The 47,712-nt window shown below is 44.9% G+C and carries 42 protein-coding genes and 1 pseudogene; 23 read left to right on the top strand and 20 right to left on the bottom strand.

Annotation, left to right across the window (positions count from 1 at the left end):
- Positions 1-434 precede the first annotated feature (434 nt).
- Positions 435-1,028 carry a sulfite oxidase-like oxidoreductase gene (locus H6F77_RS22145; RefSeq protein WP_190491091.1) on the top strand — a complete coding sequence of 198 codons (594 nt, stop codon included), beginning with the start codon at positions 435-437 and terminating at the stop codon, positions 1,026-1,028.
- Positions 1,029-1,159: 131 nt separating this feature from the next.
- Here the strand turns inward: H6F77_RS22145 and H6F77_RS22140 are convergent, their stop codons facing one another.
- The 4 genes from H6F77_RS22140 to H6F77_RS22125 all read right to left on the bottom strand — a co-directional run bounded on the left by H6F77_RS22140 (position 1,160) and on the right by H6F77_RS22125 (position 4,949).
- Positions 1,160-1,462 carry a hypothetical protein gene (locus tag H6F77_RS22140; RefSeq protein ID WP_309228903.1) on the bottom strand — a complete coding sequence of 101 codons (303 nt, stop codon included), beginning with the start codon at positions 1,460-1,462 and terminating at the stop codon, positions 1,160-1,162.
- 167 nt (positions 1,463-1,629) lie between these two features.
- Entirely contained in the window at positions 1,630-1,911 is a 282-nt protein-coding gene (locus H6F77_RS22135) for a hypothetical protein (protein WP_242022443.1), read from the bottom strand.
- Positions 1,912-2,401: 490 nt separating this feature from the next.
- Entirely contained in the window at positions 2,402-3,781 is a 1,380-nt protein-coding gene (locus H6F77_RS22130; protein WP_190491090.1) for an aldehyde dehydrogenase, read from the bottom strand.
- A 61-nt stretch (positions 3,782-3,842) separates the two neighbouring features.
- Positions 3,843-4,949, bottom strand: a complete 1,107-nt coding sequence (locus tag H6F77_RS22125) for a hybrid sensor histidine kinase/response regulator (RefSeq protein WP_190491089.1) — start codon at positions 4,947-4,949, stop codon at positions 3,843-3,845.
- Between the two features lie 842 nt (positions 4,950-5,791).
- Between H6F77_RS22125 and H6F77_RS22120 the strand changes: the two genes are divergently transcribed.
- The 8 genes and pseudogenes from H6F77_RS22120 (at position 5,792) to H6F77_RS22100 (ending at position 15,889) form a co-directional block, all read left to right on the top strand.
- Positions 5,792-5,935: a hypothetical protein gene (locus tag H6F77_RS22120; protein ID WP_190491088.1), complete on the top strand. Its 144-nt coding sequence runs from the start codon at positions 5,792-5,794 to the stop codon at positions 5,933-5,935.
- 119 nt (positions 5,936-6,054) lie between these two features.
- A complete protein-coding gene (locus H6F77_RS28950) occupies positions 6,055-6,474 on the top strand; it encodes a toll/interleukin-1 receptor domain-containing protein (RefSeq protein ID WP_375335963.1) in 420 nt (139 codons plus the stop codon).
- A gap of 48 nt (positions 6,475-6,522) precedes the next feature.
- Positions 6,523-7,674 carry an AAA-like domain-containing protein gene (locus H6F77_RS22115; protein WP_375335962.1) on the top strand — a complete coding sequence of 384 codons (1,152 nt, stop codon included), beginning with the start codon at positions 6,523-6,525 and terminating at the stop codon, positions 7,672-7,674.
- A complete protein-coding gene (locus H6F77_RS22110) occupies positions 7,610-10,300 on the top strand; it encodes a Sll1247 family protein (protein WP_375335961.1) in 2,691 nt (896 codons plus the stop codon). The genes H6F77_RS22115 and H6F77_RS22110 overlap by 65 nt, the downstream gene beginning before the upstream one ends.
- 365 nt (positions 10,301-10,665) lie before the next feature.
- Positions 10,666-11,805, top strand: a pseudogene (locus tag H6F77_RS29015) (AAA-like domain-containing protein); the annotation flags it as partial.
- Between the two features lie 90 nt (positions 11,806-11,895).
- Complete coding sequence (locus H6F77_RS22105) at positions 11,896-14,445, top strand: GAF domain-containing protein (RefSeq protein WP_514131598.1); 2,550 nt, start codon at positions 11,896-11,898, stop codon at positions 14,443-14,445.
- A 110-nt stretch (positions 14,446-14,555) separates the two neighbouring features.
- Positions 14,556-14,984, top strand: a complete 429-nt coding sequence (locus H6F77_RS28945) for an AAA-like domain-containing protein (RefSeq protein WP_375335960.1) — start codon at positions 14,556-14,558, stop codon at positions 14,982-14,984.
- A complete protein-coding gene (locus H6F77_RS22100; RefSeq protein WP_375335964.1) occupies positions 14,930-15,889 on the top strand; it encodes an AAA-like domain-containing protein in 960 nt (319 codons plus the stop codon). The genes H6F77_RS28945 and H6F77_RS22100 overlap by 55 nt, the downstream gene beginning before the upstream one ends.
- Here H6F77_RS22100 and H6F77_RS22095 read toward each other — a convergent pair.
- Positions 15,879-16,934 (bottom strand): IS701 family transposase, encoded by a 1,056-nt coding sequence (locus H6F77_RS22095; protein WP_190491094.1) that lies wholly within the window; start codon positions 16,932-16,934, stop codon positions 15,879-15,881. The genes H6F77_RS22100 and H6F77_RS22095 overlap by 11 nt on opposite strands.
- Positions 16,935-17,355: 421 nt before the next feature.
- On the opposite strand from H6F77_RS22095, the gene H6F77_RS22090 reads away from it, so the two are divergent.
- From H6F77_RS22090 to hpsJ-A, 5 genes are all read left to right on the top strand, one after another.
- On the top strand, positions 17,356-17,583 hold the full coding sequence (locus tag H6F77_RS22090; RefSeq protein WP_190491086.1) for a hypothetical protein: 228 nt from the start codon (positions 17,356-17,358) through the stop codon (positions 17,581-17,583).
- A 768-nt stretch (positions 17,584-18,351) separates the two neighbouring features.
- The gene (locus H6F77_RS22085; protein WP_190491085.1) at positions 18,352-19,074 is read left to right on the top strand and encodes a PEP-CTERM sorting domain-containing protein; all 723 of its coding nucleotides are present in this window, start codon (positions 18,352-18,354) and stop codon (positions 19,072-19,074) included.
- A gap of 436 nt (positions 19,075-19,510) precedes the next feature.
- Positions 19,511-20,374 carry a cyanoexosortase A gene (crtA, locus tag H6F77_RS22080; RefSeq protein ID WP_190491084.1) on the top strand — a complete coding sequence of 288 codons (864 nt, stop codon included), beginning with the start codon at positions 19,511-19,513 and terminating at the stop codon, positions 20,372-20,374.
- On the top strand, positions 20,374-21,045 hold the full coding sequence (locus H6F77_RS22075; protein WP_190491083.1) for a cyanoexosortase A system-associated protein: 672 nt from the start codon (positions 20,374-20,376) through the stop codon (positions 21,043-21,045). Before crtA ends, H6F77_RS22075 begins: the two co-directional genes overlap by 1 nt.
- An 85-nt stretch (positions 21,046-21,130) precedes the next feature.
- Positions 21,131-21,814, top strand: coding sequence for an HpsJ-like protein, cyanoexosortase A-associated (hpsJ-A, locus tag H6F77_RS22070; protein ID WP_190491082.1), 684 nt, complete (start codon positions 21,131-21,133; stop codon positions 21,812-21,814).
- 194 nt (positions 21,815-22,008) lie between these two features.
- Here the strand turns inward: hpsJ-A and H6F77_RS22065 are convergent, their stop codons facing one another.
- The 5 genes from H6F77_RS22065 to nfi all read right to left on the bottom strand — a co-directional run bounded on the left by H6F77_RS22065 (position 22,009) and on the right by nfi (position 27,550).
- The gene (locus tag H6F77_RS22065) at positions 22,009-22,320 is read right to left on the bottom strand and encodes a hypothetical protein (RefSeq protein WP_190491081.1); all 312 of its coding nucleotides are present in this window, start codon (positions 22,318-22,320) and stop codon (positions 22,009-22,011) included.
- Positions 22,321-22,670: 350 nt separating this feature from the next.
- Entirely contained in the window at positions 22,671-24,650 is a 1,980-nt protein-coding gene (locus H6F77_RS22060; RefSeq protein WP_190491080.1) for an FHA domain-containing protein, read from the bottom strand.
- Positions 24,651-24,818: 168 nt separating this feature from the next.
- Complete coding sequence (locus H6F77_RS22055; RefSeq protein WP_190491079.1) at positions 24,819-25,367, bottom strand: FHA domain-containing protein; 549 nt, start codon at positions 25,365-25,367, stop codon at positions 24,819-24,821.
- A 446-nt stretch (positions 25,368-25,813) separates the two neighbouring features.
- Positions 25,814-26,575 carry an FHA domain-containing protein gene (locus H6F77_RS27490; RefSeq protein ID WP_199321483.1) on the bottom strand — a complete coding sequence of 254 codons (762 nt, stop codon included), beginning with the start codon at positions 26,573-26,575 and terminating at the stop codon, positions 25,814-25,816.
- Between the two features lie 315 nt (positions 26,576-26,890).
- On the bottom strand, positions 26,891-27,550 hold the full coding sequence (nfi, locus tag H6F77_RS22045) for a deoxyribonuclease V (RefSeq protein ID WP_190491078.1): 660 nt from the start codon (positions 27,548-27,550) through the stop codon (positions 26,891-26,893).
- A gap of 255 nt (positions 27,551-27,805) precedes the next feature.
- On the opposite strand from nfi, the gene H6F77_RS22040 reads away from it, so the two are divergent.
- Complete coding sequence (locus H6F77_RS22040) at positions 27,806-28,627, top strand: prohibitin family protein (protein ID WP_190491077.1); 822 nt, start codon at positions 27,806-27,808, stop codon at positions 28,625-28,627.
- A gap of 40 nt (positions 28,628-28,667) precedes the next feature.
- Here H6F77_RS22040 and H6F77_RS28045 read toward each other — a convergent pair whose 3' ends face one another.
- Positions 28,668-29,126 carry a pentapeptide repeat-containing protein gene (locus H6F77_RS28045; protein ID WP_190491076.1) on the bottom strand — a complete coding sequence of 153 codons (459 nt, stop codon included), beginning with the start codon at positions 29,124-29,126 and terminating at the stop codon, positions 28,668-28,670.
- Positions 29,127-29,219: 93 nt separating this feature from the next.
- Positions 29,220-29,669: a pentapeptide repeat-containing protein gene (locus tag H6F77_RS22030; RefSeq protein ID WP_190491075.1), complete on the bottom strand. Its 450-nt coding sequence runs from the start codon at positions 29,667-29,669 to the stop codon at positions 29,220-29,222.
- A 254-nt stretch (positions 29,670-29,923) separates the two neighbouring features.
- Between H6F77_RS22030 and H6F77_RS22025 the strand changes: the two genes are divergently transcribed.
- The gene (locus tag H6F77_RS22025; protein ID WP_190491074.1) at positions 29,924-30,235 is read left to right on the top strand and encodes a Rieske (2Fe-2S) protein; all 312 of its coding nucleotides are present in this window, start codon (positions 29,924-29,926) and stop codon (positions 30,233-30,235) included.
- A 120-nt stretch (positions 30,236-30,355) separates the two neighbouring features.
- Here H6F77_RS22025 and ispD read toward each other — a convergent pair whose 3' ends face one another.
- Positions 30,356-31,042 (bottom strand): 2-C-methyl-D-erythritol 4-phosphate cytidylyltransferase, encoded by a 687-nt coding sequence (gene ispD / locus H6F77_RS22020; protein WP_190491093.1) that lies wholly within the window; start codon positions 31,040-31,042, stop codon positions 30,356-30,358.
- Between the two features lie 139 nt (positions 31,043-31,181).
- Positions 31,182-31,463 carry a helix-turn-helix domain-containing protein gene (locus H6F77_RS22015; RefSeq protein ID WP_190491073.1) on the bottom strand — a complete coding sequence of 94 codons (282 nt, stop codon included), beginning with the start codon at positions 31,461-31,463 and terminating at the stop codon, positions 31,182-31,184.
- Between the two features lie 125 nt (positions 31,464-31,588).
- On the opposite strand from H6F77_RS22015, the gene H6F77_RS22010 reads away from it, so the two are divergent.
- The 3 genes from H6F77_RS22010 to H6F77_RS22000 all read left to right on the top strand — a co-directional run bounded on the left by H6F77_RS22010 (position 31,589) and on the right by H6F77_RS22000 (position 33,852).
- A complete protein-coding gene (locus H6F77_RS22010; RefSeq protein WP_190491072.1) occupies positions 31,589-32,062 on the top strand; it encodes a hypothetical protein in 474 nt (157 codons plus the stop codon).
- Positions 32,063-32,318: 256 nt separating this feature from the next.
- Positions 32,319-33,275, top strand: coding sequence for a glycosyltransferase family 9 protein (locus H6F77_RS22005; RefSeq protein WP_190491071.1), 957 nt, complete (start codon positions 32,319-32,321; stop codon positions 33,273-33,275).
- On the top strand, positions 33,268-33,852 hold the full coding sequence (locus H6F77_RS22000; protein WP_190491070.1) for a D-glycero-alpha-D-manno-heptose-1,7-bisphosphate 7-phosphatase: 585 nt from the start codon (positions 33,268-33,270) through the stop codon (positions 33,850-33,852). Before H6F77_RS22005 ends, H6F77_RS22000 begins: the two co-directional genes overlap by 8 nt.
- A gap of 112 nt (positions 33,853-33,964) precedes the next feature.
- Here the strand turns inward: H6F77_RS22000 and H6F77_RS21995 are convergent, their stop codons facing one another.
- Positions 33,965-34,459 carry a CRR6 family NdhI maturation factor gene (locus H6F77_RS21995; protein WP_190491069.1) on the bottom strand — a complete coding sequence of 165 codons (495 nt, stop codon included), beginning with the start codon at positions 34,457-34,459 and terminating at the stop codon, positions 33,965-33,967.
- A 109-nt stretch (positions 34,460-34,568) separates the two neighbouring features.
- Here H6F77_RS21995 and H6F77_RS21990 point away from each other — a divergent pair, with 109 nt between their 5' ends.
- A complete protein-coding gene (locus H6F77_RS21990; RefSeq protein ID WP_190491068.1) occupies positions 34,569-35,015 on the top strand; it encodes a Fur family transcriptional regulator in 447 nt (148 codons plus the stop codon).
- Between the two features lie 114 nt (positions 35,016-35,129).
- On the opposite strand, the gene H6F77_RS28035 is transcribed toward H6F77_RS21990, so the two are convergent.
- Complete coding sequence (locus tag H6F77_RS28035) at positions 35,130-38,423, bottom strand: NACHT domain-containing protein (RefSeq protein WP_242022441.1); 3,294 nt, start codon at positions 38,421-38,423, stop codon at positions 35,130-35,132.
- A 441-nt stretch (positions 38,424-38,864) separates the two neighbouring features.
- Here H6F77_RS28035 and H6F77_RS21980 point away from each other — a divergent pair, with 441 nt between their 5' ends.
- Positions 38,865-40,763, top strand: coding sequence for a hypothetical protein (locus tag H6F77_RS21980; protein WP_190491067.1), 1,899 nt, complete (start codon positions 38,865-38,867; stop codon positions 40,761-40,763).
- A 109-nt stretch (positions 40,764-40,872) separates the two neighbouring features.
- Here the strand turns inward: H6F77_RS21980 and H6F77_RS21975 are convergent, their stop codons facing one another.
- A complete protein-coding gene (locus H6F77_RS21975; RefSeq protein WP_190491066.1) occupies positions 40,873-41,388 on the bottom strand; it encodes a peptidoglycan-binding domain-containing protein in 516 nt (171 codons plus the stop codon).
- A 406-nt stretch (positions 41,389-41,794) separates the two neighbouring features.
- Here H6F77_RS21975 and H6F77_RS21970 point away from each other — a divergent pair, with 406 nt between their 5' ends.
- Positions 41,795-43,546: a DUF3685 domain-containing protein gene (locus H6F77_RS21970; RefSeq protein WP_199321481.1), complete on the top strand. Its 1,752-nt coding sequence runs from the start codon at positions 41,795-41,797 to the stop codon at positions 43,544-43,546.
- A gap of 191 nt (positions 43,547-43,737) precedes the next feature.
- Here the strand turns inward: H6F77_RS21970 and H6F77_RS21965 are convergent, their stop codons facing one another.
- The 3 genes from H6F77_RS21965 to H6F77_RS21955 all read right to left on the bottom strand — a co-directional run bounded on the left by H6F77_RS21965 (position 43,738) and on the right by H6F77_RS21955 (position 46,720).
- On the bottom strand, positions 43,738-44,148 hold the full coding sequence (locus tag H6F77_RS21965) for a hypothetical protein (RefSeq protein WP_190491065.1): 411 nt from the start codon (positions 44,146-44,148) through the stop codon (positions 43,738-43,740).
- A gap of 226 nt (positions 44,149-44,374) precedes the next feature.
- The gene (locus tag H6F77_RS21960) at positions 44,375-45,166 is read right to left on the bottom strand and encodes a type 1 glutamine amidotransferase (RefSeq protein WP_190491064.1); all 792 of its coding nucleotides are present in this window, start codon (positions 45,164-45,166) and stop codon (positions 44,375-44,377) included.
- Between the two features lie 210 nt (positions 45,167-45,376).
- Positions 45,377-46,720: a MurT ligase domain-containing protein gene (locus H6F77_RS21955; protein WP_190491063.1), complete on the bottom strand. Its 1,344-nt coding sequence runs from the start codon at positions 46,718-46,720 to the stop codon at positions 45,377-45,379.
- Between the two features lie 185 nt (positions 46,721-46,905).
- Here H6F77_RS21955 and H6F77_RS21950 point away from each other — a divergent pair, with 185 nt between their 5' ends.
- The gene (locus H6F77_RS21950) at positions 46,906-47,616 is read left to right on the top strand and encodes an RNA ligase (protein ID WP_190491062.1); all 711 of its coding nucleotides are present in this window, start codon (positions 46,906-46,908) and stop codon (positions 47,614-47,616) included.
- Positions 47,617-47,712: the final 96 nt, after the last annotated feature.

The following is a 47,712-nucleotide window of genomic DNA, read 5'->3' as shown; positions in this document are numbered from 1 at the left end:
ATAAGAGTGCCTCTATTACTTTTATTCTCAAGTCATAGCTGTAAGGAGCTGCCATTTTTTTCTCCTGGTTACTCCTATTTATTATGTCCTAATCTTTGCTTTGCTTGCTATAATAATAGGTAAGGCAGACAAGCAGGCAATTGCCTGCTCGTCAATGCAGCTTTCAAAATACACAAAAATTAAACGAAATTAGCTATTAGACAGGCTAGTAACTAAGAGGTAGGGAATTATCAGCAAAGCGAGTCAGTATAGCAAAACTGGTAGTTAGAAGCTCTAGCGCGGCACCTGTAACTTACGAGCGATCGCTGTTTAACCTATGGAATGTAGACTATTGCTCAGGCCATCGATCATTATTTATTAGTAATTAGCTTGGCGACCGACCAAGAACAAATCACAACAACGCCACAAAACGCTACAACTCAACTACTTGACTTATGTTAGGAAAATTTTTCCAAAAATCAAGCAACGCCGAGAGCGATCGCGTCCCCCCAGGTCAATACCTAGCAAAGGGTTTTCCAGTCCTAACTTATGGCCAGACTCCTCGCATCATACAGGAGCAATGGCAACTGCGGGTATGGGGTCTAGCCAAAGAAAAAACCTTTAGCTGGGCAGATTTCATGGCTATGCCCCAGCACAACTTTACTGCTGACTTCCACTGTGTAACGCGCTGGTCGAAACTAGACGTGCAGTGGACTGGGGTGAAAGTCACAGACTTTATGCAGCAGGTGGAAATAGATCCCCAAGCTGTTCATATCATGGAACACTGCTATGGCGGATATACGACCAACATATCCCTAGAAGATTTTCTACGGGAAGAAAACTTTTTTGCACACACCCTCTTTGGGGAGCCACTAGCAGAAGAACATGGCGGCCCTCTGCGGCTGGTAGTACCGCACCTTTACGCCTGGAAAAGTGCTAAATGGATTAACGGACTAGAGTTTCTAAACCGCGAAGATTTTGGTTTTTGGGAGCGCAACGGCTACCACAAGCGCGGAGAGCCTTGGGCAGAAGAGCGCTATAGTATGTGACCCAACTGACCTTTTTTGCCCCGCGATCGCGGGGGATCTTCCCTTAAGTAAAGATTTGGGAGGGGAATTTCCTCGCGATCGCACGCTTTTTTGATTATTACCGTGCTTTTATAAGCTTCTACTCGTTTAGGCTACGCCGTAAGCGACATATCGAGCCGAGCCTCTGTTTGACGCGACTCCTGCGTCAGAAGGCCGTTCATCGCTGCCCACTGCAAACGTGCCAAGGCGTCTATGTCTGCCAAGCTATGTTGTTTGGTAAATTGCTGCCGCAGTTTTTCTTCGGCTTCAACGGTCAGATAGCCAGTTTTAAGTGCTTTTAGAACAATTTCACGAACCACTGTCATCGAACCTCTAACTTGCGCTCCAGAATTATTATTCAGTTTTTCGCATTTTGTAGCGGTGATGTTTGCTTTTGGTAAAAGTGATGCTAACATATGTTTTAGGGTGACATGGATCACAAGAGCTAAAGGATAAAGATTGTAGAAGGCAAAAGGCTACCTATATGCAGACCTAACCCAGCAAGGGAAGCGGCTTGCCATATGATGCTTCAAGCTTCTTGATTTTCAGTCCTAAAGCTAAATTACTATGTCAGTCTTTTACATTACCCTAGATTGAGTTGACGCGACTCTTGCTTAACAAAGCCATTTATTGTGGCTCGCTGCAAGCGTGCCAATGCGTCTATATCTGCCAAGCTATGTTGTTTGCTAAATTGCTGCCGTAGTTCCTCTTCGGCTTCAATGGTCAGATAGCCAGTTTTGAGTGCTTTTAGAACAATTTCACGAACCACTGTCATTGAACCTCTAACATACGCTCCAGAATTATTATTGAATTTTTGGGAGTTGATGGCGGTGATGTTTGCTTTTTGCACAAGTGATGCTAACATGGGTTTTAGGGTGAGATGGATCACATAAGCTACGCATTGAAAGCCTTATAAGGCAAAAGTTAATATGCATGCAGCAGCCCGGGTAAGGTTTTATTCTGCGTGCTTACTAATCCTTATAAATGTTTTAATGTAATCCTCATACTAAATTCTCTGATAGAAGTTTTCATTGACCCTGCGGTCTAAGGCGCAAGGAAGGCGTATTTAGGGCGATCGCTAAGGATCACCTACCGTAAGGAGCAACCTTTACTAGCGCACAACAATAGAGTTTGCCAAGCCTCTGGAAGCACAGCTAGAGCCGTACCGCACTTAACCCCAGACGGCGCTTAAAATTTTTAAATTTTAACTTAGTTCAAATTCGATTTCTTCTAGGGGTAGAAGTGGAAATCTGGCCTTGCGGAATCAAGGTATGAATATGGACGAGGGTATGGATGCCCAGTAAAAGCGCTATATATAGAGGCGCTGCTACCAAAGCATCTAGTAATCGCCTGGATTACTTAATCAGTCGCTTGAGGAACCCCAGCTTGCCTTGATATGGGGCATATCTCAACTTGAAATCTACTAAAAAAGATTTATTGAGAACGCTTCTTTGATGGGAGAACGTCTCAAAACTCGCCTTGCCATGATAACTACCTATGCCGCTGGCACCAACGCCACCAAAGGGTAAATCGGTTACAGCAAACTGCATAACAGTGTCGTTGATACAAGCACCACCAGATGATGTTTCCCGCAAAACTTTCTCTTGTTTTTGTTTATCCCGCGAGAAGAAATAGAGAGCTAGCGGTTTAGGTTTTGAATTGACCAGAGCGATCGCTTCTGATAAATCTGTATATTCAATTACTGGAAGTATCGGCCCAAAAATTTCATCTTTCATCACAGCTGCTTCCCTATCAACCCCATCAATTACAGTTGGGGCAATGTATCTATCAGCAGGATTCGTATCTCCACCAATAACAATTTCACCGCTTTTGAGCAGTTCGCTAAGTCGGTTAAAGTGAGTTTGATTAATAATCCTGCAATAGTCTTGGCTGTGCGCCGGATCGTCTCCATAGAATTCGCGAATGGATTTTTTGATTTCTTCTAATAAATCCTGCTTTATTATTTTATTTACTAACAAATAATCTGGGGCTACGCAAGTTTGACCTGCGTTCATAAATTTACCCCAAGCTATTCTTCTAGCTGTATATTCCAAATGAGTATCGGCATCAACGATACAAGGTGTTTTACCTCCCAATTCCAGCGTTACCGGGGTCAGATGTTTTGCCGCCGCCGCCATTACAATTTTTCCAATTTCAGTACCCCCCGTAAAAAAGATATAATCGAATTTTTGTTCTAGAAGGCGTTTGCTGGTTTCCACACCGCCTTCAACTACGGTAACAAAATCGGGGTTAAAGTATTTTTTGATAATATCGGCGACTAGACGAGATGTATTTGGCGCAAGTTCTGAAGGTTTTACAATCGCGCAATTTCCAGCAGCGATCGCGCCGATTACAGGAGCAATTGCCAGTTGAAACGGATAGTTCCAAGCACCCATGACCAGCACAACGCCCAAAGGCTCATAATAAAGCGCTGCGCTACCAGGCAACTGAATTGCGGGTAGCGAGATTTTCCTCGGCTTTGTCCACGATCGCAGATGTTTCAGCGCATAACTAATTTCTGATAAGCAAAATCCAATCTCACCTAGATAAGCCTCAACATCTGGTTTATTCAAGTCCGCTTGTAAACTTTGAAGAATCGCTGCTTCATTGTCGGCGATCGCTTGCTTTAGAAGCCGCAACTGTTCCAACCGAAAAGAGACATCTTTGGTTTTTCCAGTTTCAAAAAACCGACGTTGCTTACCTAGTATGTCACCAACTGCAAATTGCGCTAGCACCCTCTTATCTCCTTTTAAAGTTTTGCCTTGTTCGCAGTTTATTAACTCAGAACTCAAAACCCTATTTATGGGCAGGGAGGCGAACCGTAAACAAAGTACCCTTACCCACTTCTGACTTAATGTCAATACTGCCTTGATGGGCTTCTAAAATCCTGCGAGATAGATGCAGTCCCAAACCACTACCCGAACGCTTGTGAGTGCCGGGGCGAAATCTTTCAAATAGCATGGCTTGGTCTTCTGGGGCGATACCAGGGCCAGTGTCTTGTACTTCAATTGTTACCCCGGAAGGATTGTTGGCACCCCCCAGGCGGATATCAACCGAGCCTTTATCTGTAAACTTGATAGCATTGCCAATTAAGTTGGTGAGAACGCGATGGAGTTCCAAGCGATCGCCCACTACTTTACCGTCAACTTTCTCCTCGAAATGCGCTTGAAGCGCCAGGTTTTTTTCGTTTGCTAAAGGAGCTAGTTCTTCGACAACTTCCTGAATCAGCCGTCGCAAATCAACGGGGGAAAATAATAGGTTTTTACGACCCGCTTCATAGCGATATACTTCCAGCAATGTATTCACCATTGCTAGCAAGTTTCGGTTGCTGCGATCCATCGTCACGATCGCTTCTTGCATTGGTGCGGACAGTTGTCCCAAAGCTCCCTGTTTAAACAGAGCTAGCATTCGTTCAGCTGCTACTATCGGCGTCCGCAAGTCATGAGTCATCCACGAAACAAAATCTTCTCGCTGGCGGGCAATCTGTTCGCGTTCGTCAATAGCGTACTTTAGACGCAGGAGCGATCGCACCCTAGCCAACAACTCATCTACTTCCACTGGCTTGCGAATAAAATCATCCGCACCAATATCTAATCCCTCTACCACGCTGGGCTGATCGTAGGCTGTAATCAGCAATATCGGTATAAACTGCAACTCGGCCTTTTGGCGAATTCGGCGCGTGACTTCATAGCCATCCATCCCCGGCATCATCACATCTAATAAAACTAAGTCTGGCGGTGATTGTTCAATTTTTGCCAGTGCCGAACGCCCATCTTCCGCCAGAGTAATATCGTATCCTTCTTCTTCCAAAATAGTTTGTACTAAAAACAAGTTATCGGAAGAATCATCCACAACGAGAATGTGGGCTGTTTTAGAAGATTGATTCAGAAAAGAAGAATTCATGGAATTTGTAGGTTAACTAAAATGCTTATCAAAATTAAGTCTTATTCAGACTAGACACACCTTGATTTGAAATTTTGGGCAAAGCCCAGAACTTTGAGCGAAGACAAAATCTACAGCCTGTAAGCTAAGAGTTTATAGTTCATAGTCCACTGTCGAAATTACCAAAAGAAAAATTAATTTTTGTAAATCCATTACCTATCACGTAACATTCTTTACCCCTAAGAGATAATTTAGCCTCATACTACCGAAGGATTTTTGGGCAGTTGTTCTAGAGAACTGCTGTTAGTGACTGGAGTTGGGATCTCTAGCTCGTGGTAACTTGGTAAAATTTGTGACATAAAAATCAAAAAATCAGGTAGACATAATTTAATATACCTACTTCGGGTCTGTAATTTGTAATTACCAAGCGGGAATTTGTCAGCAGCTGATTACTATTACGCATTAGTAGTAAAGTAGACGTAATTGATCCTCACCCAACCTCGTATTAGTCATATCACCGATGGAAAAGGCGATCGCATTGTGGAAGTTAGTCTCAAAAAGCTGAATCTCCTCATAGATTGTGTTAGAACCGTCAACCCTAATCGAAAAGCATCCTGGCGAGAAACTCTAAATAGGCAACTCTAAACTCGAAAATCGCGATCGCGACTCCGCAGCACTGCCGTCAAATCTTAAAGGAGGGGGCGCCTTATCCGCAATTGCGATCGCAGATGTATAGCCTTTACGCCAAAAAAAGCAGCCGACGAAAACTATACGCTGCTTTTAATCCAGCGCTAATTAAAGCTGATGAGGTAAAGCTGTAGCGGCAAAAAGTTAGGTAGCCAAATCTGTGGGAAGTGGGGTTTTTGATGTACTGCGTCAGCGGCTTTGCTGCGGTATCGTCAGTTCTAGAGATTGGCTTCAGCGTTGAGGAAGCAGCACCCTCGCCAATTTATACCATTTGGGTTGAGGATTGTGGAGTTGAAGTTCTGAAACTTCCTACCGCCTGAACTTCCAAAAACCAAAACGGCATAACAAGCTGAATAGCTATCAGCCTTAGACTTGTTGGGCGGGGGTAATTCTGCAATAATCCCTATCACGGATTGAAATAAAGGGGATTCAAGAACCCGTGCCAGCCTACCAGATTCTCCCCACCAGGTTGCAAGCAGCAAGCAATAAAAAAGTTTTTATCTCTTACCGCGCCCAACAACCAGAGATCACCCTTGCGCGAGAGTTTTACCAAGCCTTGACAGCAGCCGGACACGAAGCATTCATGGCTGGAGAGAGTATTCGACTAGGAGAACAATGGCCTAATCGCATCGATGCGGAATTAAAGCGTTGCGATTATTTGCTGCTGCTGCTGTCTGAAAAATCTGCTGCCAGTGAAATGGTAACAGAGGAAGTAAGACGGGCTAAAGAGTTGCGGGATTTAAGACAGGACAGCAAGCCTGCGATTTTGCCAGTGCGGGTAAATTTTCCGCTGAATTCGCTGTTGAACTACAACCTGCGCGGTTACTTGGATAGAATTCAGCAGCGCGAGTGGCGATAGCGAAGCGCTGCTGCGAAGCGCAGATCGCCTGCTGACACTTCCACAATCGTGCAAGAAGTTTTGAGCTTGCTAGCAAAAGAAGAGACGGGGGACTGGGAACTAGAGACTGGGGAAAATGAATCCCTAGCCGCTAGACTCCAGCAAATCGCCCCTAGCGAAGACCAGCCCCAGCCTGCTGCCCTTCCAGAATTGCCAGAAGGATCTGTAAGCGTGGCTTCTGCCTTTTATGTAGAGCGATCGCCCATCGAATCGCGCTGTTACGAAACTATTTTGCACCCAGGTTCGCTAATCCGCATCAAAGCACCCCGACAGATGGGCAAAACATCCCTAATGGCGAGAATTCTGCATGAGGCGCAGAGGCAAGGTTATAAAACAGTGCCTTTAAGCTTTCAACTCGCAGATGGGAAAGTTTTCGCCGATCTGGATAAATTCTTGCGGTGGTTTTGTGCCAGCATCGGACGGCGGCTGCGCTTGCCCAATCGGTTAGAAGATTATTGGGACGAGATTTTTGGCAGCAAAGATAACTGCACGGCTTACTTTGAAGAGTATCTGCTGGAAAATATAACTACTCCCTTAGCATTGGGCTTGGATGAAGTAGATTGCGTCTTCCAACATCCCCAAATTGCCTCTGACTTTTTCGGCTTGCTGCGGGCGTGGCACGAGGATGCCAAAAATCGCGATATTTGGAAAAAACTGCGGTTAGTCGTGGTGCATTCTACGGAAGTTTACATTCCACTAAGTATTAATCAATCGCCGTTTAACGTGGGCTTGCCTATCGAGTTACCAGAGTTTAGCCCGCAGCAGGTGTATAACTTGGCACGGTCGCACGGGCTGGATTGGGGACACGTCCAAGTCGAGCAACTGATGGCAATGGTGGGCGGACACCCTTATTTAGTGCGGCTGGCGCTTTATCATATTAGGCGGCAGGATATTATTTTAGAGCAACTATTGCAAACGGCTCCGACGGAAGCGGGGCTTTACGGCGACCATTTGCGGCGGCATTTGTGGAATTTAGAACAGCATCCAGAGTTGTCAGCGGCGATGAAGGAGGTAGTTGCCGAGAGCGGCGGAGTGAGATTAGAGTCAGTGCAAGGGTTTAAGCTGCACAGTATGGGGCTGGTGAAGCTGCAAGGGAATGAGTGCAGTCCTAGATGCGATTTGTACTATCAGTATTTCCGCGATCGCCTCAGAGTTGGTTAGCCCATGTAAAAAACTTCACGCGCCAACCTCGTACCACTTGACGGTTTGCGATTACCCACATTTACTTGAGAAAAACCCAGATTGGGGAAAACAATCCTCAATTTTGGGTTGTGTGATGTCGAAGCCCAAACCAGATGCATCTATCAACATGAATACACAACTAAACTTGGTCTGCGACTATCAAGTTGGCGGTAGTTTGCCAATTGATGCACCTACTTATGTAGTGCGACAGGCAGATGGGGAACTTTATGAGGGGTTGAAGGCTGGGGAGTTATGTTATGTACTCAATTCGCGGCAGATGGGCAAGTCTAGCTTGCGGGTGCGAACGATGCAAAGGCTGCAAGCTGATGGTATTGCCTGCGCGGCGATTGATATTACAGCAATTGGCAGCCAGCAGATTACACCAGAGCAGTGGTATGCGGGTATTGTACAAAGGCTGGTGAGCAGTTTTAAGCTGGGGGTGAACTTACGGACTTGGTGGCGCGATCGCGATCATCTGTCTTGCGTCCAGCGATTTAGCGAGTTTATCGAACAAGTGTTGCTGGCAGAAATTAGCCAAAATATTGCTATTTTTATAGACGAAATTGATAGCGTCAAAAGCTTAAGTTTTCGAGTTGATGATTTTTTTGCGGCTATTCGGTCTTGCTATAACAATCGTGCCGATCGACCTGAATACAAGCGTCTTACTTTTGCTTTGTTGGGGGTAGCAACGCCATCTGATTTGATGGCTGGAACAAACTACAGCACGCGATTTAACATTGGGCGAGCCATCGAATTAACTGGTTTTCAATTACATGAAGCGACTCCTTTAGCTCATAAATTGGCGCAGATCGCGCAGAACCCTATAGCTATGCTAAAAGAAGTATTGGTATGGACGGGTGGGCAACCGTTTCTCACCCAGAAGCTTTGTAAACTTCTGATCGCGCAGCTGAATTTAGAATTTATCCAAAATCGAACTACCAAAATCCAAAATTCTCAAGAGTATGTTGAGAGAATCGCGCTCAAGCACCTGATAGAAAATTGGGAAGCAACCGATGAACCGGAGCATTTGAGAACAATACGCGATCGCATCCTCAAAAGCGAACAGCCTGTCGAACGTGTGCTGCAACTCTATAAACAAATTTTGCAGGAGGGTGAAATTACAGCTAGTAACACTCCAGAGCAAATGGAATTGAGGTTGTCCGGTTTAATTGTTAAACAATTGGGTAAATTGAAAGCTTACAATCGCATTTATAAAAGTGTATTTAATCTCAGTTGGGTTGAAAAAACGCTGGCGGATATATCAAATCAAAATTCACAAGATGCCGAGCAGTTAGACACGAGCTTAGAAGCGCAGATATTATACAATCACCTACTTTATTGGGTGCAAAGAGAGTCGCCTAGCCAATTAATAGAGCGATTTCGCAAACTATTTATAGATGGGAAAGACTACCCCGAACCGCAGATTACCGCAGCTTTAGAAAGAATTACCGCCTCTAAATTAGCGGAACAAGAGTTTAAGTATATACTTAATCGGTGCTGCCACATACTCGTAAACCGTTGGCAAATACACGCCCAACAACAAGCAGCGATCGCCCATTTGGTGGCACTATTTAAAATTCTCCCATACTCCTTTGGTGCAGAGGGTGCATCCACTAAACGCAGCTATCTGGTTAGCCAAGCGGCACCGAACGTGCTAGGAAATCGCTCAATTAGCCGCTTGCAGGAATTGGTGCAGATATTTGCCTCAAGCGAGGAATATCTCACTCTGCAACGCTTAGTTCAAGTTATGGATAAATCTCCAGATAAGAATAAGCAAAGCGGCAATTCCTCACTTGGTTTGTTAATTAGTAGATATCCCTATTTGTATGCCCATTGTCTGCTAAATAAGGATAGCTCTTACGAACATCAACAAACTGTACAGCAAATTCAAGCCCAAAGGCAGCGACAATTTGAAATTAATCTGTCGAAGTACGTCACTTACTTAGCGCGGCGAACTGAACTGGCTCGTAAGAATTCTTCACCCGCTGCGACGCAGATTATCAAGCCCGTAACAAATCCTACTTTATTAGGCGATCGCGAACTATATCTTGCTCTCAAGCAATTTATGGGCAAAGTTGAAGGTTCGTATACATATCGAGACTTGGCTCAGAGTTTCCTGACTCACAGCAGCCAGACTCAATCATACCGAGCCTTTAAAGAGGATTTATACAAATACTTGATTGCTTCAATCGAGCCAGATTACGGCAAGCCTCAATTTAATCAGCGTTTGTATAAGTATCTGCAAAATACATTTCCTGAAAGCGATTTTCAGAAAGTTAATGACTTTCTGCTGGTGCGAACTTGCAGTCACCTATTTAATTTTTTAGTAGTAGAAAGTCCGAATCGCCTAAACCCTTATGTATTTATTGACCTAATTTCTAATATTGGGTCTATACCGACAATGGGTTTGTTGCTTAAAATTGTGCTGCTATCGCACAAAGCCAAGCCTCATCTGGAAAAACGGTTTTCTATCTTGTTTAACCACTATGAATATCAGGCAATAGATGAAATTAGATGGTTGGTCAAATCGCTAGAGAATTTAAATATTGCTTTAATTGTTAACTTTGGCGCAGTCGATTTTTCCTCGCTCAAACAAATTACTTGAAAACTGCTAGGCTTCAGAATATGCGAAAATCACGTCGGCTGCAAACCTAGAAAACAACTCCTAAAGTGGCGGGTTAGCAGATGCAGAGAATGCAACGGTTGGCAAAAGGCGTTACTTATGTTGAAATTGAGTTGACAAAGAGGGGGTGGAGGAAGGCGTTTGAGTTAATTTCGTCATAGATTGGCGCAGCGATCGCCCGTGCTAGGGGCAAGGAGAAATGTCTGCAAAAGTTTTAGTTGTAGAAATTTTCATTTCTTCGGTATTTTAGAATTTTCGACACTGCAAACACAGTCTGGCTTAAGACACTATATAAATACATCCAATTTGGAAACCTGCTATTCACAGGTTCTATTGCCCAGAAAGTAATGGGCGATCGCACTGCGATCGCTTTTGTAAGCTGTATTTTTGCAACACTTATGATGCATCTAGCCATGAACACAGCACCAAACTCCGCCTACGAATATCAAGTCGGTGGCACTCTGCCGATTAATGCCCCTACCTACGTGGTGCGACAGGCGGATTCAGACTTCTATCAAGCTTTAAAGGCTGGAGAGTTCTGTTATCTGCTCAACTCGCCTTTTACGGGTAAATCCAGCTTGCGCGTGCGAACCATGCTGATGCTGCAAGAATCGGGCATCGCCTGTGGTGCGCTTGACTTGAAGAAGATTGGACAAGGGCAATTCACCCCAGCGCAGTGGTACGCCCACATCGTGAGAAGTCTAACGAACAGTTTTGAGTTAAGAGTCGATGCAAGGGAGTGGTGGCTCGAATCGCCCCTCGAAGCTCTACTTAACAACAACTCGCTCCCCCCGGTGCAGCGCTTGAGGGAGTTTGTAGAAAAGCTACTGACAGCTATTCCACAAAATATAGTTATTTTTGTAGATCAAATAGAGGGTATTAAGAGCCTCAATTTCGACATTCAAGATTTTTTTACCTTTATCCAAGATTGCTATCAACGTCGTGCTGAAAATCCGGAATATAAACGCCTTACATGGGGGCTGATTGGCAGCTTCACGACCGAAGATTTGAGTTTATATAAAGGCAGCAGGTTATTGAATATCGGTCGAGGGATTCAGTTGAATGGTTTTCAATTGGATGAAATCTCGCCTTTAATGCCGGGATTAGTAGAAAAAGCTAACAACCAGCAGCTAGTGTTAAAAGAGGTATTGGCATGGACTGGCGGACAACCCTTGCTTACCCAAAAACTGTGTAAATTGATATTTGATTCTGAAGATTTTATTTCAGAGGGTAGGGAATCAGAGTTAATTGGGCAGTTAGTGAATTCGCGGATAATTGAGACTTGGCAAGTGACTGATGAGCCAGAGCATTTTAAGACAATACGCGATCGCATCTTCCGAAGCCGCACGCAGCTAGAACTTTATCAGCAAATTTTACAACAAGGCGAAGTGTCAGCAGATGGCAGTCGCGATCAAAACAAATTGCTTTTATCAGGGTTAGTAGCGAAAAGGGTTGATAAATTATTTGTCTATAACCGGATATATGCCTCTATATTTAACCAAAATTGGCTGGAAAATACTCGTTTAGAGATACATCCCAAATTCGATGATATAGCTGTTTCCGAACCAACTACCTCTATTGAAATTGCCACCTCTGCGAAACAAAAACAACTTCTGAATAATGTCAACAGTATAGAAGATTTGACACACAAAGTCAAAGATTTGTCAGTCGATGAATTTATCAGTTCGCTAGACGATATAACAGCAGATTTTCAGCAATTTATAAAAGCAATTGACCTAATTAACGACGATAGTCAGGAAAGCACGCTAGGTAAACTTTTAGAGGCTTTAACCTTAAAAATTGGTCAAATTCTTCAAGCCGATCGTACAACGCTGTATTTACTTGACGAAGAAAAAAATGAACTGTGGTCGCTTGTTGCCAAAGGCGAGGGTGGCGGTTCTTTAGAGATAAGGATTAGCACTGCTAGAGGGTATGCAGGGAGAGCAGCAACATCCAAGAAAGTAGTGAATATTCCCTACGACCTGTATGAAGATCCAGACTCTACAGGGACAAAGGAATTTGACCAAAAAACTGGATACCGCACGTATAGTATGCTGACTTTGCCGTTAGTGAACGAGCGGGAAAAAATAGTTGCGGTCGTACAGTTAATCAATAAATTAAAATTAACTGCCGGCTCAGGAATCGACTTAGCAGAACGTATAGATAAATCTGGGTTTACATTACAAGACGAAAGACGATTTTTTGAATTTGCTCCATCAATTCGGCTGATTTTGGAAAGTTCCCAGTCATTTGACAAAGCAGCACAGAAACAACGCGCCGCTGATGCACTAATGAAAGCGACCAGTTCGCTTAGTCAGAGCAGTTTGGATTTAGAAGAAACGCTCAAACGAGTGATGGATGAAGCGAAAAAATTAATGAATGCCGATAGGAGTACGCTGTGGCTAATAGACAGCGATCGCAATCAGCTATGGACAAAAATCCCTATTGCCGGAGTATTGCAAGAAATCCGCATCCCAAGAACAGCAGGGTTTGCAGGCCAAGTTGCCGAATCTCATCAGCCATTAATTATACCCTTTGACTTGTATAACCATCCTAATGCAGAGACTTCCAAACAAACAGATCAGAGGACGGGTTATCGTACTTGTAGTATGTTGTGTATGCCCGTTTTTAATGCAAGTGGTGAGTTGATTGGAGTAACCCAATTAATCAATAAAAAGAAACTAGGCGATTTTCCACCCTACAACCCAGAAGATTGGCCTAATGCACCCGAAGCGTGGAAAGCGAGTTTTAATCGCAGTGACATGGAATTCATGCAGACATTTAACATTCAAGCGGGTGTTGCTCTACAAAATGCAAAACTGTTTGACACAATCAAGCAACAAGAACAAACCCAAAGAGATATTCTTCGCAGCCTTTCCAATGGCGTAATTTACACTAATAAGGAAGGCAAAATTATCGCGGTTAACGAAAGAGCAAAGGCATTACTCGGCTTTACCCAGGAAGAAAACCTAGATGGTCAATCAGTATTAGAGCTAGTGCGAATTGCAGAAAAACAACAAGAAAAAGGCAAGCCTGAAGAAAATAAACTAACAGAATGGTTCGAGGCAGCTAAGACAGCAGCAGATGAAAAAAGCCGCCAGCAATACTACCCGGAACAACTTTTAGACTCAGGGGGCGACGAAAAACATAATGTTAATTTGTCAATAAACACTATTGCCGATGCCAACGATTCCACAAGGATCAGCGGTGTTTTGGTGGTGATAGAAGACATTAGCGATGAAAAACGCATCAAGGATATGATGTACCGCTACATGAGCCAGGAAGTAGCGGAACAGTTACTCAAACATGGCGGTACTAAAATAGGCGGCGACAAAAAGGAAGTTACTATCTTGTTCTCAGATATTCGTAGCTACACCACTTTGACAGAAAGGATGCACTCAGAAGAAGTGGTAAAGATGCTTAATGAATATTTTGAGTCGATGGTAGATGCAGTGTTTAAGAACAAAGGTACGCTAGATAAATACATTGGCGACGCGATTATGGCAGTCTTTGGTTCGCCCTTACCCTTGGAAGATCATGCGTGGATGGCGGTGCAAACAGCAGTTGAAATGCGCCATCGTTTGGCCGAATTTAATGCTCCTCGTATTGCTGCAAATCAGCCAATTATTAAAATTGGCATTGGCATTAATTCTGGGGAAGTTATTAGTGGCAATATTGGCTCGTCCCGGCGCATGGAACATACTGCTATAGGTGACGCTGTAAATCTCTGTTCTCGCTTAGAAGGTGCCAGTAAGCAATACGGTGTTGATATCCTTATTAGCGAAAGTACTTATAAATCATGTGCCGATTTTATCTGGGCTAGAGAGCTTGACCGCGTGAAGGTCAAAGGTAAAAATGATGCCGTGTCTATCTATGAAGTACTGGGGTTACTTGATGAGCCTATTTCAGATAAGAAGCAGCTGGTGATAGAGCATTACAGTAAAGGGCGCAAGTACTATATGAAGCGTGAATTTCAACTAGCTTTAGCTGAGTTTGAAAAAGTTGAAAACGTTTGTGGAGAAGATAAAGCATCAAGAAGCCATATAGAGCGCTGTCAGGATTGGATTGCCAATCCACCTTCAGATGAAAAATGGGATGGAGGAGTTTGGACGCTAACTGATAAGTAAAAGAAGGAAAAATGGAAAAGTATTGCGCTTGTTTTCAAACTGATAAACAAAAATATTTTCCCTTTTTACCACTTTGTTTTAAGCACTCAGGTAGGTAAATCATCTAGCTCATGAGTACGGCAAATAATTCGGTTTACGAATATCAAGTTGGTGGTAGTTTACCGATTGATGCTCCTAGCTATGTGGTAAGGCAAGCCGATAGAGACTTATATCAAGGGTTAAAGGCTGGAGAGTTTTGTTATGTACTGAACTCGCGGCAAATGGGTAAGTCTAGCTTGCGGGTGCAAACTATGCAAAGGCTGGAAGCTGAGGGTATTGCTTGTGCTGCTATTGATATTACGGCGATTGGTAGCCAAAATATTACCCCAGAACAGTGGTATGCGGGTGTTGTGCAAAGGTTAGTTATCAGCTTGAAACTGAAGGTGAGTTTAAGGAATTGGTGGCGCGATCGCGATCATCTTTCCCCCGTCCAACGATTGAGTGAATTTATCTCAGAGGTGTTGCTAACAGAGGTGTCTCAAAATTTTGCTATTTTGTAGATGAAATTGATAGTCTTTTAGGATTAAATTTTTCAATTGATGACTTTTTTGCATTTATCAGATCGTGCTATAACAAACGAGCCGACCACCCAGAATACAGGCGCTTAACCTTCGCATTGTTGGGAGTAGCAACGCCATCAGATTTAATTCAAGATAAAAATCGCACGCCGTTTAATATTGGTCGAGCAATTCAGTTAAGTGGATTTAAGTTAGATGAATCGCAGTCATTAATTCAGGGATTGGCGACGAAAGCAAGCAATCCTCAGAATGTACTTCAAGAGGTTTTAGACTGGACGGGGGGACAACCATTTCTCACCCAGAAAATTTGTCAGCTTGTGCTTAATTCTTCAGATTTACCCAGCACTGGTAGATCGGGAGAGCAGGTTAAAAATTTGGTACGTTCGCAGGTACTCCAGAACTGGGAAGCGCAAGATGAGCCAGAACATCTTAAAACAATACGAGATCGCATCCTCAGAAGTGGCTCTAATACCAGTCGGCTACTAGGACTGTATCAACTAATTTTACAAAAAGAAGTAGCAGCCGATGACAGCCCAGAACAAAAAGAATTACGGCTGTCAGGGTTAGTTGTTCGGCATAAAGGAAAATTAACAGTTTACAACCGCATTTACGAGTCTATTTTTAATTTGGCTTGGGTAGAAAAGGAATTAGAGAATCTGCGACCTTATGCCTCATCGTTATCAACTTGGGTAGCTGCCAATTGTGAGGATGAATCGCGTCTGTTGCGAGGACAGGCATTACAGGACGCACTGACTTGGGCAAATGGGAAAAGCTTGAGCGATCGCGATTATCAATTTTTAGCTGCTAGCCAAGAATTAGACAAGCGAGAAGTGCAAATTGCCCTAGAAGCAGAAAGAAAAGCTAATCACATAGGACTTACGCATTGACAGAAGCTAAATTCTGTGTATTTAATCCCACCTTCTTTTTGAGGTATTCCAGTATGAAGTCACGCGCCACTCGAAGGGACAGATTTCTCTGTAGTTCATACCAATTTTCAATTAACTCTTCAGCCCGCATCAACTCTAGTTGTGTAAAGGCTCGGATAGCGCTAAAAAAGTGAGTGTAGATTGCCTCAGTTGTTCTCACCATAAATCGCTCAATACCACACAACTGCTTAATAGCTCTGTGGTAGCACTCAATTCCCCAGTGGATTGAATGGAATTGCTTAAATTCTTCTCTGGTAATTGCCACAGTAGCATCAGGATTAGGGAGGTACATGATGTAGTATCTAGTTGCTTCGTTTTTGAAGATTCTCCGAAATACTTTTACCTGCCCAAACTTTTTGAGATGTACTACCAGACCTTGTTCAGGAATTTCTAGATTTTTAACTTGGGTAAACTCACCACCAGGGATTGATACTTTTCTATTTTTAGCAATCCCCATGAGAAACCCCAAATCCTTTTCTTTCAGGAATTTCAGGTTTTCACGGATGGAATACCAGGCATCTCCGGTCACCATTTTTGGCTGTAATCCCCAGCCTAAAACTTCTGTAATCATTTCTCTCAAATAGACATTTTTTGTTTTGCCCTCCTGCTTGTTATAAATGCGATAGTTCACAGGCACTGATTTACCTGATGGGTCAGTGTAATATAACGTGATTAGCTGAATCCCTTTGACTATTCGATGGTGCTTCCCTGACCAAAAGTACCCAATTAATTTTGTCAATGATGGGTCACTGTAAGGTTTATCAATTATCGTGTCATCTCCACTTAATGTGCCACCTCTTAAATCAATATATAGCTTGACTTCATCGAACAAATCTTTTGATTCATAGCGCTCCCGCAACAGAAAACGGTTGACACTATCATGAGACAATCCTTCTAGAATTTCTGCCAAGCGCGTACAGCCTGGATATTTCGTTTCTGCCAGAAGAAATAGAGTGTAGAGTTCAAGGTCACACTTAGCTGTAGATGGCTTAGTCGTCGTTCTAATTAGCTGATACCCATATGGCACAACTTAGGTATTATCCACCCCAGACAGTCTTTTTTGGCTCACAAAGGTTCCCTGAATCAGGCTTCCTCTCTGACGCACATATTCTTGCTTTTGTCAATGCGTAAGTTCTAATCACATATTATCTCAAGCACAACAGAAAGCAAAGCACCAACTTAAAGAAGCACAAGAAGGAACCAGAATAGAACGAGCAGGTGTTAAAGCGTTGCGACTGTTTGAGGCTGGAGGCAGGGGAAATATGTTGGCAAAAAAGGGCGAAGTCAAAGAAGCGATCGCCACCTTAGCATAAGCACAAAAGCTCGAGCCTATGCTGGAAATTTCTGCCTACTCTTGAACCAACCTCTGTTGGTTCGGTAGCCTGCATGGGTATGCTGCTGATGTCATGTATGCCTGTGAAAACGCTGTGGCTCTTGACCCTGAAAATGTAGGGATTCGCGATAGCCGAGGTCTGGCTAGAGCGCTAAGTGGCGATATCGAAGGAGCGATTGCGGACTTTCAGGCATTTGTAGACTTCTGGGCTGACAATGATGAGAAAAGATTACAACGGCTACGCTGGATAGATACTTTACGCGCAGGCGATCGCCCTTTTACGCCTGAAAAGATTGAGACATTATTAAATAAATATTATTAGAAGCTATGGGCATTAAGGCGATCGCCTGCTCTATATCTTTTTTCAAGCGCGATCGCGATCGCCTGTTTTTAGATTTTCTCCCAGCATTATAAACTTAACCCTTCACTGTTCTACCCGCAGATAGAGGGTTAGTCTCGTTGCCTATGCTGACTAATCCGACAGCAAATCCTACTCTATCTGATATCAAATACACCTCAGTAAATACTCGCAAAATCACATTCAACTACTTCCTGCTAACTACCCAAAACTATAGTTACAGCAATACAGAACATTAAATGCAGGTGATTTCCTATTTTCTAATCAGCTACGGTAATTACCCTCCGTAAAATTACTAATAAAGCACTTTTTTCTCAGTGTAATTGGGTAAGGCGATCGCGCTACAACCGTGAAACCCAGATCATACCTGCGTTACAAAAAAAAAAGATCAGTGAAAATGCTATTCAAATCTATGCAATTTAGTCCTTACAGTTAAAATTTGTAATTAAGAACTGAGGAATTTACCGATGTAAAACTATAAATCTCAAGCAAACATTATTAATAAGGCGAATAAATTTTGAAAATTTATAAATACACGCCTTGAATAAAGATTGAAACAAGAACTACCAAAATTGTAGACAGAAAAGATGTAAATCGAATATCAAGGAAGAAGGCAAGAAAACAAGTTCTGCAACGCTCTTCAATCGGCTAATAGCAAGAATAGATTGTCCGGCGTATATGTGCAGGTTCGATTAAGTAAAGTAGTTCATCGCTGAGAGTGCAAAAACCAAAATGAAAAACCACCTTTTCGCTAGCCTGACCGCCACCGCCGCCGCTGCAACTGCTATGTTGAGCGTCTCGGCTCCCGCCCAAGCCTTCACGTTTGGCAATGGTGGAATTAAGTTTGCAAACGATACACTCGTGAACTTTACGTTCAACCAATCCTTCGGTTCGTTTCAGTCAACCTTGAAAGTTTTCGAGGTAGATGGAACAAAAGTAAGCGAAGCAAAAAATGGTGCCCTATTTACTGAAACTATGAGGTCAGACAAGGGTTCTACGGATTGGAAGGGAACCTTTGGAAAGGCAGCGACTTATGGGGATGCGACGAAGGTAGCAAGTACGCCAGCCACAGTCTCCTTCAAGTTTTTGGCTAATAAAGTTTACTCGCTCGGCTTGGTAAGCATGGGTTGGGGCAATATGGCACCAACTGTATACTCGACAAATAGCCTGAATCCTTGGGGTGGTAGCCAACAGTCAGTGTTTGGTTCACAAGGAGGAGTAGAAGGTAAAAAACTTAATGGCTATGAAAAGCTTACCTCAGCTAATCCGTTTGCTGGCCCAGTGGCACTTTCCTTTGAAGATACGATAGGCGGCGCTAGCGATAAAGACTTCAACGATTTCAGCGTGACAGCGAAGGCAGAAGAAGTTCCCGAGCCATTCACAATGGGCGGTATAGCGTTGGGAGCCGGAGGACTAATGGCAGCTCGTCGCCGCAAGAATCGCAAAAACGCTTAAGAAACTTGCTGTTTGCAAGAGGGATCTGGCATTTCTGCCCCCCATATAGCTAAGACGACGCTTATCATCGCTTCAAATAAGTGTGGGGTAGTTTGCCTGGTCGGGAGCAATAAAACTAAAAAGTTGCTTGACGTTCTGGTGATATGTAGGCTATTGCGATCGCGTAATAGCCTCTAGATCCAACAAATTCGTATTTAGTAGACAGTTCCAACAATACATACACCCTCTTCATCACTCCACCTGCCAAGCAAGCCAAAAGGCAAAAAGAAAACTGTGCGCTTCAAGAATTTTGGCTTGTAATTATAAGGAACAGCTTATCTAGCTTAAACTTTCTTAACCCTGACCCCAGCGTGCAGGTGACAACAGATAGATTGGTCGCTGCGTTTTTTGCAAGTTCGGTGGCTTAAAATGTCAACAGGGGTTAGGAATATAAAGAATGAACTGGCTCAAACGCATAGAAGATCCAAAAGTCTGGCTAGAAGATCCAAAATTCTGGCTAGTAGGTATAGCAGCAGCTTTAATAGCTCTTCACCTGAACTTGATAGGAAGAGCCGAAAATATTGACTTACTAAGCACGAGTTTTCTATTTTGGGGTGCTGCGGCAACCCTGGTATGGGATAAACGTGAGGAACTTAAGTTGGAGAGTGGGGTTTTCTCCAGCTTTTTTGGTGCGTCGCTCCTTGCTTTCTTAGTCCTCAAAAGTGTATTTATTTCTGGTTATGACCCTTTCCTCCGCTTATCGCCTTTCATTTCAGCTTTCAGCCTGGCTCTTTTAGCTTCTGGCGTAAGGGGATTAAAGCAATATTGGCAATCGCTGCTCATCCTTGGCTTTATAGCCTTTCCTCCCACATTGCTATTAAGAATTATCGATCTAAATTTATTAACGGCTAAATTTGCTGGGTTTATCCTTTGGTATGCAGGATTTCAAGTAAATCGCCAAGGAATTATTCTAAGCCTGCCAAACGGTAGCGTAGAGGTACTTGCTGGGTGTAGTGGCGTCACTTCCTTGTTTCAGGTGTTGGGAATAGCCATGATATTTTTGTTGATGTTCCCCACTAACTGGATACAAAAAATCGCCTGCCTAATTGTGGCACCGTTACTATCATTTATGGTGAACGGGGTGCGAGTAGCCCTCATGGCTGTTTTGGTATCGTTTTCTAATATGGAAGCTTTTACCTACTGGCATACGGGGAATGGCTCCCTGATATTTTCTACGATCGCTGTATTGCTTTTCGGGGTATTTTGCCGATTTGCGATCCTGCGAGACGAACCAGAAAATCAAGACCCTGGAAAGTGCTGATGGGCATAACGCACTGGAAACAATTTAGGATTTTCCTACTGGGGGCGATCGCGATCGCTGTCATTTGCTCTGTGGCTATTTCAATTTTCTATCCCGGCATTGGGAACCGTACCCCAACCCCCTTTAGTTTCCCTGCCGCCGTCGAATTACCGCAATGGGAGATGGTGAATAGCGCCCCTTTGCAACTGACTAAAGAAGATCCATCCGTCAAGGCCGGCAGGCAGTATGGATATCGGCAAAACGGCCTCTCTATAGATATAGAAATGCGATATGCGATTGACACGCATGGAAATGTCAAAAGCTTTATGGAAAACCATGCTGCTATCAAGTCGTCACCTAGTAGACTGATAATGCGTCAGCAGCAGGGCGTTGGTTTTTATGGTCTTTGGCTTACTCAAAAGCGAGCATACTTAAGTGCCTGTATCAACCCACGTGGCAGTAGTACAGTGACGCTTGACCAGTTCTGGCAAAACCACAATACCTACGATGTGCATTTTAGCCGCATACTGCCTTGGTTGCTGGGTCAACAAAAACTGTTGGATCGGCGCTGCTTGTGGGCTTTGCTGTCCACTTCTTTAGAGACTGCTTCCCCTGCGGATGCTAACAAAATTTTGGAAACCGCCTGGGTTTCCTGGTATCGCTGGTGGCAGTCGAACTTCCCGCCACCATAGTTTTGTCACGTGTTATTTGCGTGCGTTGTGCAAGCAAAAACAAATGATTTTTGAGAAATGATTTTTGAGAAATGACAAAATTGCTATGAGTCAATTTGAAGGCAGTAAAGGGCGCTACATACATACTCTGCGTTGGGTGGGCTACGGCTTATTGCTTTTTTCGTTAGTTGATACCATTGACAGTTTGGTACCGCCAGATTTTATGAACCCAGCGTGGGAATTGCAGACGGTGGGAAAACTGGTTGAAAGAGTGGTGGTTCCTTTGTTGGGTTTTGCTCTGGTGTTTTTTGCCGAAGACTATGACCGAACAGGAGTGGAAGAGGCGGGCTTGAAGTGGCTATCCTGGCTATCTCTACTACTCGGGCTGTTATTTTTCTTAATGGTTCCTTTGGGAATTTCGGGCACTTTACGGATTGATAACCAAAATAACAGCCAAATTAGTGCCCAGCTTCAGCAACAAGTGTCCCAGTTACAGCAGATTGAAACGCAAGTAAACCAAGGCACGCCGGAAAACATACAGACTATTGCAATCGAACTGAATCGCATAGGAATCCCAGTCGATAGCCAGAAGCCGGATCAACTGAAAAGCGAAATCCTTTCCAGAATTGCTACTGCTAAGCAGGAGCTACCTACCAAAGCTGAAGAAGCTCGCTCGAATCAGCGCTTTGCCCTGCTCAAAAATTCTGTTAAATGGAACCTTGGGGCGTTGATTGGTAGCGTTTTATTTTTTACCATCTGGCGGACTAGCCGCTGGGCAAGAAGGTTGTAGAAAACTCATTTATGCAGAGGCTCGGTTTTTACGAGCCACTCCTGCTGCGATCGCTTTGTATAGAGTCGATCGTTTTTTATTGGCTGCTATTTGTTGTTTGCTAGTTACTAGCTGTCATTACTTCAACATCCACGTCTTTTACTTACTTGGGAACGAGGGGCGATCGCCGCCAACCATTTGATTGCACGCACGCATCATTTATTTTGTAGCTTCAGTTCGGGCAGCATATACAGTTTTGCGTCCTGCAAATACCCTTCATACGTCCTCCCCACCTGTAGACTAGAGCGGCATCTCGCCCAATGCGAGTTGCCCACGACCACAACCCCTGTTAGTTGAGAAATAGAAGTGGCCTCTACTGGATCGGCAATACAACCAATTCCCAAATGGTTAGCTAACAGCTTCAGCGTCAAATCTTCCAGTAGATAGGTGTTGTCCGGTTCTGATTCTCTGCATTTGAATCGTCTGAATTTTGGCAAAGATTCGTTGATATTTTTATGCATTTGCACTCATTGTCCCCAATGTTGTTAGTGCGATCGCCCAGCCAGTTACTTAGTCAGTAATTCTCCCTGCAATTACTTAATTTTGTTATTTATAATTGCGGTCTTGCTGGACTTAAGCAAGTATAACCCGAACAACATAAAGTAACTATGAAGAAGATAGTAGTTACTGTAAATTTTTAATTGATAGTTCTAATAATCTATATATTACTAAGTACCAATTTTGAAGTTATTATGAACTTATGCTATATAAAAACTAGCTTTTTTATAGAAAACATGAATTTATACACATATAAATATGAAAGTAAAAATAATTCAGCTTAGCGCTGAAAAACTGATTGCTAAGCTCTAAGTAGTTTTTAACAAGGAGCTTGGTTAGTCACCCACTTCATCCACTGCCCAAAGGAACTGAGGGCGTTCAATCGGTGTAGGCCAGGAGCGCGTGCGGCTGCAAGGCTATAGACCGAACAAATGGCAGCGTACTGCAAGCCCAAGAAGCTATCGACGGCGGCGTAAGGCCCGCCCAATGTAATAGCACCCGCAGCATACATTTGCCCCCTAGATTGGCGCATTTCCACGAGTTCAAAATCGTTTGCCACTACCAGACGACCTAGCTGATTGATGGGGAGGCTGTAATGCGTCGCCAAGTCTTCAAGGAGCGGACTAGCCTTCACCTTAGCATCGAGGCCAGTAGCATCAATGATAAAGTCAGCTGCTAGCTCTGTTTGCCCGAACTCTTTCTCCTGGATGTAAGTAATCAGACGGTTTTGCGGGTTGCGCTCAACTTTTATAACTTCACCGAAATCAATTTTGTACCAACCTTGAGTTAGACCCTCTTGGACGATGTGCCGCCAATCCGCGCGGTTGGCTGTCGTAGTACCGCCCCAGTCTGCCAGAAAACGCGATCGCGTTTGTGGGTCTGCTTTTTCTAACATGACGCGCAATTCGCCTCCCCAGCAGGCTTTTGGCCAGTTAAACGGTTGAAATTCGTAGTGGTTCTCCACCTGACGCTGGGAGGAACCGAATTTGTTCCCTTGGGGTTTGGGCGATCGCATCAAATGCAGCAATGCAATATTCTTGTTTTTGTGTCGCGCTTCATAAATTCGTTGTACAATCCGCGAAGCCACAATCCCCCGCCCCCGAATCAGCACGGTTCCACCGTTGCGTTCTAAGTGTTCGTATACGTGGTTATGCTCTTCATACGCATTCACGACAGACTTAAAATCGCTAGTTTTTTCCCGGTAGGCTTGCAAATCTGGCAAAAACTGAATTGCTGGGTAGCCAGTCGCTATGTGGATGTTACGGGCTATGACAAAAGCATAGTTGCGCGGCCCTTGGCCGGAGTAGGCGATCGCGTAACGCCCATCAGTAGTTTTACAAATAGCCCGCACCCTAGCATAGCGAAATATCTGCTCCCACCCAATCCGTCTCGCCTCTCTATCCAAGGAATCAAACACATTCCCAGCACGCGGCGTATAAGTTTGGGCAAACGTCGGTTCAGCAAATACCTGCCACAAATATTTAAACGAATCCCCCACCTTCCCACTAAAGAAATCTCGCCACGCCTCGCGCAACGCATAACTAGGCCATCCCCAAATATTATCCGGACACGAATCAGAATTAGACCGCAGCCTCTCGTGCAAGGGAATCTGGGAATTTAGGCAAAGTCGTTTGTAACGGGCATAAGGCTGTTCCTCCATGCCTAGCGCCACAATCTGCTGACGCTTTACCCCACAAATTCTCAGCAAATCCGCCCAAATAAAACTACCCAAGCCAGCCCCAATTGCTGCATAGTCAAACTCCTCCACTGGTAGCCCGGTCGCATGCAAGTCTTGCACCTCAACCTGAATAGCTTGAAAAGACTGCGGCGGAAAACCGCTGCTTTGTACTTGTCTTGCTACCCCTTGAGGCTGGGCTGCTCTGGGGTCTGGAATCCCCGTATCTGGGTTAAAGAAAATCTGCGAATTGCCAGAGGGAGGCGACGCTGGTGCTGGTGTACGAGCGGCAAACCTCACGCTCATTTGGTACGGGCCAATTTGCAACGTGTCGCCGTTAGCTAGCACGCTTTGCTTGTGGCGTTGACCGTTGATTAACGTTCCATTACTACTGTTTTGGTCAATTACAACCAAGCCACCCTGCCCCTCGTCAATCAGGGCATGAAAGCGGGACACCTCAAGACTATTGAGGATTATCCTAGCGACGCGACGCCCCCCCACTTCTTCTGGCATTTGATTAAACTCTCTTCCCAGAGCAATTGGGAGCGATAGCGTGGGTTCTCGTCGTTCTCCGGTTGCTGGTTCTTCCCAACTCAGCTGAATTTGTATAGAACTTGGATTCATGTCGCTTCGGGTTAATCGCTTATTGTTAGGGCTGAGGGGAAGAGGCGGAGTCGGGAGTGGGGGTAAATGATGAATTATGAATGCTGCATTTGGGGAACTACCCTTTTCATAATTCACAATTGGGGAATTTATATTTATTTTTATCGCTCGCCCCTCCAACACGAACTATTAAGGGCTTGCGGGAGCCATTAAAATACTTGCTGCCGCTGCTAGAGATGTGCCACACCAAGGACACCCTGAATTCACCAGCGCATAGGGCGAACTTTTACCGCATTTGTGATTGGGGCACTGCAAACCATAAGCCGGGGCAACTGGGGCTAACGGCTGGTTAATACCCCGCCCTTGATATTGCGGCATTACAATTGTTGCAGGAATGCCATTAGAGGCAAGAGTTACAGCAAGAACTTTAAGTTCCATTTGTCCTAAATAAATAGTGCTACCCTGTCGCAAGGGGGCTTCGCCTTTGATAATGTTTTTCCCATCTACCATCGGCGGATTGCTTTCGCGCAGGTTCCGCAAGAAAAAGCAGCCTTGCTGCTGGTTAAAAAAGATTTCTACGTGCAGCCCGGATACTGTTGGTTCGGGCAGAATAATATCGCATCGGGCTGGATCGCGACCAATCCGTACAGTTCCAGGGTATTTGCCGATCTGTTGGTCTTGGATGGTCTGTGTTTTCACCGAACGGTTCTCTGTCCACGTTAAAGTAATTTCATTCATTGCCTTTATCCCTGAATTTTTACCTAAATACTTCAGATGAGAAGTATGCTTATTAGTAGAATTACTACTGCTTAGAACAGACAATTTTGGCTGTCGAATATATTTTAATAAAATTCTGGGTTTAAAACTAAATTTAGCGACATAATATTACATGATAAATTTTACTTAAAGTTTTCAGAGCTAGATGATTAAGGAAATTTACTTTGCCGAAGCAAGAAGAGGGGCGATCGCTCCTCTGTGAATCGTCTACTGGTTAGGATTGGTATTTGGTTTCTCCCTCCCAGCTGCAACCCATTAAGACCTATATCAATAGTCTTCACTGATAGCAAAGGAAACTCCGTAAAACTACGCAATTTTTCTAAAACCTAGTACAGCCCCAGATAGCGTTTGTAGTAGAAATGCGAGCTATAGCGCGTCTCTACTACAAATATCTCCCCATCTCGCTACTAGCCGCTAGGATTCATTAAAACTTTTGCTGCTGCGGCTAGGGACGTGCCACACTTCGTACACCACAAATCCCGCTTATATGGTGATACGTGATGGCAGTGGGGGCACATTGAGCCGTAAACGCCGCTAGCCTCCGACTGTGGGGGAAGGGTTGGCAATGGCTGCGTGGGTTGAGAAGCATTTGCTTCTCGATCGACCTCGCTAGAAGTTTGTTCTGCTTTTTCTCTAAAAGCTTGGGCATTTTTATCCCTAAACTGGTGCGCTAGTTGCTGTAACTGCTGGAAGTAATCTGTGTCTATAATTTCAGCAACCAGTTGAGAGGTTTTATTTTCATCAATATCTATTTTCATCAATTCTAAAGGATGATTAACTGCCAAGTTTTCAGATGGCTTGTGTGGCATCACAATCGTGGGTTCAACTCTACTAGCCCCCACAGAAACCGCCGCAACTTTAATCTCTACTTGTCCTAAATAAATGCAGCTACCCTCCTTTAAGGGGGCTTGATCTTGGATGATACTTCGTTCATCTACTACAGGTGGATTAGTTGGTCGTAGATTCCGCAAGAAAAAGCAGTGCTGCTGCTGATTAAAAAAGATTTCTACGTGCAGACCGGATACTGTTGGGTCGCTGATAATAATGTCACACTGAGCTGGATCTCGACCGAGCCGAAATGTGCCAGTAAATTTGCTAGGCTGTTTGTCGTTAAGTTTCTCAATTCTTGTAATCTTGTTTTCTGTCCACGTTAAAGTTAGTTCAGGCATCTTTATAAACCTACACATTTAAGAAATTAATTTAAATAGGGGAACTAACTATAATTTTATTTAGATTAATAAACATAAAAATATAATTTAAGGCAGGTCAAAATTTACTAAAACATAGACACAAATTACTAGATTACGCGCTAAATACTTATAATAATATTGATATTTTCAAGGGATGAAGAAAGAAGAAGTTGCTGATTTATCTTTTATTGTAATCTCACTTCTTAGCTGCTGTAATAAGTCAGGTTACAAGTTTTTATCAGCAACACGAATTCCTCTTTACCCTAATTACCAGGTGCTTAGATGCGAAGCAGTTTATCCAGATGCTAATTTGTCGGCAATGCGGGTTGTTTCTGGCAGACGATATTTCGGCGTACAGCGCAAAACATAATCAATTGCTGTCGGTAAGCTAACTCGATGGCCGCTTGAGACATACACTGGCTTAACGCCGTTGCGAGTTCGCAAGACAGCACCAATTATTTCGCCACGATGCCGCATTGGTTTCCATTCCCCGCGCTCGTTCGGCAATTCCCCATGCTGTCCAATTAGCCAAGATTTAGCTACACCAATGGTAGGAACATCTGCTAGCAATCCCAAATGGCAAGCCAAACCAAACCTGCGGGGATGAGCGATTCCCTGACCATCACATAATATCAAATCAGGCGTGATGCTGACTTTTTCTAGGGCATCCAGGACGGCTGGAATTTCTCGGAATGAGAGAAATCCAGGAACGTAGGGAAACGTTGTGGGACGACGAGCGATCGCGCTCTCTTTCAACTCTAATTCTGGAAAACTCAAAACCGCTACTGCTGCACGCGATATCGAACCCGACTCCTCAAACCCTACATCCACACCAGCAACGTAATTTACTGTTCCCAACCGATCTTCTGTTATTACCTCTGGGCTAAGTTGTTGCTGTATGGCGATCGCTTCCTCTGCTGTTAACGGCCATTCATGACGTTGGTTAATTTTCATTACTAAACGTAATCCTCCGTATTAATTACTTCCCTTAATTTCGATAACTAAACCTTTCAACCCTCCCCTCTATTTTTCATTTTTAACGCTGAATTTTTAATCTCTAAATTTAACTAAAATTTCCAATAAGTTGGCTTGACAACTTCTTTTAATTATAGTTTAATATAAGAGTATTGACAGGCACGGGCATGATGCCCGTGCCTTATCTTTTTTATCCAAATATTAGGCGCAGCATAGAAAAGCGTTAAAAATAGTATGAAATCAAATAATGGTCTTTATGTTGTGAGCATTCTTGCTCTATTGCTATTACTACTAGGTATTTTCTTCAAGCCGTTCGTAATAGTCAACGCTGGAGAACGCGGGGTCGTAATGGAGTTTGGTAAAGTGCAAGCTCAAGTACTGGGAGAAGGGATACACCCAATTATTCCAATCGTAAATTCAGTACAAAAGTTAAGCGTGCGCGTGCAAAAAGAACAAATTCCGGCGAAGTCGGCGTCTAAAGATCTCCAAGACGTATACACCGATGTCGCGCTCAACTGGCACATCGTTCCAGAGAAAGCAAATGCCCTTTTCCAACAAATTGGTGACGCCAACGAAGTTGTCCAGAGGATTATCAATCCAGCAGTTGAAGAAGTGTTAAAAGCGGTGATGGCAAGATACACTGCTGAGGAAATTATTACAAAACGGGGAGAAGTAAAAGCAGGCGTAGATGAGGCATTAACGTCACGGTTAGTTAACTACAATATTGGGGTAGATGATATTTCGCTAGTAAGCGTTCACTTTAGCGATCGCTTTAGCGAAGCAGTGGAAGCGAAACAGATAGCAGAACAAGATGCAAAACGTTCAGAATTTGTAGCGTTGAAAGCGATAAAAGAGGCAGAAGCTGAAGTTAACCGTGCCAAAGGACAAGCAGAAGCGCAAAGATTGCAGCGCGAAACATTGACACCAGTGCTACTGCAAAAGCAAGCGATAGAAAAATGGGATGGGCATTTCCCTACCGTTTTGGGGGGAAATGGTGCGTTACCGTTTATCAATCTCGATGCTGCAAAATTACCGCTTAAAGTTGATAACCAATAAAAGATAGTTGTAGGGTGGGCAATACCACCCTAACGAGAAATTATATAGTCCAGTTTTCTCCATTGGGGAGAGTGGTGTCACACAAAATAACATCAGCAATTCTGGGATTATCGATTCCTCCAGGCAAATCAATTCTGGCTTGACTCAAGTCAACACCAGTCAAATTAGCTCCAACCAGATGGGGTTCGTTCCCAAAGATAGCTTCTCGGACACAAGCATCAGTCAAATTAGCTCCACTCAAGGTACAGTCTTGCAGCCTCGCACGACTGAGATTTGCCTCAGTCAAGTTGGCATTATTCAGTCCACTGTAAGCGAGGAAAGCACCACTAAGGTTAGCCCCACTCAAATTAGCTCCTTCCCATTCCGTACTCTCAAGATCGGCGTTACTCAAATTGATCCCACTCAGATCGCAATCACTGAAATCGAGCCAGCGCAAGAAGACTCCAGAGAAATCTCTTTCTCCAGCAGCATATCTTCTGAGCAATTCTTCTTTATCCATAATTCAACACCTCAAACAATTAACAACGCAAATAATACTTCTAAAATATAGTTTTAGGGTGGGCAATACCACCCTAATGAGGAATTATATAGTCTAGTTTTCTCCATTGGGGAGAGTGGTATCACACAAAATAGCATTATCAATTCTGGGGTTATCGATTCCTCCAGGCAAATCAATCACGGCTTGGCTCAAATCAACACCAGTCAAATTAGCTCTTTTCAGATGGGGTTCATTCCCAAATAGAGTTCCTCGGACACAAGCATCAGTCAAATTAGCTCCACTCAACGCACAGTCTTGCAGCCTCGCACGGCTGAGATTGGCCTCAGTCAAGTTGGCATTATTCAGCCCACTGTAAGCGAGGAAAGCGCCACTAAGGTTAGCCTCACTCAAATCAGCTCCTTCCCATTCCGTACTCTCAAGATCGGCATTACTCAAATTGATCCCACTCAAATCGCAATCGCTGAAATCGAGTCCGCGCAGGGAGACTCCAGAGAAATCTCTTTCCCCAGCAGCATATCTTCTGAGCAATTCTTCTCTATCCATAATTCAACGCTTCAAACAATTAACAACGTTAATAATACTTCACCCCAAATATGGTCAAATATACTCAAACCCCCAACCCCAATAAACATCAACATAACCCAGGCATAAGAACAGTAGAGAAATGTCAAAATTCTCTGACGTTCCTCAATATATTCAAAAATTAAAATTTTTAATAACACAACGGGGGTGGATAATAAATCATGCGATCGCGCTTGTTATATTAATCCCAGTGGCGAACAGCAGGAGTATTTCTCATGTCAAATATGGTCAAGATTGCAATGACAAGCGATCTATCGCCGGGAACGGGAACGACGATAGAAATGGAAGATCAGAGCATAGCCTTATTTAACGTAGAAGGTAATTTTTATGCGATCGCCGACACCTGCACGCACCGAGGCGGATCGTTAGGCGAAGGTAGGCTAAATGGAGACATCGTTACCTGCCCAAAACACGGCGCACATTTCAATGTTAAAACTGGCGAAGTAACTTTTCCTCCAGCGCGCTTCGGAGTGAAAACTTTTCCCGTAACAATTGAGGGAGATGACGTGCTTATAACCTTAGATTAGACCCCCCTTAATCCCCCCTTATCAAGGGGGGAAAAACTTGAAATCTTGCCCCCTCCCCGAACTCGCGGGGAGGGCTGGGGAGGGGTCATTCATGGATTTTTGCAAAAGGTCTATTGAGTTTCAAATTCCCTGTCGCTGGCGTAGAATAAATTCTGCGATCGCTAAATCTACAGGCGTTGTTATTTTTAAATTAGTCTCCTCACCCTCTACAATCCGCACGGGCAAATCGCATTTTTCAAACAAAGCCGCATCGTCTGTAACTTCCCAAGCGTTATCCCGACCTCGATCGTGACATTGCTTCAACAAATTGACATCAAATCCCTGCGGTGTCTGCGCCGCCCATAGATAATTCCGATCCGGCGTACTGTTAATTAACCCAGCCTTATCGACAATTTTGATAGTGTCCTTCACGGGCACAGCAGCAATTAAACCAGGACAATCCATAATTGCCAAGGCACACCTGTCGAGCAAATCTGGTGTTGCCAGACACCTCGCGCCGTCGTGAATCAACACTCTATCGGCGGCGGCTGGTAATGCCTGCAAGCCGTTGTAAACAGATTCTTGGCGCGTTGCGCCACCTGTAACAAGCTGCACTGGCTTAGTTAGAGATACCTCAGCGAGGATATCCTTTAAATCTGATTCGTCGTCTGGTTGGCAGATGATGCCAATCCAGGCGATGTGACGCGAGGCGTTGGCGGCGGCTAGAGTCCAAGCAATTAAAGGCTTGCCTAGTAAAGTTAGGAGCAGTTTATTGCGATCGCTCCCCATGCGCCGTCCCATGCCTGCTGCTGGAATTAATAAATGCACTTCGTTGTTCGTTTTTCGTTGTTCATCGTTCATTGTAAGCAGGCTGCGTACCGTGAAACTTAGCCCCGGCTTAGTTTGTCAACGCTTATTTTTTAGTTTTTAGCAGGAGGGATGCGATCGCATCCCTCCCCGCGCCGCACTACTCCAAGCCAACGCTAGGCGCTGGCGGGCCAAAGTCATCGGGTAGCTGGTCAAGAGCTATACCCAAGGCACGACATAATGCCTTCATCTGGGGAATCGTCAGTTCTGGCTCATCCTCCCCACTCTCCCACCTACTGATAACCGACTGATTTAGCGTTTTTTGCCTTGTTTTGTCGGGAATTCGCTTCGCCAGTTCTGTCTGTGTTAAACCAACAGCTTCCCGCAGCCGCCGCAACACTGGCATATTTTCTGGGTTTTCCTTGAGTTTCTTTCTAGGCATAGTCACATTTATATCCGCTTACGCATTGACAAATGCAACTTCTATGCGTATACTCATAGATAGGTGCAAGACAAAAAGACAGCTTTACTTCCCGCCTTGGGTGCATCAAGACTGTCTTTTCCTCAGTGTCTTATCTGACTGTAGTCAATCAGCGTCTCCAATTCCCAGTTCCTGGTATGGCACATCCGAAATCAACGAAAAGTAAACCTCAACAAGATCTTACCCTTGGCAGCTTAATTTACACAGGGTTATGGAATCTGACAAAAAGAGACGCCGCAGAAGCTTTGGGAATATCTATTAGCCGCATTGCCAAACAACCCAACTGCCTTTGGAATTGCGTCTGCATAGTATTTGTTGACGATAGCGGGAAGAAGCGCAGTCGATTTTTCAGCTACCGGATGTTTGCCTGCTGGCAGAAAGCAGTAGAAAGAATAATTAAGAAATGCCTAGACCTTTATGAATTAGAGCCAGTAGCAACCATTATTTACCGCGACCTGAGTAAATATAAGTACAAGCGGCCAGAAGTAAGGAATGCTATCTGGGACACATTGCTCAACAGACAAAAATTTTTGAGCAGTGTGGGGACAATTCCTGCGTGATATTTGCTGAGCTGGTTTTAAACGTAAAACTAAATTTCTAAACATCAGTAGTCGCTAGGGTTTTGCCATGCAAAATCGAAATGGGCGGCGCGGGTGGCGACTGCTGAAAGCTTAGCAGCTCTCTAAAAGCCGAGAATCGGATAAGAGTTGCTTGAGACTTTCGGGGCGAATTTACGAAATTGAGCATAGTCTACCTCTTTATGGAAAACTGAGGACATCCTACAATTAAGCTGACAAGTAAGCTGAATCAATAGCGATGCGAATACTGGCCCTTGTTCCTGGCGGAATAGGAGATCAAATTCTATTCTTCCCGACCCTAGATGACCTGAAGCGGTATTATCCTGATGCCCAAATTGATGTCGTTGCGGAACCCAGGGCAAAGGGAGCCTACCGGGTCTGCAAGTCTGTTAGTGATGTTATTACCTATGACTTTAAAGACCGCAACGGGCTGGCGGATTGGGGTAATTTACTAGGAGTAATCCGCGATCGCGAGTACGATATCGCTCTCTCCTTGGGGCGAAGTTGGTTAGTGGGTCTACTCCTCTGGCTAACTGGTATTCCCACCCGGATTGGTTATGCTGGCGCTGGTAAGCTTTTTCTCACCAACCCAGTACCCCTGAAACCCGAGCAGTATGCCGCCCACATGTACCACGACCTGCTGCAAGGTTTAGACGTTAACTCACCTTGCCCCCCCCTAGCCGTCACCCTCCCCAAAAAAGATATCGACTGGGCTGAAGCTGAAAAGAAGCGGCTGGGAATTCAAGACGGCTACGTTATGATTCATGGCGGATCTAGCGCCCTGGCTCAGGCTAAAGGGATTGATAAAATCTACCCTGCCAAAAAATGGCAGCAGATTATTCAAGACATCCAAGAGCGACAGCCCAATCTGCCCATTACGATTCTCAAAGGCCCGGAGGATGGGGCATTTGTCAGCGAGTTGATGCAGTCAATACCCAACCTAAATGTGACATCGCCGCCGGACATTGGCAAGTTGGCGGCGATGATAGCAGGTGCCAATTTGATGCTGTGTACTGATAGTGCGCCAATGCATCTGGCTCTAGCCGTCGGGACGTACACGATCGCCTTATTTGGCCCTACCAACGCCGACAAATTGCTGCAAAAGAGCGATCGCGCCGTTGGCCTGCAATCCCCCACCCGTTGGATCGCAGACATCCCGCCCGCAGACGTTTTAGAGCAAATTTGGCGTGGCTAAACCTGCTGTATTTCTCGATCGCGATGGCGTCCTTAATGTGGAAGCAGGTTACATACACCGCGTAGAGGATTTACACCTCATACCCGGTGTAGCTCAGGCTGTACGCAAGTTAAACGACCTGGGGCTATTTTGCTGTCTGGTTTCCAACCAGTCTGGCCCTGCACGCGGTTACTACCCAGCCAGCCATGTGGACGCCCTCAACCAGCGTCTTTGCAACTTGCTACAAGCAGAAGCCGGGGCAAAGTTAGATGCACTCTACTACTGCCCTTATCTCAGTCCACCAGAAGGAGGAACTAATCCAGCATTTACTCGTTGGAGTACCTGGCGAAAGCCTAATACAGGGATGCTTGTGGCAGCAGCTTGGGATCGCGATCTAGACCTTAGCCGCAGTTTTATGGTTGGTGATAAGGCAACCGATGTGGATATGGCGCACAACGCTGGCTGCGTCGGTATTTTGGTGCAGACTGGCTTTGGCTTGGAGGTACTGGGCGGCAAGTACCAGCACCACACGCAACCAGACTATATTGCCCCAGATTTAGCGGCTGCTGTGGAGTGGATTTTACAGCATCAGGATTAAGCTTCTTAAGGTTCGATGGGTTAGGCTGTCGCTAACCCACCGAACCAAAAAAATTGTCTATTAATTCTTACTAGCGATTTAAACCTCCAACCTGGTTTCGCCACCTCATTTTTTATTCTGAGGATCTCTGAGAACTAATTAACTCAAAAAAGGCATCATCGATTTCGTAACCCAATAGCTGAGTCATTGATTTGAGCCTAGATTGACTGGGAATTCCCATCTCCTGCATCCAGTCACTCAAGATAAAAACCTTCTTCATAACGAAAATTTCCAGAGCTTCTGGATTGTACTGGATGCCTTCTTTGGGGCTAAACTGGTGCGGCACGAGCATAGCTACATAGCGGGCGAGTTCGCCCGCTTTCCAATCGAGCAAAAACGGCAACCAGGGATATTTGGCATCTAGACGAATAAACCACAAGCGCACTTCGGGGATTTCTGAGAGTTCGCGGGGGTCTGAGGGTTCGCGCGGATAGTCTATTGAAAAACTAAGCTGCTGCTCTTGGGAGGCGATCGCCCCAGAGTGCTTTAGCTTGTCGATCTCTGTTTGCACTGGCGACAAATCCAAATTATGCAGGCAATCAGAATTGAGCGTGATGGCGATCGTCATACCAATAAGGTAGGTTTAAGAAATCTAAGCTAAAATTGTTATGAGTTCGGGTTAGCTTGTCAACACCCCAACCTGAGTTAGTTAGGGATTTTTATTTGAACGATAAATTATGCAAAAAGAAGCAGCAGAAAGCAAACCTATTAGATCTTTAGAGGATGCAATAAATCGGTGTCAGGCTCAAGGTATGCGTTTGAGCCGTCAGCGTCGTTTCATTCTGGAACTGCTCTGGCAAGAAAAAGAACACCTATCTGCGCGAGAAATTTACGACCGATTGAATCAGCAAGGAAAAGATATCGGTCACACTTCAGTGTACCAGAATTTAGAAGCGCTATCTTGTCAGGGGATTATTGAGTGTATTGAGCGTTCGGATGGACGATTGTACGGCAACATCAGCGACACTCACAGCCACGTCAATTGCTTAGATACAAAACAAATTTTGGATGTTTACGTGCAACTTCCGCAAGATTTGATCGAGCAAATTGAGCAACAAACCGGAGTGCGGATAACGGACTATCAAATTGACTTTTACGGCTATCGTTTGCCTGAAAGCAATTAGCTAAATTAGCCATTGGTTAGTTAATAGTTTGTTAGAAAAAAGTAAGGAGTTATGAGTTTAAAATTATTTAAACTTCTACCTCTTAAACGACCAATATAAAGTAACAATTAACAGCTACAAGTTGCCAGAGTCTTGATTTTCTACAAGAGTTGGATCGAGGCTGGGATAGTTGTAAGGCTCATCAGGCAATAGTAGTTTACCGTTGTCGGAACTTTCTATCCTAATCGTTGGAGCGCTTGCTTCTTCGTCCTCGAAATCAACGGGCAAGATAGCTTCGCCTTCGGCGATCGCAATCCGAGATAGGGTTGATTTAAAGTCTGTATTTACAAGGCCGTTCTCTACAAAAGAAGTATTTTCTTCTCCACTGCTGGTAAGACGAGAGAAATATAGTCGGTTGTAAGTGTTAAACTCTTCTAGAGAAAAAATAGCTCCGTTTAAAGAAGCAAAATCTCTGGTTTCTTCATCTAACTGCGCTTGAAATAGGCAGGCATTGCGTACTTGGCTCAAAGTTAGATTCGCTCCTTGGAGATTAGCACCTGAAAGGTCAGCCCCTTCTAGCCATGCTCCGGAGAGATTAGCTCCCTGCAAGCAGGCACCGACAAGATTTGCTCTAGACAAATTGGCTTCTTGGAGGTTCGCAGACACGAAATTTGTTTCGATTAACTCAGCAGCAGACAAATTGGCTTGCCAGAGGTTGGCAGAAGCTAGCATAGCGCGATTCAAACAGGCTCCAGCTAGCTGCAAAGACATCAGACTACTCCGCGCCGTCTGCCAAAAAGCAGTTGGAGACAGTACAGCGGTGCGACCGATTAAAGTTAGCAATAAGTTGGGATCGAACTCACCAGTTAGGGAAGGATTCCCGCAAGGCCAGAAGGGAGCCTTCGCTTCTCTGGCGATCGCGCACAGCAATACAAATACATTTATTCCAACAGCTGCATCGACTTGTAAGGTATTTAGTAAATTGCCTCGTGCTTGCAACCGCGATTGCTCTTGGTGAGCGATTCCCGTATCTAGCCAGCGCCCTCGACCGTAAGATTTATAGAAACTATTTAAGCGTTCAAAAAGAACTAAAAAGGAAAATTCCTGCGGGTGACGCACCGCCTCCCGGCGCAATCGCTCGATTGTAAGTTCTACTATTTCTGGGGACAGCAAACCATAACCGAGCAAGGCGTAAATGTGTGAAGCTAAGTTGGTTGGCGAGTCTATAACAAAGCCAACTTCGCCATACTGCAAAGGAATTTGTTGAGTCAGCAATTTTAGCTGGGAAGCTATTTCCTCAGCACAAATATATTCTCCTAGATTTGGGTGAGAGAACTGGATGCAATTTTGGCTTCTAGATTCTGGGTTATGGCGAATATCCTCTTTTACAAAATCAGCCTTGCTGAAGAAAAAAGCTGGCAGGTCGGCATCGCCAGAAAGTAGACTTTTCAGGGCTGATTGAGGTATATAGTGGTTTCCGCCTTGAAGAATGGCTCTTGCGGCGGCTTGCATTTGGTGGCGGAGGGTTTGGGGGGTGCGACCATCAAGGAGATTGGCGATCGCTTCTGGACTGCGACAAGCATGAGCCAGACCGTCTTTGACCACTAAGGGTCTAGTGCCACTTTCATCCTCATCGCCCTTAATTAGCCATCGACAAATGCGATCGTAAATTTCAAATTTGGCTTGAGAGGGAGAGATGCGAAAAATGCTGCTGTCAATCAAGCCGTCTCGATGTAAAAAACCTAGCAATACTAATATCAGAGGCATCCGAGCGAGGGCAGCCACATCATCCATTTGGGGCGATTTGCGAAATACTCCGCCTTGTTTCAAAAAGGAAAAATAGGTTTGGGCAATGGATTTAGATTGCAGCTTCGACCACTGCTTAAACCACTGCTTAAACTCATCTTGATCTAAGGATTGGATCGCAATTCGGCGTAAATAAGGCGAATGGCGAATTGTGAAGTGTAAGGGAGAATTTCCATCACCGCTGCGGGTAGTAAGAATAATTTTGTGACGGGGAGTATCCTGGGCCTGAAACCGCACGAGCTGGTCAAGGAAAGCCTCAACATAACGCCCTGTCTGGGGAGAATGGGGCATTTCATCAAGGCCATCGAGGATGAGCAAACAAGGGGGGTGCGCTGTGGAAAGCCAGCCATCGCGATCGCTGAAGCGAGCAATGGGAAAAGCGTTGTCTAGAGTATGTTCTAGCGATCGCCCTAATGGAGCATCGCGCAATCGGATCGATATCGGCATCCAGTTGGGATAAAGCTCCATTGCGACGCGGGCAGCAAACATCTGGCAGAAACTGGTCTTGCCACAGCCAGGGGGCGCTTCAATAACAGCGATAGTGGTCGTATCTGCCAATTGAGCGATCGCCCAATCCATTAAATCAACTGGTTCACCAGATTGGCGATCGAGCCTATCTGGTACTGCTCTGAGAATAAACGGTAATGGAAACTGGGAACTGGGAATTTCCAATTCCCGTTTATCCTCTCGCCCCTTAAGAGAAACGTATAAATCTTTCAGGGCAAATGGTTCTCCCAAAAGCGGGGAAGAAAGGGATTTAATCAGCGAAGCCCTGTAGCGTTCGCGGTGCAGGTTGAGAGGAAAGGTTTTATTCGCTGAGTTTGAGGATGATGGTAACTCAGAATTGCTAGCGAACGGGTTGAGGTACTCAAAACTGCTGTCGTTAATATTTACAACAGGGGGCGCATCTCTAAAAGTTGCTAAATTTCCTAAGCGGGCAAACTTTTGCAGTTGTGCCAGAGGCAGGGCATTAGAGGCGATCGCATCTGTGAGATAACCAGGTAGTGAGTGGCTTAAGCGTTGTATCAGCAATCTGGCTTCAATTTCCTCTGCACCATTGGCAACAAACCAAGCGATCCCCGTGCTGTTCATCTGCTGCACCAAAAATGAAGAACCCATCAGAGTAAGGGCTTGCTCGGCCTGAGAGTCGCTCAGCCGTCCGGGGCGCAGGGTTTGGCAAAGATGCTGCAACTGCGGGTCATTAAGAGGTTGGCCTGCTTCTGTCCCAGCTGCAAGCATCGCTCTGTTCAGCCAAGGTCTTCTCAATTGAGATTCTTGCTCTAAAATCCCTTGTAAGGCATTTAGGTAAGCGACTTGAAAAGTCAGCCATGTTCCTTCATTACGCCTCAAGGGCTTTTTCCGGCTCAGGACGTGCAGCAACCAGACACTCAGGGTGGACATTGGCTCTGCCCATTTCCAGGCCGCCCCCAAGGGCAGTTCCAAAACTTCTGCCAAGGCACTAATATCCAAAGGAGTCAGGCTCTTGCTTGCCATGTCTTGGGCAATGCGAAAGGCAACACCAGCTAATCGGGCATCTTGTGGAGGCAGGGGTGCCGCCTGCCGTTCCAGTTGAGCCAGTTCAATTTGTCGCTCTGCCAGCCATTGGCGAATGCTCAGACTCATTCCACCTCAATCATAGGAAAATGCTCTCTATGGTCATTTTAGGCACTCTTATCGGGCAACGGGTTAGCCTGCTTGCCTGGGAAGTCAGGACTTACGCCTAAAAAACCAAGCTGTGAAGCAAAACTATTACCTTTGGGGGTAGATAGCCACCCGAAAAGCGGATATCTTCGCGCTACGGTTAGCGTAAGTTTTTAGAGTATGAATGTATAGCACATACCCTAAAGTAGTTGTCTAGAGTTGTACCTTTGTCAGTGTCAGCCATTGTTGACAAAAGCTATCGGCTTTTGACGCAGGCTTGATGGCTAATGACAAATAACTGCCTACCCACACCCACCTACCATGACTCACTAATCGCTTCAACTCAAACGAAGCTAATAATTCAAACCTCACACACAGCTAAGAAATCAAAAATTTATTGCATCCAGAGAGTTAAGCGCATCCGTGGACAAAAGACAATTGCACCGCTCCCTTGTTCGATTACCCCTCCCGTTTCGCAAGCGACTCGGGCGGAAACTGGTCATCCGGCCAGTAACGGACGCAAATATATATAAGACCGCCATACAAAGCTCCGCTGAAGAAACTACTAGGGAAAAAGAGACGGAAGCGCCCCTTGCGAAAACGCCCCCTAAAAAGGCTAGCGGCACTTTGAAATGGTCGCTGGTGTGGCTGAGTATTGCCCTGATTTTGGCTGGAACGGGCGTTGTAGGTGGTTTATTGCTGACAACGCTGCCACCGCCACCCGATTGCCAGAAGATATCGCCCTTAGCGGCTGATGGTGAGCGACTGCAATGTGCCCAGCAGGCAGCTGCATCTGGCAAATTAGAAGCCTTGGTGGGGGCGATCGCTTTAGTTAGCGGTTGGCCTGAAACTCATCCCCTGTACCCAGAGGCTCAACGGCTGATGGGGGAATGGTCTAGTAGCATTCTGGCGATCGCGCAGCAGAAAATCAACCAGGGGGATTTGCAAGGCGCGATCGCTGTTAGCCGCAAAATTCCCGTCCGTAGCCCTCTTTATCCAGAAGCACAAGCCAAACTCGCCGACTGGCAGCAAGACTGGAAGCGGGGCGAGAAAATTACTAGCGAAGTTTATCAAGCGATGAAAGCGCAACAGTGGCTAACTGCCTCGCAGAAGGCACAGGCTCTATTGGGCATGAATATCAGCTACTGGCGCGATACTAAGCTGAATCAACTTATGCAGCAGATGGCAGAGGAAAAACTGGCTTGGCAGCAACTCGAAGAGGCACGGGATTTGGCTGAGTCTAATACTCCGGCACAGTTGCAACAGGCGATCGCTATGGTCGGTAAAATAAAGCCCAAAAGCTATGCTAGCTCGCTGGCACAAGCTGAAAGGAACAACTGGAGTCGTGCAATCGTAAAAATCGCGGCAGAACGGTTTAAAGAGCAAGATTTTCCCGGTGTCCTTGTAGTACTTCAAAGCGTTCCTGCTGATACGTCGGTATACAAAGAAGCTCAAGACTGGGTTCGGCTGACTCGCGCCACATCTGCTGCCAAGGATGATTCTCTAGTGGCATTGATTGATGCTACTACAGAGGTACGTCAGATCGGGTCGCAAAGCCCGCTATACAAGCAAGCCTTGAGTCAGAAAGCTCTGTGGCAGTCTCAGTTACAAGACCAGATCAAGCTGCAATTTGCCAGTGCTATTGCCAGTATCGATCAACCTTTGACCTTACAGCTGGCCATTGAGCAGGCTCAGACAATAGCGCTCAAACAGCCCAAGCGTATACTAGCCCAAACCCATATTGCCTCTTGGCGCAAGTCAATTCACCAAATTGAAGATCGTGCCGTTTTAGCACAGGCTAACCTTCTGGCTGGGCCGGGGACAATTGATAGTTTGAAGGCCGCTGTTGCCCAAGCAAGTAAGATCGAGAGCGATAGACCTTTGGGAGCAGACGCACAAGCTGCGATCGCGCTTTGGAATCGGCAGATTGAAACCATAGAAGACAAGCCCATCCTAGAGCTGGCAAAGGGTTTGGCCGCTCAAGGAAATTTGCTTGCTGCAATTCAAGCAGCCCGACAGGTTAAACAGCAAAGAGCGCTGTATTCAGAGGCACAGGCAGCAGTTAGTGAATGGGTTGGCCAAATTCAAATTGTTGAGGACCGACCTATTTTAGAAAAAGCCGCCAATCTAGCCGCTGAAGGCAGCCTCATCGCAGCCATTCAGACTGCTTACAGTATTACCGCCGGGAGGCCACTATATAACGAAGCCCAAGCCGCGATCGCTCGCTGGCAATCGCAGCTAGATGCTGTCGATGCCGCTCGAAAAGCTCTCGCCGGGACATCGCCCTATGATACTCAGTCTCAAGCGATCGATCCCTTGTAGCGAGGCCAAATTCCTTATTTTCTAGTTAAAGGGTATGGGGTGAGTAGGAGAATGTATTTCAACCACCCCACTCCTCGATCCCCTGTTAAATTGCGTTAGTTCTACCGTCCTACTGCGCGACATTTTGCTGCGGGATACTTTTTAAAGCTAATCCTCGCTTTGCCCTTAAGACCATAGCCTCCCAAGTTTGACGCCCAATCGCACCATCGGCGCTTAAATTTAGAGATTCTTGAAATAATTTGACGGCTTGGCGAGTCTGCGGGCCATATACGCCATCAACTGGGCCATCATATAGTTTTTGTTGTTGCAAATAAGCCTGAATTTCCATTACAGTAGCTCCTTTACTGCCATATTTAAGAATAGGAGCTTGGTCTGGAGAATATCGGCTCAATGGATTGGTAGATGGAGTTGTCGGGGCGTTTTCATTAGCAGGCTGTATCATCCCACCCTCATTCAACTGGGGATTTATGGGAGTCACCCTATTATTTGGTTGACTCGCCACCCCAGGATTGGGAATGGTACCCTCAGCATTTGCACGTACTCCACCGAAGAGTAGCGAAGTCAGGGAAAGGGCGGAGAGGATGCCCAGCGACATCACAGTTGATTTAACAAATTTGTCTAACATAAGCTAAATTTCCTTTCTCAAGAAGTAGCAAATTTTTGCTTGCGTACAGCTATAATTTTTTGCTCCCTAACGTGGTGAATTTCGGTAGGGTAAACGAGTGTGGCTTCTTTGCCTTAGTAGTGGATCTCGATTTTAAAAAGATTAAAGTTTACGGACTTTATTAACCAATCTTCAGCTTAGATAAGGCATGGAATATTAACATTGCTCTCAGGTCAGAGTTTGTAGTAGAGATATCTATAACCTGAGAAAGACAAGGTAGGAATTATAGGATTTTGCAGGTAATTAGTAGTAAGGTTGTTGTTTTTGTTGTAGAACAACAGAAGAATTTTTTATATATCGCAGCAAGAAATCGCCAAATACTTAGTAACCTATTAAGCAGGGTTTAAGTATAAATTAGGTTTTTGTGATGAGCGATCGCGCAACACCTCCCCCATTGGCTACTCGCCCCTTGAAAATTATCTCGATCGATGATGACCCCATTTTCCTGCTCGGACTCCGCACAGCGCTTGAGTCATTTCCCGACTTGCAAGTAGTCGCTAGTGCTGATAATGGTGTAGCGGCGTTGCAGATTCTCGCCCCTCTTATGGGTACAGAAGACGCCATCGACCTAGTAATTCTGGAACTGGGATTGTGTCGCGCCTCTGGGGAGTTTGCAGGTTTGCAGCTTTGCCAGGAACTGAAAGCCTACTACCCCAACTTGCCAATATTTCTACTCAGCGGGTTCGAGGAAGCGCCGCAACTGGCGGCAGCAAGGCAAACTGGCGTTGAAGGCTATTGCGCCAAAGGTACTGCTATCTCGGTCATAGTAACGGCTCTTCGCGCTGTGGCGGGCGGGCAAACCTACTGGAATATCGAATTTGCAGACGCCCAAAACCTCCACACATACCAAACGCAAACCTCTCGCCGCGACAAGCTGGGCGACTCTGGGCGGCGACAAATTGATAATACCCTTACCGAATTAACAGCCCAACTGCAAAACCCCAATCTTTCGACGCTAGAGTGGTTTATCCTTGCAGGACGATGCCGAGAACTTCGGGCGGCGCGTTGGCTGGTGAATCAGTTGTTACCAGAGGCTAGAGGCAGCAGCAGAAGGATTGTCGGTCGTAGGTTGTCAGAGGATATGGGGACGCGCGGAGAACCTACTCCTGCACCTTTGTTTCTAAGGGCTAGCCCCTCGCCTGCAATTGAGCTGAGAACTGAAAATTTTTTTGACGCCACCCTAAATAAGCTTAATTTCGGCCTGGAAAACTTCACGGGCGTGGCGATGGAAATTGATATTCTTCGGGATGAGAGAAAACGGGAACTGCTTTATCTAATTTTGGATAAATTAAAGAATGTATTGGATGAGTTGCGCTTTTCCCAGGTACAGCCGAGCAGGATACTCTCCAAGCGATCGCTTATTTTGCAAGACTTGTGGCAGTCGTCAACTACTGATTTTTTTGGCAAATATTACACGCTACAAGTAGGAAAGCGTGAATTAGATTTAGTTAATACTTTGCTGCAAGATGCTGATATCGTCCAGAAGGAAATTTTGGATAAAATACCTTTGGTTGGGGAATTTATTGGTTATTGCTTGTTTCAAAATAGTTTAATAATTGATAATGCTTCTTACGCATATGGAACGCCGGAAGCGATCGCCAGAGCAGAAGCACTACTAGAAAACTTAGTAATTGAAATTGCTAATGGTGTTATACAACCACTGCTGAATAAATTTGCTGATGTAGAAGAAATTAAGCAAAGCTTTTACGACCATAGGTTACTTTCATCGCGAGAAATTGCGCGTTTTCGGAATAATTTATCTTGGAAATATCGCTTAGAGGCGTATATTAATGAGCCAACAGCGATCTTTGAAAGTAAGTATAATTTGTTTGTATTAAATGGCAGCGGTATCGTTAAAATCTCTATCTACGCTCCCCGGACGGGGGAATTAGAGCAGCTTACTGGTATTCAGGTGGCTGTTACGCTGATACTAGAGATAAGGGATGCGATCGCGCCTCGTCTGCGTTCAACTGTCACTTTTCTCGGTAGCGGCGTTGTTTATCTATTAACGCAAGTAATAGGTAGAGGTATTGGTTTAATTGGACGCGGTATTATTCAAGGCATCGGTAATTCTTTGCAAGAAACTCGCTATGGAAAAAATAGCGAACGTCCAAAGTAGCAATAAGTCTGGGTTAACCAAATAGCAGATAGCTATAGTGTTGAAATAAAAGTAGAAAGCCTGTGGAAATATAGCAATAACCAGCGCCGCCTATGATTTTTATAATTCACTATATTTACCGCAGGCTTTTAGATACACATATAAACCCAGTTGAACCAGCCTAGTTAGCACCACTGAAATTTAAGCGACACTTAGCGAATAGTTAATTTGAAAGTGTATGCGGGACTCGTTAGTTTGTAAGGTTGCGCGACTATAACTTTATAATCGCCCGTTGATATCGCCGAGAAAGTAATATCTTGCGGGTCTGGGATTGCTTTTCCGCTAGGCTCAACAAAGGTGAAGCCGGAAAGCCCTGAATCGTCACTATTACCGACCCGCGTTCCCCGCCAAGTCACATCTGCTATTATTGTTTGACCTTTGCGGGCGCGAAAGATGTACGTGTCTTTTTTGCCCAGGGGAACCGACCCCCGAATGGTAGTAGATGTACTTCCTCGCGAGAACTGTACGCGCTGGTTGACTTTGTTTATTGGCTCGGCTGAAACTTGTACGGTGGTTAGCCCCAGTAACGCGATCCCTAGAATACAATTGTAAGGTTTAATCATGGCGCGATCTCTCTTATTATTTTTAGTGGGGCTTCCTTCAACTTAACCCACTATCCAATCACTGTCTATAGGTTATTTGTGCAGTTGGATGAATTCCCCAAATAAAAGTTATTTGAATAAGCGATCGCGGTCGCTCATAAAAAAATTGCACCCATAGCCAAGTCCAGGCTTTTTGGCAATGAATTATGAACTATGAACAATTAACAGCATTCAAGGCGCGATCGCTTCAACTAGGAACTGGCAAATTAACACCCAACTTTTTAAACATCGCTGACCGCGCCTGCGTTGCTAAAGAATCATCCAGCTTTTGTAGCGATATATCAGTTTGATATTTTTCGGCTAATGCTGTTTGAATTAACCAATCGGCAATAAAGGGATTTTTGGGTAATAATGGGCCGTGAGAATAAGTAGCGATCGCATTTCTATAAAACGCGCCTTCCATCCCATCTTCCCCATTATTCCCATAACCGCTAACCACGCGACCAAGCGGTTCTACTTTCCCTAAATAAGTCCTACCGCCGTGATTTTCAAAACCAATAACCACAGGTGCAGTTCCCAGCATTTTTTTCAAATCTTCCGCTAATCGCGACGCTGTTATCTCGAAAACAACATTACCGATACAACGCCGCGCATCTTCACCCGGATGCTTACTTACAAAATCCAATAAACCCAATCCCTCAATCCGCTGACCTAAAGCTGGTTCATAATAATTTCCCAACAGTTGCGGCGAACCACAGGTAAAAACTCCCGGCGTTCCAGCTTCAATTTTATCGCGGATTGCTTCTGCTTTAGCTCCACGCAAATCGCGCATGACAATTTCTTGCTGTCTGTCTTGTGCGCCGCCGCCGACTAATATATCAACTTTGCGAATATCATCTACGGGTGTTTCTTGGTCGAGAGACATCGTATTTACTTGAATCCCCCGCCATTGAGCGCGTTGCCGCAAGCATATCACATTGCCGCGATCGCCGTAGGTACTCATTAGCGTCGGATACAGCCAACCAATTGTTAATTCCATCTGTTTTTTCTCTTAGTTATAAGTTGGCGATTTCAATCGCGCCTACACAGACAAAACCCGCGCAGGCGGGTTTTAAATTTAAAAAATTCCATGCACTGGAGTGCGCTGGCGATTGAAATTGTACCTGCAATCCCAAAACCCGCCTGCGGGGACTTTTTTTTGTAGCCGCAAATTACATTCGCCGGGTTTATTTGCATCGGATTTGCTAAGTTACAAAATCTGCCTTCCAGTCAACAATCCGCGCACTTCTAACATTGCTGAATATGTGGGAAGAATGTGGAGAGTTTCATCAGCGGGTGTGTGTTCTAAAGCCACTGCGATCGCTTCTTGCAAATCTTCTTTTACAATCAATTTCAAGCTACTATTTTCGTCCATGCTATAGCGTATTCTTAAAGCCATATCATAGACGCGATCGCCGCTGACTACAACAGTCCCCCCTTTCTCTACTAATTTCTCAGTATCCACATCCCAAATCCAGGATACATCTGTACCGTCCGGCGTCCTGTCATTCAACACCAGCAGTTTTGTGCTTCCACCTTGCTGATTAACTGCGCGGATAGTTTCATTGAGTGCTACCGGATTTTTTGATAATAAAATCCGCACTTTCTTCCCGCCTACTGTCAATTCCTCAGCGCGTCCGTAAGCAGCCTGGAAATTTTTAATTGTGTCTAGAATCTTATCAAGATCAACCCCTATTTCCTTCGCCGCTAATACAGCAGCTAGGGTGTTGTACTTGTTGTAAATTCCGATAAGAACTTGCGGCCATTCTCGACTTTCAATATCGAGTTTTCCCCTATGAAAACCACAGCTGGGACACTTATAATCTCCCTGGTGGGAGAGGTAGACGCCCTGATAATCGAGAGAGTGTCCGCAGCTGGGGCAATAAATAGAATCTACCGCATGGGGAATTTCATCTAGATAAGCTTCAGGTTCATTTAATCCGAAGCACAATACCCGCTGGTTTAGCTGCTGACCCAAATACGATAAGGTAGGGTCATCGGCGTTCACAACTACCACTGTTTCTGGCGGTAAAGGCGCGATCGCTTTCTGCCAACGCCGACTAATTGTATCAACTTCCCCATATCTGTCCAACTGGTCGCGGAACAAATTTAAGCACAAAATGTAGCACCGGGGACACCCTTCGCCTACTACCTGCGGCAAAACCAGAGGCACAATATTCTCATCTACCTCCAGAATCGCGTAATCCGCTTCTAGACTCCCCACCAGATTGGTATTTTCCAGCAGCGCCGTCATCAAGCCATTTATCAGATTCGCACCAGCAGCGTTGTGCGCCACCCGCCATCCCTGATTTTCTAACATGGTGCGTAGCAGAAGGGATGTCGTCGTTTTACCGTTCGTCCCCGCAATAAAAATTACGCCGCGTTTGACTTGACGAAACAAGAGGGGCAACAATTTTGGCTGAATTCTTCCCGCAATTTGCCCTGGTAAGACGCTAGCCGCACCCAACTTTAATAGTCGCACTAGGGACGTTACTGTGTGTGCCGTCCCCACTGCCAATCCCAGCCGCAATCTGTCTGCAAGTGATATCCTCAAGTTCCACACTCCTGCCCAAACGCTAGTTTTCAGCGTCTTTACTGCTATCTACTGACTCGGCGATCGCTCGTCAGCATTTTACCGCAACTCGCTCTACCCATATTGCCACCTGTGAGTAAAATTACCCACGACAAATTTATGTAATATATTAGTAGTATAATCAGGCTACAGCTAATATCTGGTTTATGGAACTTATTGAATATCTAACTAAGCACGGCTTAAACCGTCTTACAGAAGAATATTTTATTAAAGTCAAAAGGCATACTGTTTATCCCAATCTAGTCTTGCTTAGTTATGATTTCCTCAACTCGCCCCTTAGTGAAAAGGTAGTGCAGCAATGTAGAGGGATTATCTTAGATGAAGATCAAAATTGGTCTATCATCTCCTATCCCTTTGATAAGTTCTTTAACTACGGCGAACCTAATGCCGCTACGATAGATTGGTCTACAGCCAAAGTCTATGAAAAGCTTGATGGTTCCTTAGTTGTATTGTATTTTAATCCTTATTCTTCTAAGTGGGAAATTTCTACTTCAGGTAGCCCCGATGCTGAGGGGGTTATTAACAGTTACAACAACCTCACGTTCAACAAGCTGTTTTGGCAGACATGGAACTCTTTGGGTTATCAGTTACCCGAAGATGTGGATTGCTGTTTCATGTTTGAATTACTCACGCCTTACAATATTGTTATCGTCCGTCCTAAAGTATCGGCTATTGTTTTACATGGGGTTAGAAACCTTCCTAGCTTAAAAGAGGATAACCCAGAGATATTTGCTGCTAAATATGATTGGGAATGCGTACAACGTTTTGATTTAAGTTCTTGGGAAGATGTATTAGCTGCTTCTAGTAATTTAGATCCTTTAGCATCAGAAGGATACATCGCAATACTTCTCGGTTAAGCCCAAAATCAGGTAAATTAACTGTTGTCCCCTAACAGGCGGTCGTAAAATCGGTGCATCTCAGAGAATTCTCGTTTATATCTCCGGTCATAGAAG

The organism is Microcoleus sp. FACHB-831, assembly GCF_014695585.1.
In the GTDB taxonomy this organism is placed as follows: domain Bacteria; phylum Cyanobacteriota; class Cyanobacteriia; order Cyanobacteriales; family FACHB-T130; genus FACHB-831.
This window is presented reverse-complemented; position numbering and strand designations above follow the sequence as displayed.

Bases quoted from the DNA above. Each gene is read 5' to 3' on its own strand.
- H6F77_RS22145 (WP_190491091.1), top strand. From the start codon at position 435: ATGTTAGGAAAATTTTTCCAAAAATCAAGCAACGCCGAGAGCGATCGC.
- H6F77_RS21960 (WP_190491064.1), bottom strand. From the start codon at position 45,166: ATGGAATTAACAATTGGTTGGCTGTATCCGACGCTAATGAGTACCTAC.
- H6F77_RS22015 (WP_190491073.1), bottom strand. From the start codon at position 31,463: ATGCCTAGAAAGAAACTCAAGGAAAACCCAGAAAATATGCCAGTGTTG.
- H6F77_RS22060 (WP_190491080.1), bottom strand. From the start codon at position 24,650: ATGAATCCAAGTTCTATACAAATTCAGCTGAGTTGGGAAGAACCAGCA.
- H6F77_RS22025 (WP_190491074.1), top strand. From the start codon at position 29,924: ATGTCAAATATGGTCAAGATTGCAATGACAAGCGATCTATCGCCGGGA.
- H6F77_RS28035 (WP_242022441.1), bottom strand. From the start codon at position 38,423: ATGAGTCTGAGCATTCGCCAATGGCTGGCAGAGCGACAAATTGAACTG.
- H6F77_RS28045 (WP_190491076.1), bottom strand. From the start codon at position 29,126: ATGGATAAAGAAGAATTGCTCAGAAGATATGCTGCTGGAGAAAGAGAT.
- H6F77_RS22125 (WP_190491089.1), bottom strand. From the start codon at position 4,949: ATGAATTCTTCTTTTCTGAATCAATCTTCTAAAACAGCCCACATTCTC.
- H6F77_RS22030 (WP_190491075.1), bottom strand. From the start codon at position 29,669: ATGGATAGAGAAGAATTGCTCAGAAGATATGCTGCTGGGGAAAGAGAT.
- H6F77_RS22005 (WP_190491071.1), top strand. From the start codon at position 32,319: ATGCGAATACTGGCCCTTGTTCCTGGCGGAATAGGAGATCAAATTCTA.
- H6F77_RS22075 (WP_190491083.1), top strand. From the start codon at position 20,374: ATGGGCATAACGCACTGGAAACAATTTAGGATTTTCCTACTGGGGGCG.
- hpsJ-A (WP_190491082.1), top strand. From the start codon at position 21,131: ATGAGTCAATTTGAAGGCAGTAAAGGGCGCTACATACATACTCTGCGT.
- H6F77_RS21975 (WP_190491066.1), bottom strand. From the start codon at position 41,388: ATGTTAGACAAATTTGTTAAATCAACTGTGATGTCGCTGGGCATCCTC.
- nfi (WP_190491078.1), bottom strand. From the start codon at position 27,550: ATGAAAATTAACCAACGTCATGAATGGCCGTTAACAGCAGAGGAAGCG.
- H6F77_RS21990 (WP_190491068.1), top strand. From the start codon at position 34,569: ATGCAAAAAGAAGCAGCAGAAAGCAAACCTATTAGATCTTTAGAGGAT.
- H6F77_RS22110 (WP_375335961.1), top strand. From the start codon at position 7,610: ATGAGTGCAGTCCTAGATGCGATTTGTACTATCAGTATTTCCGCGATC.
- crtA (WP_190491084.1), top strand. From the start codon at position 19,511: ATGAACTGGCTCAAACGCATAGAAGATCCAAAAGTCTGGCTAGAAGAT.
- H6F77_RS21995 (WP_190491069.1), bottom strand. From the start codon at position 34,459: ATGACGATCGCCATCACGCTCAATTCTGATTGCCTGCATAATTTGGAT.
- H6F77_RS22055 (WP_190491079.1), bottom strand. From the start codon at position 25,367: ATGAATGAAATTACTTTAACGTGGACAGAGAACCGTTCGGTGAAAACA.
- H6F77_RS22085 (WP_190491085.1), top strand. From the start codon at position 18,352: ATGAAAAACCACCTTTTCGCTAGCCTGACCGCCACCGCCGCCGCTGCA.
- H6F77_RS22040 (WP_190491077.1), top strand. From the start codon at position 27,806: ATGAAATCAAATAATGGTCTTTATGTTGTGAGCATTCTTGCTCTATTG.
- H6F77_RS21970 (WP_199321481.1), top strand. From the start codon at position 41,795: ATGAGCGATCGCGCAACACCTCCCCCATTGGCTACTCGCCCCTTGAAA.
- H6F77_RS28945 (WP_375335960.1), top strand. From the start codon at position 14,556: ATGAGTACGGCAAATAATTCGGTTTACGAATATCAAGTTGGTGGTAGT.
- H6F77_RS22140 (WP_309228903.1), bottom strand. From the start codon at position 1,462: ATGTTAGCATCACTTTTACCAAAAGCAAACATCACCGCTACAAAATGC.
- H6F77_RS21965 (WP_190491065.1), bottom strand. From the start codon at position 44,148: ATGATTAAACCTTACAATTGTATTCTAGGGATCGCGTTACTGGGGCTA.
- H6F77_RS21950 (WP_190491062.1), top strand. From the start codon at position 46,906: ATGGAACTTATTGAATATCTAACTAAGCACGGCTTAAACCGTCTTACA.
- H6F77_RS22135 (WP_242022443.1), bottom strand. From the start codon at position 1,911: ATGTTAGCATCACTTGTGCAAAAAGCAAACATCACCGCCATCAACTCC.
- H6F77_RS27490 (WP_199321483.1), bottom strand. From the start codon at position 26,575: ATGCCTGAACTAACTTTAACGTGGACAGAAAACAAGATTACAAGAATT.